The organism is Pseudomonas sp. DCB_AW, assembly GCF_026240895.1.
Lineage (GTDB): Bacteria > Pseudomonadota > Gammaproteobacteria > Pseudomonadales > Pseudomonadaceae > Aquipseudomonas > Aquipseudomonas kermanshahensis.
Window position 1 is genome coordinate 1 of sequence record NZ_JAPFCE010000035.1, and the last position, 52,080, is coordinate 52,080.

A 52,080-nucleotide genomic window follows, 5' to 3' on the forward strand; every position below is an offset into this window, starting at 1 on the left:
GGTGGTGGTCGGGCTTTGGGGGGAGAGGGGGGGGTTTGGGCCGTTTTTTTGTTTGTGGGGGGGGGTGGGGGGGGCGGGGGCCCCCCCGTGGCGCCCCCACGGGCGGCCCCCCGGGGGCCGGGCCCATTTTGGTAGGAGCGGCCTTGTGTCGCGAAAGGGGCGCAACGCGCCCCCAGCGTTCTTACTGCTGGCGCAGGCTCTCGAGCAGCTTATGGGTTGGATACCCATCCGCCGGCCATCCCAACCCCTGCTGGGCATTGCGAATGGCCTTGCGGGTGTTGGCGCCAATGATGCCATCGGCATTGCCCGCGTCATGCCCGCTAGCGTTGAGCAGGTGTTGCAGCTCCATGCGCTCGCTGCGGCTCAAAGGCAGGTCCTCTTTCGGCCAGCTGCCGGCAATGAAGCCCCAGCCCGAGAACCGGTCACCCAACAGGCTTACGGCCAGTGCGTAGGACGACGAGTTGTTGTACTTGAGGATGGCGCGGAAGTTGTCCAGCACCAGGAACGCCGGGCCGCGCGCACCTGCAGGCAGCAGCAGGGCGGCAGACAGCTGATTGCTGTTGGCGGGCAACTGAGTACCGGCTGGCAGCTTCACGCCCAGTTGCAACCACTCGCTCACCGGCTTGCGCAGTGACCCGTCGGCCAGCCAGAAGTCGAAACCGGCCGGTACTTGCACTTCAAAGCCCCAAGGCTGGCCGCGTTTCCAGCCAGAGCTCTGCAGGTAGTGCGCTGTGGAGGCCAGGGCATCGGGGGTGCTGTTCCAGATATCCCGGCGGCCATCACCGTCGAAATCCACTGCATGGGTGTTATAAGTGGTCGGGATGAACTGGGTCTGGCCCATGGCGCCAGCCCACGAGCCACGCATGGCCTCTGGCTGGATATCACCGTTCTGCAGGATTTGCAGGGCGGCAATCAGCTGGTCTTGGGCGAATTGGGGGCGGCGGCCTTCGTAGGCCAGGGTCGCCAGTGAGCGAATGACCGACTTGCTGCCCTGGAACTGGCCGAAGTTGCTCTCCATGCCCCAGACCGAAACCAGCACTTGGCGGTCCACGCCATAGCGCTGTTCGATGCGGTTCAACAGTTCTGCATTCTGCTCCATCAGCTTCTTGCCGTTGCGCACGCGCAGTGGCGACAGTGCACCTTCCAGGTATTCCCACACCGGGCGGGTGAATTCTGGCTGGCTGCGGTCGGCCTTGATCACGTCCATGTCGGGGGTGACACCGAGGAACGCACGGTCGAAGGTGTTTGGCGAAATGCCAGCCTGCAAGGCTTGTTGGCGGAAGCCAGCCTGCCATTGCGCGAAGGTTTGCAGGGGCTGGATCTCAGTAGCGCTGGCGTCGGGCGTTGCACCAGGCACATTCACCACCGGGGCGGGCTGGGCGGGTGCCAGCGGCAAGGCATCGGCGGCGGTGGGTTTTTCCGCGCAGGCGACGAGCAGGATGAAGCTGGAGGCCGCGATCAGCTGGCGGGATTTCCAACGGGGGAGAAGGCTGAGGAGCATGCACAGATCCAGAATTTCAGGTCAGGTGACGACCATACCATGCCTGCGCTTTCGATGCTTTCATGCCGCCAAAAAGTAAGAAGCCTCCCAATCTCTCGATTGGAAGGCTTCGCGGCGGTAGCTGCCTTTGCCCTTGTCCGGTTGTTCCTGGCGGCAGCGGAACAGTGGCTGGGCGACGATCGACTTGGCCTTGTTGGGGCCGTGCTTCTTCGGTTTTTTGCTCATGGTGCGGATTCCCGATGGGTGGCTTTCGGGGCGCACTGTAGGCCGCTGGGTGGGGGAGGGCCAATTGATTGTGTATATGGTTGGGGACTTAGGGCTGCTATGCAGCCCATCGCGACACAAGGCCGCTCCTACAGGGGTACGCGATTGCTGTAGGAGCGGCCTTGTGTCGCGATGGGGCGCGAAGCGGCCCCGGCTATTCGGAAGGGAGCGCTAGCCGCTGCCCGGCCATCAGCAGCGACAGCCGTGCCAGCCCGGTCCAGGGCGAACCCTCGGCCTGGCCCTTGATCTGCGCATCGATCCGCTGGGCATCTTGCAACAGCTGCGCCCAGCGTTGCGCCGAGAGGCGCTGCAGGGCTTTGCTGACCAGCGGGCGGCGTTTATCCCACACCGGTGGTCGCGCCTGGCTGAAGGCCTTGTCCAGCGGCACGCCCTGGCTGAACTGTTGGGCCAGCCCGGCCAGTTGGCGCAGTTCGCGCGCCAGTGCCCACAGAATCACCGGCGGCTCCACGCCTTCGCCGCGCAGGCCTTCAAGCATGCGCAGGGCGTGCGCGGCTTCGCCATTGAGAATGGCATCGACCAGGCCGAAGACATCGAAGCGGGCGCTGTCGGCGACCGCCGCCTGTACGGTCTCGACGGTGATCTGGTTACCGTCGGCCAGCAGCTTGAGTTTTTCGATTTCCTGGGCGGCAGCCAGCAGGTTGCCTTCGACCCGGGCGGCGATCAGGTCCACGGCATCGCGTTGAGCCGAAAGGCCTGCCTGCGACAGCCGCTGGTTGATCCACTGCGGCAGCTGGTGCGCATCCACCGGCCAGATCTGGATGAACTGGCAATGGGCGCCTTCGATCAGGGCCTTGCCCCACTTGGTCTTCTGCGCGCTGCCGTCGAGCTTGGGCAGGCTGATCAGCAGCAGCGTGTCTTCGGCCGGCCTGGCGCAGTATTCCATCAAGGCGGCAGCACCCTTGTCACCTGGCTTGCCGGAGGGCAAGCGCAGTTCCAGCAGGCGGCGCTGGGCGAACAGCGACAGGCTGGCGCCCGCCTGGAGCAAGGTACCCCAGTCGAAATTGGCGTCGGCGCTGAACACCTGGCGTTCGTCGAAACCTTGCTGGCGTGCGGCGCCGCGGATGGCGTCAGCGGCTTCCTGGCACAGCAATGGGTCGTCACCGCTGACCACGTAAACCGGTGCCAGGGCGCCTTGCAGGTGCTTGTTGAGTTGGGCGGGGGCGAGTTTCATCGGAAACAGGCGGGGCACCTAAGGTGCCCCGCACGGGCTCAGTTGCCCGGAACTTCCAGTGGCGACTGCTGAGGCGTTTCCGCCTGCTGACGGCGTGCCGCTTCCAGCGCGGCGGCTTCAGCCTGGGCGCGTTCGTCGGCTTTACGCTGCAGCTCGTCGAGTTGCGTCGGGGTCAGCATCTGCAGGCGTACGACCATGGCGTTGACCAGGTCGCGGCGCATTTCGTCACGTGCCCGTTTGGCTTCCTGCTCGGAACCGGTGATATTGGAACCGTCACGCACGTAGACCTTGCGCATTTCCAGTTTGTCGCTGAGCAGTTCCAGGTTGTTCAGGCCCTGGATGCTGTAGTTCAGTACCGTGGTCAGCTCGTACTCGGCCGAGCGGCTGCCACCGGTGTAGGTCGCGGCGCGTTCGTTTTCCTGCTCGTTGGTCAGCACCAGGCGGTAAGGCGCGCCCGCGTGCAGGTTGACGCCGTTACGCTCTAGAACCTGACGCAGCTGGGTCACGGTTTCGCCATAGGCATTGCGCGCGCTGACGTCCATCTCTTTGACGCTCAGCTCGGTGGTGCCGGTGCCACGCAGCTGGAAACCGCAGGCGCTGAGCACGACGGCCAGGCCGATTACCAGCAGATTGCGTTTGATCATGTTGTTGCTCCCTCTTGGGCCTGTACCGCCCGCCCGCAGAACCTGCGGGCGGGCGTGCCATCAATTGGCGACGATGTTGACCAGCTTGCCCGGTACCACGATGACCTTGCGGATGGTCAGGCCATCGATGAAGCGCAGGACATTCTCGTTGCTGCGGGCGGCGGCTTCGATTTCCTCGCGGCTGGCGGCGGCCGGCATTTCGACCTGACCACGCAGCTTGCCATTGACCTGCACCACCAGGACGATGCTGTCCTGTACCAGTGCGCTCTCGTCGACGGCTGGCCAGCCAGCATCGATGACCGCCTGGTCGTGGCCCAGCGCCTTCCACAGTTCGTGGGAGATGTGCGGGGTGATCGGCGCCAGCAGCAGGGTGACGGCTTCAAGGCCTTCCTGCAGCAGGGCACGGTCCTGTTCGGTGGCTTGCGGGGCCTTTTCCAGGACGTTCATCACGGTCATCACCTGGGCGATGGCGGTGTTGAACTTGTGGTACTGGCCCACGTCGGTGCTGGCCTGCTTGATCGCGGCGTGGATGGCGCGGCGGATGACCTTTTGCGCGTCGTCCAGCGTGGCGACATCCAGCTTGCCCGGCAGGCCCTGGCTGACGTGGCCTTGGGCCAGACGCCAGACACGGCGCAGGAAGCGGCTTGCGCCTTCGACGCCGGAATCGGACCACTCCAGGCTCATGTCGGGCGGCGAAGCGAACATCATGAACAGGCGGCAGGTATCGGCGCCGTAGGCTTCGATCATCGATTGCGGGTCGACGCCGTTGTTCTTCGACTTCGACATCTTCTCGGTGCCGCCGATTTCCACCGGCAGGCCGTCGGTCTTCAGGCGGGCGCCAATGATCTTGGCCTTGGCGTCACGTTCGATCTCGACATCGGCCGGGTTGAACCAGTCCTTGCCGCCGTTGCTGGCAACGCGGTAGTAGGTCTCGGCGACCACCATGCCCTGGGTCAGCAGGTTCTTGAACGGCTCGTTCGAGGTGACCAGGCCTTCGTCACGCATCAGCTTGTGGAAGAAGCGCGCGTACAGCAGGTGCAGGATCGCGTGCTCGATACCGCCGATGTACTGGTCGACCGGCAGCCAGTGGTTGGCGGCTTTAGGGTCGACCAGGCCTTGGTCGTAGTTTGGCGAGGCGTAGCGGGCGAAGTACCAGGACGACTCGACGAAGGTGTCCATGGTGTCGGTTTCGCGCTTGGCCGCCGTGCCGCATTTCGGGCAGGTGCATTCGTAGAACTCGGGCATGCGCGCCAGCGGCGAGCCGGCACCGTCCGGTACCACGTTTTCTGGCAGGGTGACCGGCAGCTGGTCTTCCGGCACCGGCACGTCGCCGCAGGACGGGCAGTGGATGATCGGGATCGGGCAGCCCCAGTAACGCTGACGGCTGATGCCCCAGTCGCGCAGGCGGAACTGGGTGCGCGACTTGCCGAGTTCCTTGCGGATCAGGGCGGCTTCGATGGCGTCGAAGGCGCCGGCGAAGTCCAGGCCGTCGAACTCGCCGGAATTGATCAGTTGGCCATGCTCGCCGTAGGCAGCCTGCCACTCGTTGCCGACTTCATCGCCAGCGCTGGTGCGCACCACGGCCTTGACCGGCAGGTTGTACTTGTGGGCGAACTCGAAGTCGCGCTCGTCGTGGGCCGGCACGGCCATCACGGCGCCATCGCCGTAGTGCATCAGCACGTAGTTGGCGACCCAAACCGGCAGCTTCTCGCCGGTCAGCGGGTGTTCCACCAGCAGGGAAGTGGGCATGCCCTTCTTCTCCTGGGTGGCCATGTCGGCCTCGGCGACGCTGCCGCTCTTGCACTCGTCGATGAACGCCTGCAGCGCCGGGTTGCCTTGGGCAGCCTGGGTGGCCAGCGGGTGTTCGGCGGCGACGGCGACGTAGGTGGCGCCCATCAGCGTGTCAGGACGGGTGGTGAAGACCTTGAGGGCGCCTTCGTGGCCGATGCTGGCCTGGTCGAACGGGAACTGGACTTCCATGCCGCGCGACTTGCCGATCCAGTTGCGCTGCATGGTCTTGACCTGTTCAGGCCAGCCCGGCAGCTCGTCGAGGCTCTCGAGCAACTCGTCGGCGTAGTCGGTGATGCGGAAGTAGTACATCGGGATTTCGCGCTTCTCAATCAGCGCGCCCGAACGCCAGCCGCGGCCGTCGATGACCTGCTCGTTGGCGAGCACGGTCTGGTCGGCCGGGTCCCAGTTCACGGTACCGTTCTTGCGGTAGATGACGCCCTTTTCGAACAGGCGGGTGAACAGCCACTGTTCCCAGCGGTAGTAGTCCGGCTTGCAGGTGGTGACTTCACGTGCCCAATCGATGGCCAGGCCCAGGCTCTTGAGCTGGGTCTTCATGTAGTCGATGTTTTCGTACGTCCACTTGGCCGGGGCGACGTTGTTTTTCATCGCCGCGTTTTCCGCGGGCATGCCGAAAGCGTCCCAGCCCATCGGCTGCAGGACGTTTTTGCCCAGCATGCGCTGGTAGCGGGCAATCACGTCACCGATGGTGTAGTTGCGCACGTGGCCCATGTGTAGCTTGCCGCTCGGGTACGGGAACATCGATAGGCAATAGTAGGTGTCTTTGCCTGGCTGTTCGGTAACAGCGAACGATTGTTGCTCGTCCCAGAAGTTCTGGGCGGCGGCTTCGATATCACGGGGCGTGTATTGTTCGTGCATGGCTACTTTTGGCTGAGAGAGAAGAGACCTTGTTCCAGGCAGCGGAACCTCGCTGCAACCGGTACTCCGGTGTCGTTTAGAGTGAACGCCGTAGCATACAGCAGCGCTGCGCATCGTGGGAAACCTTGATTGCGAATGCCCGCTGGTCGCGGCAAACGGCTGCTTTTTAGAGTGACGCTAAGCTCAGGTGTGGGGGGAGATATTTTTATCTTCAATGAGGTGAACGGATGGGAGAGACGCAGCTACCCGCAATCAAACCGGAGCTTTACGAACGCCTGATCGACCGCCTTGGCCTGGCATTGGAAGTTGCCCGGACGTCGGTACGATTGCGCGACGAGAGTCCAGCCGAGCTGGAGTTGCGCGGCCTTAGCCACGCAGAGTTCGAAGTGATCAAGGCCTACCTGGAATCCCTTCCGGAGCGCCAAAATGCCTGTGCCGGCAGTTACCCGCAAGCGGAGCCGACATCGGCCAAGATCATCTGGCTCAAGGACAAGAAACGCCCCGCCAGCACGGCGAGATCCAGGACGCTGCCGCATCGTTAGCCGTTCAGGACGCCAGGCGCAGGCCATCGCGCGCCGGTTCTTCAATACACTTCTCACGATCGTCGCCGGCCGCACACTTGTTGCCCGGCGTCGATCCTCTTAGGCTGCACGCCTTCCATGGAGGTGTAGCCGATGCCCATTCGATTCTTCATCAAGCAATGGCTGATGCCGCCGGGCGTCCTGTTCCTGCTGCTGCTGGCCGCCTGGTGGCTGCGTACCCGCCGCCCGTGGCTGGCGGCGCTGTGCTTTGCAGTGGGGCTGGGTGGCCTGTGGCTGATGAGTTTGCCCCTGGTGGTGCAGGAGTCGGCACGGTTGCTGGAAACCGAACCGCCTTTGCAGGTCAGCGAGTGGGCGGGCCTTGCCGGCAGGGCGGATGCCATCGTCGTGCTAGGTGCCGGGCGTGAGCGCGGTGACCCGGCCTGGGGTGGGGATGACCAGCCTACGGCAACGGCCCTTGAGCGCATGCGCTTTGCTGCGCGGCTGGCCAGGGCGTCGGGGTTGCCGGTGCTGACCAGCGGTGGCTTGCACTACGGCACGCCGCCGAGCGAGGCGCGGTTGATGGCGGATCGCCTGCATGAGGATTTCGCGGTGCAGGTGAAGTGGAAGGAAGAGGACAGCCGCACGACCTGGGAAAATGCTCAGATGAGCGCCAAGGTGTTGCAGCCGTTGGGTATCCGCCGGGTGGTGGTGGTGACCCAGGCGTGGCACATGCAGCGCTCGCGCTGGAGCTTCGAGCAGGCCGGGTTCGAGGTGGTGCCGGCGCCGGTGGGATTCCTCGGGCGTGATCATGCACGGCCGTTCGGTGGGTTGCTGCCGGAGAGCCGGGCCATGTGGCAAAGCGGGCAGTTGCTCAATGAAGCCGTTGGGTTGCTGGGGTATCGGTTGTTCTATTGAGCCTTGTATTGCTTGTGCTGGCCTCTTCGCGGGTTTACCCGCGAAGAGGCCGGTGCAGGAGAACTCAAACGGTCTTAGCGATGCGCCCGGCCAGTAACGCCCAGCCCAGCAACAGCACACAGAGGATCGCCAGCGGCCACGAGCGCCACTGCAGGTAAGGCGTCAATTGCTGCATCGGCACTACCTCGCCATACAGCACCGCCTGCTGGAACTGCGGAATTTGCGTGGTAATGCGCCCGAACGGATCGATCAGCGCGGTTATGCCGTTGTTGGTGGCGCGGATCATCCAGCGGCCGGCTTCCAGTGCCCGCATCTGCGCCATCTGCAGGTGTTGCAGGGGGCCGATGGAGGTGCCGAACCAGGTGTCGTTGCTGATGGTCAGCAGCAGGTCGCTGCGCGCCGCCAGGCTCGCCGCGAACTCGGGGTACACCACTTCGTAGCAGATGTACGGCGCGATCTGGTAACCCTTGGCCTGCAACAGCGGCTGGTCTTCGGGGCCCCGGGCAAAGTCCGACATGGGCAGGTTGAAGAACTCGATCGCGCCACGCAGCATGTCTTGCAGCGGCACATACTCGCCAAACGGCACCAGTTTCTGCTTGAGGTAGGTGCCGTCGCCTTCGCCGGTCACGGTGATGCCGTTGTAATAGCGGCGTTGGTGGTGCACCACCTCACGTACGGGGACGCCGGTGATCAGCGCCGAATGCCGCTCGGCGGCAAAGCGGCCCATCACGTCGATGTAGCCCTGGGCCTGGTCCTTGAGCACCGGCACCGCGGTTTCGGGCCAGATCAGCAGGTCTACGGGCTTCGAGGTGAAGGTCATGTCGCGGTACAGCGCCAGCTGCGCGTCGATGTGCGCGGGGTCCCATTTCACCTCCTGCTCGACGTTGCCTTGGATGGCGGCCACCTTGAGCGGATCACCCGCAGGCTTGGTCCAGGCGTGCCCCTTGAGGGCCATGCCCAGTACCCAGGGGGCGAGCAGCAGCACGCCGGCGACGGCCAGGAACGAGGGCCGGGCGCGTAGCCGATGCAGGTTGCACAGCAAGGCAGCGCTAAGCGCCAGGGTGAAGGAAATCAGCCACACGCCGCCTAGCGGCGCCAAGCCCGCCAAGGGGCCATCGAGCTGGCTGTAGCCCGCATAAAGCCAGGGGAAGCCGGTCAGGAACCAGCCTCGGAAGGCCTCTTGCAACAGCCACAGGGCAGCGAAGCACAAGGCATCGGCCAGCGGCGCCTCGTTGCGCCGCAGCCAGCGCGCCCACAGCCACGTGGGCAGGGCGAAGAACCAGGCAAGGGCGGCGAAGAACGCCAGCAGCAGCAGGATCGCCAGCAGCGGCGAAGCGCCGCCGTAGGTGTTCATGCTGACGTAGATCCACCAGGTGCCGGCGCCGTACAGGCCAAAGCCGAAACACCAGCCGCGGCCCATGGCCTGGCGCGGGCTGAGCTCGCGCAGGCCAAGGTAAAGCAGCGCGATGGACAACAGGGCCAGCGGCCAGATGTCGAACGGCGCCAAGGCCAGGAGGGTGGAAGCGCCGGCCGCCATGGCCAGCAGGTTACCGGGCCAGCCGGGGCGGGTGATCCAACGCATGATTGTCCTTAGCGGGTGATCGGTGTCAGGCGCAGCAGGTGAATCCGCCGGCTGTCGGCATTGAGAATGCGGAACTTGTAAGCACCGATCTCGGTGGTTTCGTTGCGCTTGGGCAGGTGCCCGAACGCGCTCATCACCAGGCCGCCCACGGTGTCGAATTCGTCATCGGAGAAGGTGCTGTCGAAGAACTCGTTGAAGTTCTCGATCGGGGTCAGTGCCTTGACCAGGAAGTCGCCGCTGGGCAGCGGCTTGATGTAGCTGTCTTCCTCGACGTCGTGTTCGTCCTCGATGTCACCGACGATCTGTTCGAGTACGTCCTCGATGGTCACCAGGCCTGCCACACCGCCGTACTCGTCGATGACGACGGCCATGTGGTTATGGTTGGCGCGGAACTCGCGCAGCAGCACGTTCAGGCGCTTGGACTCCGGCACGAAGGTGGCCGGGCGCAGCAGGTCCTTGATGTTGAAGCTGTCGCCGTTCTCTTTGAGGATCAGCGGCAGCAGGTCCTTGGCGAGCAGGATGCCCAGCACATCATCGTGGCTTTCGCCGATCACCGGGTAGCGCGAGTGCGCGGCGTCGATCACCGCCGGCAGGAACTCGCGAGGCGATTGGCTGGCCTTGATGCTGATCATTTGCGAGCGCGGCACCATGATGTCGCGCACCTGCAGGTCAGCAACCTGGATGGCGCCTTCGACAATGGTCAGCGCTTCGCTGTCGAGCAGCTTGTTCTGATGGGCTTCGCGCAGCAGCTCAAGGAGCTCCTGGCGGTTTTTCGGCTCATGGGCAAAAGCCTGGGTCAGTTTACCCAGCCAGGACTTTTGCCCGTTGCTCGATCGATCTTCGCTCATGGCGGTTCTCGTGATCCTTGCAGTATCAGTGTGTGATGGTTTCGTCTTCATCGTCGGCATACGGGTCAGGGTGACCCAGTTCTGCCAGCAATTCTCGTTCCAGGGCTTCCATTTCCTCGGCTTCTTCATCGTCGATGTGGTCGTAGCCGAGCAAGTGCAGGCAGCCGTGGATGACCAGGTGCGCCCAGTGGGCTTCCAGGGTTTTGCCCTGTTCGGCGGCCTCGCGCTCGACCACCGCCACGCAGATCACCAGGTCGCCCAGCAGGGGGATATCGAGCAGGTCATCAGGCACGTCGGCCGGGAACGACAGCACATTGGTCGCGTAGTCCTTGTGCCGGTAGGTGTGGTTCAGCTCGCGGCCTTCGGCTTCGTCGACCAGGCGGATGGTCATCTCCGAGTCGGCGCTGCGCTGGCGCAGGGCCAGCTCGCACCAGCGGCGGAAGGCAGCATCGTCAGGGGCGGCGGCGTCCGTGGCCCGTTGCAAGTCAAGTTCAAGCATCTTTGCCGGGTGCCTCTGGCTTGGCCTGACGGCCTTCGAAGCGGTCGTAGGCCTCGACGATGCGTTGCACCAGTGGGTGACGAACCACATCTTTGGGTTGGAAATGGGTAAAGCTGATACCCGGAACGTCCCGGAGCACCTCGATCACGTGCGCCAGGCCCGACTTCGTGCCACGGGGCAGGTCGACCTGGGTGATGTCACCGGTGATCACCGCCGTCGAGCCGAAGCCGATGCGGGTGAGGAACATCTTCATCTGCTCGAGCGTGGTGTTCTGGCTTTCGTCGAGGATGATGAAGCTGTTGTTCAGGGTACGGCCACGCATGTAGGCCAGCGGGGCGATCTCGATCACCTGGCGCTCGATCAGCTTGGCCACGTGTTCGAAACCCAGCATTTCGTACAGGGCGTCGTACAGCGGGCGCAGGTACGGGTCGATCTTCTGTGCCAGGTCACCGGGCAGGAAGCCGAGCTTTTCGCCCGCTTCGACTGCCGGGCGTACCAGCAGGATGCGGCGCACTTGCTCGCGCTCCAGGGCATCTACGGCACAGGCCACGGCCAGGTACGTCTTGCCGGTACCGGCCGGGCCGATGCCGAAGTTGATGTCGTTGGCCAGGATTTCCTTGACGTACCGCTGCTGGTTGACACCGCGCGGGCGAATGTTGCCCTTGCGCGTGCGCAACGAGACGCTGACCTCGTTGACCGCCGGGTTGTCGATGTTCTCGACGGTCGATTCCTGCAGGTACAGGTGGACCGTTTCTGGCGACAAGTCGGTGGCCTTGGCCTCGCGGTAGAGGCGGCGCAGCAGTTGCTCGGCAGCGGAGGTGGTCTTGGGTTCGCCGATCAGTTCGAACTGATTGCCGCGGTTGCGGATCTCGATGGCCAGGCGTTGCTCGATGAGGCGCAGGTGCTCGTCGAACTGGCCGCACAAGTTGGCGAAACGGTGGGCCTCGAAAGGTTCGAGGATGAAACGATGAGGTTCTATGGGTGCGTTCAAGGTCGTTTTTAGCCGCCCGACGGCAATGGGTGTGAGCTCAAGAATAACCCTTGAATGGCAGTGGCGAAAGCACTGAAACGTTCAACGGTATGTAGGGCCTGTTCTGGCCTATTCGCGGGTGAACCCGCTCCCACAGGTACTGCGCAGGTTTCAAGGCCGGTGGAGAGCCTGTGGGAGCGGGTTTACCCGCGAAGAGGCCGGCACTGCTATGATGCGCACCTTTTCTTACGCATGTGTTATCCCGCCAACCATGAGCAAACGCGAACCCGCCATCTATAAAGTGATCTTCCTCAACCAGGGGCAGGTCTTCGAGATGTATGCCAAGCAGATCTACCAGAGCGACCTGTGGGGCTTCCTGGAAATCGAGGAGTTCGTCTTCGGCGAGCGCACTCAGGTGGTGGTCGACCCCAGCGAAGAGAAGCTCAAGAGCCAGTTCGAGGGCGTGATCCGCAGCTTCGTGCCGATGCATTCGATCGTGCGCATCGACGAGGTCGAGCGCTTGGGTACGGCGAAGATCAGCGAGGCCAAGGGCGGCGGCAATGTGATGCCGTTCCCCATGCCGATGCCAGAGAAGTAGGGCGTTTCAGGGAAGTGGCGAGAACGGCGAGCGCCCTTCGGCGTTCTGCAGTTCAAGCAGGTACTTGCGGAAGATCTGGCCGAGCACCTGGGTCGCGTGTTCCAGCTCGTCGCGGGGCATCTGCTCGGTCACTTCGTCGGCCATGTCCAGCGCATCTTCAGCGCCGTTGACCGCCGCCATCTTCAGCAGAATGTAGGCCTGCACGTTATTGGCCTTGACCCCTTCGCCGCGGAAGAACATGGCGCCAAGCCGGTATTGGGCCTGGGCGTGGCCTTGCAACGAGGCCTGCTGAAACCAGTTCAGGGCCTTGTTCAGGTCTTTGGGCGTCTGGGTGTAGTAGTACTCGCCCAGTTCGAACTGCGCCTGGGCATCCCCCGTCGTCGCCGTCTGCTCGCAGGCCTTGAGGGCATTGGCGAGGTCTTCTGGCTGAACATTCAGGGTGCAGCGGCTCGTCGCTGGAATCAGCAATGAGTTACCACCCTCCGCCAGGGCCAGCAGGGGCTGTAGAAGCAACAGGCAGCCCAGGGTCAGGGCGCGGCCGGTGCGGTTCATGGGGATCGACTTACCTCTGCAAAGCTGCGGCCAATGTCTCTGGTGGCACATTATGGGATAAGCAGCGCCAACCTTACAAAGTTTTACGCGAAATTCTGTCGGGTTGTGGAAGTCAGCTGATTGTGTAGGAGCGGCCTTACGTCGCGAAAGGGCTGTAAGGGCGCTCCTACAGGGGCAAATGTGGCGGTTTACTTCAGTGCAGCAAAGGCCTTTTCAGCGGCATCCAGGGTGATCTGCAGCTCCTTGTCGCCATGGGCGATAGAGGTGAAGCCCGCCTCGAACGCGCTTGGCGCCAGGTACACGCCACCGTCGAGCATCAGGTGGAAGAAGCGCTTGAAGCGATCCGCATCGCTGGCCATCACGTCGTCGAAGGTGACGATGTCATCGGCGCCGCTGAAGTACAGGCCGAACATGGCACCCGCCTGCGTGGTGACGAACGGTACGCCAGCGGCATCGGCACGCTGTTGCAGGCCGTCGAGCATGCGGCTGGTGAAATCGGTCAGTTCGGCGTGGAAGCCTGGGCGGCTGATCAGTTTCAGCGTGGTCAGTCCGGCGGCCATGGCCAGCGGGTTGCCCGACAGGGTACCGGCCTGGTAGACCGGGCCCAGCGGGGCGATGCAGCCCATGATTTCGCGCTTGCCGCCGAAGCAGCCGACCGGCATGCCGCCGCCGACGATCTTGCCGAAGGTCGACAGGTCAGGGGTGATGCCATAGTAGCCTTGGGCGCCGCCCAGCGAGACGCGGAAACCGGTCATCACTTCGTCGAAGATCAACACCACGCCGTGCTTGTCGCACTGCTCGCGCAGGCCTTCGAGGAAGCCCGGGGCTGGCGGTACGCAGTTCATGTTGCCGGCCACCGGCTCGACAATGATGCACGCCACGGTCTGGCCGACGTCAGCCAGGGTTTTTTCGACCGCGGCAATGTCGTTGAACGGCAGGGTCAGGGTGTGTTTGGCGAAGTCCGCCGGCACGCCCGCCGAGCTTGGCACGCCTTGGGTCAGAAGGCCCGAGCCGGCTTTCACCAGCAGGCTGTCGGAGTGGCCGTGGTAGCAGCCTTCGAACTTGATGATGGCGTCGCGGCCGGTGTAGCCACGGGCCAGGCGGATGGCGCTCATGGTGGCTTCGGTGCCGGAGCTGACCATGCGGACCATTTCCATCGACGGCACGAGCGAGCAGACCAGGTCGGCCATCTCGGTTTCCATGGCGGTCGGGGCGCCGTAGGACAGGCCGTGTTGCAGTTGGTTGCGCACCGCATCGAGCACTTCAGGGTGGCCGTGGCCGAGGATCATCGGGCCCCAGGAACCCACGTAGTCGACGTAGCGCTTGTCGTCTTCGTCAACGACATAGGCGCCTTCGGCGTGCTTGAAGAACAACGGAGTGCCGCCAACGCTCTTGAACGCGCGGACGGGCGAGTTGACGCCGCCCGGGATGTGCTTCTGGGCTTGGGCGAACAGGGTTTCGGAACGGGACATGGGATCTTCTCTCGAAATCAGGAAGCGAACAGGGCGTTGAAGGCACGGGCGCGGCGGGTGACTTCCTGCGCGCTATCGGTACCAAACAGGCCGTGGATCACCGCCAGCAGGTCGGCGCCATGGGCGACCAACGGGGCAGCGTTGTCGAGGGTGACGCCGCCGATCACGGCGATCGGCAGCTTGACCTGGGCGCGGGCCTGTTCCAGCAGGTCGAGGCTGGCGGCCGGTGCGCCCGGCTTGGTCACGGAGTTGAAAAAGCGACCGAAGGCCACATAGCTGGCGCCTTCGCTGGCGGCCTGGCGGGCCAGGTCGAGCTGCGCGTGGCAGGTCGAGCCGATGATGGCCTCGCGGCCCAGCAACGCCCGGGCCGGGGTCAGCGGGCCGTCGGTCTGGCCCAGGTGCACGCCGACACCCAGGCGTGCGGCCAGTTCGGCGTCGTCGTTGATGATCAGCTGGGTGTCGTAGCGCTCGCACAGTTGCTTCAAGGCTTCGGCTTCGCGCAGGCGACGCGCGGCGTCGTCACTCTTGTCGCGGTACTGCAACAGTCGCACCCCGCCGTCCAGGGCCGCTTCGACATGGGACAGAAAACGGCCGGCGAGCAGCTGGCTGTCGGTGATTGCGTACAGACCGCGTAGCTTCATCTGAAAGCCTCGTATCAGGAGCAGAAATCCAGGGGCAGGCGGCGCGGCACGTACTGGCCCTTGCCCAGTTGCTCGGCGTCACGCAGGGTGCGCCAGGTGTAGTCCAGGGCGCTGCGCACAGCGCTTTGCAGTGCTTCGCCCAGGGCCAGTCGGCCGGCCAGGGCGCTGGCCAGGGTGCAACCGGAACCGTGGTAGCTGCCTGGCAGGCGTTGGCAGGTCCAGGTCAGGCGTTGGCCATCGCGGCTGTACAGGCGGTTGTGGATTTCGTCTTCGTCGCCGTGACCCCCGGTAATCAACAGGTGTCTACAGAACGGCAACAGTTTCTCGGCACACTCGTCGGCAGTGCCTTCAGGCAGCTCGGCGAGAATGCGCGCTTCCGGCAGGTTCGGCGTGGCGATGGTCGCCAGCGGCAGCAGGCGTTCGCGCACGGCGTAACCCACTTCGTCCTTGCCCAGGCGGCCACCGCCACCAGCACGCAGGACCGGGTCGCAGACCAGCGGCAGGTGCGGGTGGGCGGCAAGCAGTTCGGCGACGGTGTCGACCATGTCGATCGAACCGAGCATGCCCAGCTTGACGGCCGCTACCGTGGAGTCAGCCAGCACGGCGTTGGCCTGGGCCAGCACCCACTCGCGGTCGAGCACGCGGAAGTCGGAAACATTGACGGTATCCTGGACGGTCAGGGCGGTCACCGCGGGTGCGGCGTGACAGCCTTGGGCGATCAGGGCTTCGATATCTGCCTGCAAGCCGGCGCCGCCACTGGGGTCGTGGCCGGAGAGACAGAGGACAACGGGGCGGGAGCTGTAGGTATTCATGGGCGGCGAGCTTACCACCAAACCCATTTGTGGGGATCGTCCTACAAACGAGTTTTGCTGATCGACTGGTCAGATTCAGGTGTGTTGTTCTGCTGAAAGTATTGATTTAGAGCCTTTTGGCCGCAATTCGAGATGGCCGATTGCCAGGTAGGAAAGCTATGCTAGAGTGCTCGGATAACTCGACAAACGGGTTCTGCCGGATTACGTCGTCTCAAACGGATGGGAGGCAACCGCGACGCGACCGGACAGGCCATGCTGGGGCTGTATGCGCTATTTGCTGATTGTGCTTCTGGGCTTGTTGCCCGTGCTGGCCGTTGCGGTCGACTTCGACGACGCTACCCGCCATCTTCCGCTGGGCGAAACCCTTCAGGTCTTCGAAGACCCTGATGGCAGTACCAGCATTGCCCAAGTCAGTGAGCCCACGTTCGCCAAGCACTTTCGGGCCCATCACGAGCCTGTGTTGAACGCGGGTTATTCCACGTCGGTGTTCTGGTTGAAGATCGACCTGCGTTACCTGCCGTCGGCCACTGCCACCCCCCGCCAATGGCTGCTGGAACTGGCCTACCCACCTCTGGATCACCTCGAGTTGTACCTGCCCGACAGCACCGGTACTTACCGCTTGGCCCAGCGCACGGGCGACGCCTTGCCTTACGCCAGCCGGCAGATCCGGCAGAACAACTACCTGTTCGAGTTGCCGCTGCCCCCAGGCCAGGCGACCACCGTCTACCTGCGCTTGCACAGCCAGGGTTCGGTGCAGGCGCCGCTGGCGCTATGGTCGGCCGAGGCCTACATGGAGGACCAGCCCACGCGCCTGTACGTACTGGGCATGATCTACGGCGTGTTGCTGGTGATGCTGGTGTACAACCTGTTCATCTACCTCAGCGTGCGGGATGTCAGCTACCTCTACTACATCCTCTACATCGCCTCGTTCGGTCTTTATCAGGTTTCGGTGAACGGTGCGGGGGTCGCCTACTTCTGGCCGGACAGCCCCTGGTGGGCGAATGCCTCGACGCCCTTGTTCATTGGCGCTGCCGGTTTGTTCGGCTGCCAGTTCGCCCGGCATTTTCTGCAACTGGGCAAGATCAGCCGTGGCTTCGACCGGTTGTTGCAACTGCTGATGCTGGGCGGTGGGTTGGTGATGGTCTTGGCCGTGAGCATGCCGTATGGCATCGCCCTGCGCATGGCCACGGTGCTGGCGTTGCTGTTCACCGTCAGCATCTTTGCCGCTGGCGTGTATGCCTGGTCGCGCGGTTTGCGGGTGGCGCGCTGGTTCATCATTGCCTGGTCGGCGTTTTTGCTGGGCGGGCTGGTCAACACCTTGATGGTGCTGGGTTACTTGCCGAACGTGTTTATCACGATGTATGCCAGCCAGTTGGGCTCGGCGCTGGAGGTGGCGCTGCTGTCGCTGGCGCTGGCCGACCGTATCAACAGCCTGCGCGAGCAACAGGCGCAGACCCTGCGTGAAACCGGTCGAACCCTGGAGCAGTTGAACCTGCAACTGGCCAGGAGCAACCGCTTGAAGGACGAGTTCCTGGCCACGGTCACCCATGAACTGCGCACCCCGATGAATGGTGTGATCGGCTCGCTTGAGCTGATGCACACCCTGCCGATGGAGGCCGAAATGGCCCAGTACCATCGCACAGCGGTCACGTCGGCGCAGAGCATGATGGACATGGTCGACGACATCCTCACCCTCTCCGAGCTACAGGGCGGCCGCTTGCGTGTGCAGGCCGCGCCCTTCAGCCTGCGTAACATGCTGCAAGGCTTGCGAGCCGCACACGCTGGCCAGGCGCTGGGTAAAGGGTTGTACCTGAGCCTGGACATACCTGCCGATCTGCCAGACGCGCTGCTGTCCGATGCGCAAAAACTGGCCCGTTGCCTGGGTTGCCTGCTGGACAACGGCCTGAAGTTCACCGATCAGGGCGGGGTCATGCTGCAGGTGCGTGGCCAGCGCCTGGGGCCGGACAACCTGGCGCTTACCTTCACGGTCAGTGACAGTGGTATCGGCTTCGATGATCTCGACCAGGCCACGCTTTATCAGCGTTTTTTCCAGGTTGATGGTTCCATGACCCGGCGTTATGGCGGGCTGGGCATCGGATTGTCGATTTGCAGGCAGATGGGCGAGTTGCTGGGGGCCACGCTGTCGCATGAGTCAACGCGCGGGTTGGGGAGCCGGTTCGAGTTGACGATGAAAGTCGCGATATCGCAGGTGCAGTTGCCTCCGCACATGCAGCAGACGCGTCGCTCCTTCTAGTAGTAGGTGTATCGATAGCGGGCAGGACGCGTTTGGGGCTGACAGGCGCCCGCCACGGGAGGTTTAGCGCCTGGGAAGTCGAGCGCCGCCCGCGCGGCGCTTCGCAGCACAAGGCTGCTCCTACATTTCTTCCGGGCCAGTTATTCCGCGCGATCCCTTGGTGCATGGCGCGATATCGAGTCGGACCAATAAGGCGGTCGCGCGCCGCCCTCACAGGCGTGACTGGCCCGAAACAGATGTAGGAGCAGCCTTGTGCTGCGAAGCGCCGCGCGGGCGGCGCTCGATCTCATAGGCGCTAAATGTGTTGTGGCGAGCACCTATCAGCCCTGATGCATTCTCAAAGCTTGCCCCCGCGACCTACAACAACTCCAGCCTCTTGCTACGCATCTGCGCAGGAGCCATGGCCAAGGCGTTGCTGGATGATACGCCTCAGCCAAGGCTAGGCAGCGCGGGTTACTGCATTCATGGTGCGTAAGCCGACAAATAGCCAAAAAGAGCGGTAATGGGCATCCAGCAGACAATCAGCCATAGAACATTTGCCCAAGTTATTTTTGAATTTTCAAACCCACACGCATCACCCTCACAAACATTGACTGATTGCTGTATTTGTACCATTGCCACCGAGAAAAAGGTGCTGTAGAGGAGTGTGAGCATAATCGGGATTAGGGTGAAAGCTGAGAGTGGCAGGCTATCGAATAACTTTTCGGATATATAGAATTCCCAGCCCACTATCATCAGGATGGGTGCGTAAAACATCAGAGTGACACCGACCGCACTACCTTCTACAGGCCGGTTCGCTTGAGTGCAGCGCGCGACGATTTTTTTCATTAGAAAGTAGATTGTTACAGCGCCGAAAATTGTACAAAGCAGCGGGATGAGTCTGAGGCCATGCTGACCTCTAATGAGTAACCAGTGTCGATAGTGCCAGTAGTAAAGGTACAGGCCCATTGATAAAGATCCCATGATCATGAGCTTTGATATGGAGATGACATAGAGCTGTGTTTTTTGGGGCGACTCGTGAGGGTGCTTCTGGTCGGAGCTCATTTGGTGTTCTCTCATTTTATCAGCTTCATTAGGTAATATGCCGCTACCCAGACAACTCCAATAGTGTTTAACGAAGATGCAATAAGTATTTTTCTTCTCAAATACCTAGGGAATTGTAAGTGATCTTGCTCATTCAATAGCCCGCTGCGAATGCTCGAAGCGGGGGATCCAATGGCGCCAGCGATTACAGAAATAACTAGAATTCTGGAACCTATTTTTTTCTCTCCCCACATGCCGGTCGCAAATGGAAGACACGCGCTCCGTTGGAGTGCTGAGGTCATTTCTTTATATTGGCGAGAGCAAGCGATGTGAAGGTCAGATGCAAGCCCGATCAAGGCGAGGCAGATTGGAGTGCCTAACAAAAATAGCCTTAGTTTTACGTCAAGGTGATCAATCATCTCCAAAGACCTCGAAGACTAATTCGCCGAACTCCTCACCCCCTTCCATACCACCGATGCTGCCGGCCAAAGCGCCTCCACCAGTGATCACTATTCCGCATGCTGCGGCATAAGGTCCGAATCTCCAGCAAACCTTCGCAGAGATTCTGGCCGCAAGTTTTCCTGCCAGCCAGCCACCAGCTAAACCACCGGAGAAATTACTTGCCTCAGTAACGTTGACTTTTTTACAGGCATTTGTGTTGCCCTCTTTGCACACCTCAGAAATTTTTAAAGCAGATCCGCCACTGCCAATAGCAATGCCAATATATCCTCCGGCTTTAAGATATTTGGCCATCTTGGCCAGCTTATCCAAATGTGTCGCGTAGCCAGGGATCTGTGTAGGTCCTCCCGCCTTGCTCCAGTGGTGCACCAAGCTTCTCGATGAGATTCCCAAGTCCCGCCGCAGACTTTGATAGTTTCCGAGGTTGAGGCGTTTGTTCAGAACGGTCGCTTTCAAGTTCGCACTCAATTGCGTAAACAGCTTTTGACGTTCTGCAAAGAACTCAGGGTGCCGAAGATGCCCGTGCTTGATGAATTGGTCTTTATGAAGATGTTCGATTTTTTGCAAAATGGTGCTGAGTTCATCCATCGACTTGGCAACCATCGCCTCGCTCACACCCATCGCCAGGCTCACATCACTGAGCAGCCCGGCAATCTCGGCCTGATGACGCATCATGAATTCGGCTTCTTCAGGTGTCAGGCTCGCCAACGCTTCCCGTGCCTGCTTCGCCGCACTCATCGCCTGTAGCTCTTCACGGGTGCACACCGGGCGCCTCTGGCCGTCGCCGATGACAAAGATTTCGCCTGCCTTGAACCCACTCTGATACGTCGGGTTCAGCCGTTCCAGGATTGAACGCGGCAAGTTGGCCTGCGGCGCGCCGAGTTCTGCCAGGACTTCCTGGTAGGTCATGCAGCGCGGGAGGATATAAAAGCCAGGTTCCATGGCTTGCGTAGCGGGCGAGGGCTGAAACCCCTCAGGTCGGTAGCTACTGCATGTCGGGTTACTCGTTTGGGCCTGTGGCGGAGCCTCATAGACGGTCGCAGGTGCGGGCGCTCTGCGCGGGGTGGGCCCATTGGGTGCCCGCGCAATCAAGCGATTGCTGCCTATGGGGCAGCCGCACTGGACCAGTGCGCCATCCACGGCGGTCGGTATCCCGTCCTGCTTCCATCGACTTTCGCCTTCAACGATGGTCCCTTCGTTACCGCAGAGTGGGCAGGGTGTTGTTTTGTCGCCCACCAGCAGCCAGCCGCTCCCGTGTACACGCCCACGTGCCTGGCCGGCGATGCAGATGGCACCTGTGGTGGTCTGGTCGCCGTCGAGTCCCTGGCCTTTGCCAAGGATGTTCATACGCTGGCTCATGGTTCGACGCTTCCTGAAAGGGTGGAAGCCCGAACCTAGCACTCTGGAAACGGCACATTTCACTGGAAGAATGGTTTAGGAAACCTCCTACACGAAATGCAGATTTGGATGTCGTCCGATAATCACCGCCGCAGCCAAATGCCATCCCGATTAGTCATTTTTGTCACTTTGACTGACCCCCAGGGAGTGCTTCACTGGGACTTTCAGGCCTGCACGGATCCAGGAGCTGCCAATGAACCTGCACCAGTACGCTGAAACCCACGAAGTCACCAACCAGCCGCCGTCCCTCGACGGCGCCAACCTGTACCGCCTTGACCAACCCTTGCAGGAGTGGTCGCGGCGTTTTGGCGCTGGCTGGGCCGAGTCGCGGATCGATGCTTACGGTGCCTTGGCCGGTGGGCCGCTGATGGCTGCGGGCTTCTTGGCCAACGCGCACAAGCCCGAATTCAGCAGCCACGACCGTTATGGCCATCGTATTGACTTGGTCGAGTTCCACCCGGCCTACCACGAGCTGATGCGCACTGCCGTCGAGCACGGTCTGCCTTCTCTGCCATGGGCAGAACCCCGTGCCGGTGCGCATGTGGCGCGCGCGTCGATGACCTACCTGCACAGCCAGGCCGAAGCTGGCACTGGCTGCCCGCTGACCATGACTTTCGCCGCCGTGCCGGCGCTGCGCCTTCAGCCCGAACTGGCCGAATACTGGCTGCCGAAAATCCTGGCCTGCGAATATGACCCGCGCAACGTCGGGGACCGGCACAAGGCCGGGGTTACCCTGGGCATGGCCATGACCGAGAAGCAGGGCGGCACCGACGTGCGTGCCAATACCACGCGGGCCTACCCGGTCGGTGCGCCGGGCCCTGGCCAGGCGTATGAACTGGTCGGGCACAAGTGGTTTTGCTCGGCGCCGATGTGCGATGCCTTTCTTACCCTGGCCCAGACCGAAAAAGGCCTGAGCTGCTTCCTGTTGCCCCGCCATCGCCCGGATGACAACCGCAACCAGTTCTATATCCAGCGCTTGAAAAACAAGCTGGGCAACAGCTCCAATGCGTCCAGTGAAGTCGAGTTTCGGGGCGCCCTGGCGTGGATGGTGGGTGAAGAAGGGCGCGGTGTGCCGACCATTATCGAGATGGTCGCCATGACCCGTTTCGACTGCATGGTTGGCTCCAGTGCCCTGATGCGCCAGGCCCTCACCCAGGCCGCCCATCATTGCGCGTTCCGCAAGGTCGGCGGCCGGGTATTGAACGAGCAGCCGCTGATGCAGAACGTGCTGGCCGACCTGGCGCTGGAGAGCGAGGCGGCGCTGGCCCTGAGCCTGCGCATGGGGCAGGCCCTGGAGCAGCTCGATGACCCGCAGCAGGCGCATTTTGCCCGGCTGGTCACAGCGGTGGGCAAGTACTGGATCTGCAAGCGTGCCCCGGCAATGATCAACGAGGCCGCCGAATGCCTGGGCGGGGCCGGGTACGTCGAAGACAGCATCCTGCCGCGGTTGTACCGCGAAGCACCGGTCAACTCGACTTGGGAAGGCTCGGGCAATGTGCAGTGCCTGGACGTGTTGCGGGCGTTGTCCAAGGAGCCGGGGGTGCTGGACGCGTTGTTCACCGAGCTGGGTGATGGCCATGGCGACCCACGGCTGGCTGCGCACATTGGCAACCTCAAGGGGGCGTTCGCCGACACCACCGACATCCAGTACCGCGCCCGTCAGCTGACCGAGGACATTGCACTGGCGCTGCAGGCCAAGCTGCTGCTGGAGGCGGGTAATGCGGTGGTCAGCGATGCGTTCATCGGCAGCCGCCTGGCCGGTGGTGGTCGGGCCTATGGCGCGCTGCCGCGGGGTGTGGATGTTCAGGCGCTGGTGGCAAGGGCCACGCCGGTCTGGCAAGACTGATCAATGGGGGTGTATTTAGCCACGAAGGCAGGCAAGATGGTCCACATGCATGTCCAGACAGGAAGCACAGTGTGAGCCACGCTTTTGTAGTCGTTGATACCCCAGAACAGGCCGTCGACCGTCTGGCGGCCCTGCATGAACAGGCCACCGGTGCCCTCAGCCAAGCCCTCAAGCGCTACCTCAAGGACCGAACCGAGCCCGATGCCGACGAGCGCGGGCTGTTCCGTTATCCCGCGCTGCGCCTGACCTATTACAGCCAGGGTGAGGTCGCGGCCACCACGCGTGCCTACGCCAAGGTCCAGGTCGCCGGCACCTACAGCGTCACCGTCACCCAGCCAGCCGCGTTCCGTGGCTATCTGCTCGAGCAACTGCGCCCGCTCATGCACGACTACACCGTGACGGTGGAAGTGGGAGTGAGCGAGCAGAACATCCCGTACCCGTACGTGGTCGACCAGGGCGACGAGCTGGCCGGCAGCGGCATCACCGCCGCCCAGCTGGCGCGGGTGTTCCCCAGCACCGACCTGTCGGCAGCCACCGACAATATCGCCGATGGCCTGTACGACTGGGACAGCACCGAAACCCTGCCGCTGGCGCTGTTCGATGCCGCGCGTGTCGACTTCTCGCTGCGTCGCCTGGTGCACTACACCGGCAGCGACTGGCGGCATGTACAGCCGTGGATTTTGCTGACCAACTACCACCGCTATGTCGACCAGTTCATCAGCCATGGCCTTGAGCAACTGCGTGACGACCCGCGTTTCGTACGCATGGTGCTGCCGGGCAACGTGGTGATCGAAAAAGGCATGGACCATGGCGAAACCCAGGCCCTGGTGGCCAGCGTGGTCTGGCACCGTTACCAGATGCCGGCCTACCACCTGATCGCCGCCGACGGCGACGGCGTGACCTTGGTCAACATCGGCGTCGGCCCTTCCAATGCCAAGAACATCACCGACCACCTGGCCGTGCTGCGCCCGCACTGCTGGCTGATGATCGGCCACTGCGGCGGGCTGCGTCAGTCGCAGACCATCGGTGACTATGTGCTGGCGCACGCCTACATGCGGCGCGACGGCATTCTTGACCGTGTGGTGCCGCCAAACATTCCGATCCCGGCCCTGGCCGAGGTGCAGATGGCCTTGCAAGAGGCAGCAGCACAAGTGACCGGTGAGCGCGGCGAACAGCTGAAAAAGCGCCTGCGCACTGGCACTGTGTTGACCTACGATGACCGTAACTGGGAACTGCGCTGGGCCCAGGAGCGGCCATTGATCAACCTGTCACGTGCAGTGGCGGTGGACATGGAGAGTGGCACCATTGCCGCCCAGGGCTACCGCTTGCGGGTGCCGTACGGCACGTTGCTGTGTGTCTCCGACAAGCCGCTGCACAGCGAGATCAAGCTGCCAGGCTCGGCCAACGCGTTCTACAACCGGGCGGTCAGCCAGCATTTGAAGATCGGCATTGCCGCCCTCGACCTGCTACGTACCGAGCTCAATTCGTTGCACTCGCGTAAACTGCGCAGCTTCGATGAGCCGCCGTTCCGCTGAGGATCCATGCCCCTGCCACCCCGTTCCAAGCCGCGCCGCCCTCAGGCGCGGCCTGCCGACCCGCGTCGCCAGACCAAGGCGCCGCCGGCCGAGCCACGCCTGATCCTGTTCAACAAGCCGTTCGACGTGCTGACCCAGTTCAGCGATGGTGAAGGGCGCGCGACCCTCAAGGACTTCATCGACATCCCGGGCGTCTACCCGGCCGGGCGCCTGGACCGCGACAGTGAAGGCCTGCTGCTGCTGACCAACCATGGCGGCCTGCAGGCGCGCATCGCCGACCCCAAGCACAAGCTGGCCAAGACTTACTGGGTACAAGTGGAAGGTGAGCCGAGCGACGAGCAGCTGCAACGCCTGCGCGATGGAGTGATGCTCAATGACGGCCCGACCTTGCCGGCCGAGGCCCGCCGCCTGGATGAACCTGAACTGTGGCCGCGCAACCCGCCGGTACGTTTTCGCAAGAGCGTGCCGACCCATTGGCTGGAGCTGGTGATTCGCGAAGGGCGCAACCGCCAGGTGCGGCGGATGACGGCGGCGGTGGGGTTACCGACCTTACGCCTGGTGCGGGTGCGGATTGGCGACTGGTCGCTGGACGGGCTGGACCAAGGCTGTTGGCGCGAAGTGCCAGCCAAACTAACTCGGTAGGAGCAGCCTTGTGCTGCGAAAGGGCCGGTATGTTCGACCTAGATCTTGGCGAGCGGCCAGGGGCCTCTTCGCAGCACAAGGCTGCGCCTACACCCCTTCCAGAAACGCCACCACCACGCTCTTGATGATAAAGGCCAGTACCCCAAGCCCCAGCACGAAGAACAGGATCAGGGTGCCGAACCGCCCGGCCTTGGACTTTTTCGCCAGGTCCCAGACGATAAAGCCCATGAAACCGATCAACACGGTGACGAGGATGATCATCATCCATTCTTCGAATACGGCGGGATCCATCAGTGTTCTCCAGGCAGGCTGAGCGCTCGATCATACGCCGGGCGATGAAGTATTCAACGCAGGTGGGTCAATGGAAGCTCGGTACTGGCCAGTACCTGGTTCAGCACGAAGCTCGAACGCACGCTGGTGACGCCTTCGATGCGGGTCAGGCTGCCGAGTAGCAATTTCTGATAGTGGTCCATGTCCGGTACCACCACCTTGAGCTGGTAGTCGGCGTCCATACCGGTGACCAGGCTGCATTCAAGCACCTGGGGCAAGTTGCGGATGGCGGCCTCGAAGGTCTCGAAGCGCTCTGGGGTGTGGCGGTCCATGCCGATCAGTACATAGGCGGTCAGGCTCAACCCCAGCTTCTTGCGATCGAGCAGGGCAACCTGGCGCGAGATGTAGCCGTCGTCCTCAAGTTGTTTGACCCGACGCGAGCACGGCGAAGGCGACAAGCCGATGCGTTCGGCCAGCTCCTGGTTGGAAATGCGCGCATCGCGCTGCAGTTCGGCGAGGATGCTCAGGTCGTAGCGGTCAAGTTTGCTCATGGAATATGCCTTTTCTGTTCAGATTGCGGTGAATTATCAATCTAAGGTGAAAAATTGCGCAAGTGCTATTTATCTGAGCAATCTTCGCAATCCTCTGTCGCCCTCTGCCCGGTATCTTTATCCACAGAATCACTGCCCGGACATCAGTCCACGGCGACACGCTCTAGGCGAGCGGTCGCGGCCCAGCCATCCAACAGGATCCGCCAGGCCCCCGGGCTACACACCGTCCAGAAGACGGCGTGAGGTGAGCCGGCGCCACAAGTGCCGAGCACGGACGACAATTCCCAAAGGGAGGCCCAACGGCCTCCCTTTTTTCATGTCCGCGATTTTAAGTTGCCGGTGTGGCCGGCGCGGTAGACTGGCGGCGGCTGCAGTCATTTTGATCGAGAGGGGCACCATGAAGTCGCGCATCTGGCAGTGGGCAGGTGTTGGTTTGGTTACGTTGAGCATCAGCCTTGGCGCTGTGGCGCAGGGGCCTGATGAGGGGCATGGCGGGGGCCATGGCGGCAACGGGCCACAGGACCCGAACGGCGGCGCAGCAGGCCGCTCCCCGCTCAACTCGCGCGACGAAGTACGCCAGACCCAGCCCCCGCGCCAGGGTTATTACCAGGACATCCCCCGGCACAATGGCGATAACCGCTATTGGCAAGCCGGTGGGCCGGGGCAGCGGCCGGGCGGTGACTGGCAGGGGCGCCCGGACGGCCATGGCAATGGCTGGGGGCCAGGGCCGCAGTATCGCCCAGGGCAGACCATCGACCGCTTCCCGGATCGCCACTGGAAGGTGCCTTACCGCGGGCACGACTACTTCTATTCGGGCGGCTATTGGTATCGACCGCACGGCGGCAGTTACATCGTCGTCGCACCGCCTTATGGTGCGCGGGTGGAGTACCTGCCGGCGTATGCCCGTGAGGTGTGGCTGGGTGGGGCGCTGTTCTTCCTGGTGGCCGATACCTATTACCAGTACCTGGCGGACAGCCGCGAGTATGTGGTGGTCAATCCGCCGATGGCTGCACCCGCGCCTGCGCCAATGGCTCCGGCAGGGGGTGGCTATGATGTGGTGGCTTATCCGATGTATGGCCAGGGGCAGGAACAGCAGGAACAGGACCGCTACCAGTGCCACCGTTGGGCGGTGAGCCAGTCAGGCTTTGACCCGGCGACGGCGGCCTATGCACCCCCTTTGAATGTGACCGATACCTACCGGCGTGCGCTGGGCGCCTGTTTCAGCGGGCGGGGTTACAGCATCAACTGAGCCTGAAGCGGCCTTTGTAGGAGCGGCCTTGCGTCGCGAAAGGGCCGCACCGCGGCCCCAGCGATTTCTGCTACGCCGCAAACCTGGGGCCGCTACGCGCCCCTTTCGCGACGCAAGGCCGCTCCTACACGGGGTCGGCGTGCACCATCACATCCGCCTGTGGATAACGCTGGCGAATCACCTCCGATGCCGCCACGCACAGACTGTGCGCTTCATGCAGCGCCAGCTCGCCCGGCAACTCCAGGTGCAACTGCACGAACCACTGGTTGCCCGAAACCCGTGTACGCACATCATGCACCCCCTTCACGTCAGGGATAGCCAGCACCAAGGCGGACATCGCCTCGCCCACATCGCCCGGCAGTTCCTTGTCCATCAGGATGGCGGTGCTCTCCCGCGCGATCTGCAGCGCGCTCCAGAGAATGTAGAAGGCAATGCCCAAGCCGAACAGGGCATCCAGTTGCGACCAGCCAAATTGAGTCAGCAGCAACGCCAGCAAGATGCTGCCGTTCAGCAGCAGGTCTGAGCGGTAGTGCAGGGAGTCAGCCCGAACCGCAGTGGAGCCGGTCAGGCGTATGACCTTGTGCTGCAACGCCAGCAAGGCAACGGTCAAGGCCAGTGAAAGCAGCATGACCGCGATGCCGACGCCCGTGTCACCCAAGGGTTGCGGGGTTTGCAGGCGTTCGACCGCCTGTACCCCGATCAGCACCGCGCTGACTGCGATGAACAGCGCCTGGGCCATACCCGCCAAGGCCTCGGCCTTGCCGTGGCCAAACCGATGGTCGTCATCGGCCGGGCGCAGGGCGTAATGCACTGCGAGCAAGTTGAGAAACGAGGCGACGGCGTCCAGTGCCGAATCGGTCAACCCGGCCAACAGGCTGACCGAGCCGCTCAGCCACCAGGCCAGCGCCTTGCTCACGACCAGGATGCTGGCCACCGCCAGTGACGCGCGGGTGGCCAGGCGCAGCAGGCGCTGGTGTTCAGCCGGGGTGATCATGCCGGGGCGATGTCCTTGTCTGGGTCAGGCAGCCGGTACCAGCTGGTAGGCGGCCAGTTGCTCGACGCTGCCACGGTGCTGGATCAGCCGTGGGTCGTTCAGCGGCAGGCGCTGGCCCAGTTCGCTTTCAAGAATGGCCTGCAGCTTGAGGTTGTCGACCTTACCGTCCGGGCTTACCGCTTCGCGCAGTTTCTCTGGGGCGACCTGGGCTGTGCGGCCACCTGGGTAGTAGATGGCGCCGGTGGCAAAATCGATGCCGAAGGCGATCAGCCCGGGGATCACGTAGAAGAGAATGCCAATGGCATCCATGGCGGCGACCACGGGGTCGATCTTGCCGTCGATCTGGCCGCGGCGGTCTGGGTAGAACAGCGTGCCGCAGGCCGTCAGCTGGGTCAGCAAGGTGACGATGAGGGCGCCGCCGATGACACGGGATGGGATACGCATGTAAATCTCCGAAAAGGTATTCAGCAGGGCAAGCGAAGCGCCAGCACCTGATGCTAAGACCATGATAGAGCAGGCTGGGTTCGCCGTTATACTCGCCCGACTGTTCGAGGACCACCATGATTTCATTACCGATCGATACTGTTTTGCCCGCCTTGCGCCAGGCCCTGGAAAACCGCGACGAAGCCGTGCTCGAAGCACCGCCCGGCGCCGGCAAGACCACCCGTGTGCCCTTGGCATTGCTGGACGCGCCGTGGCTGGCCGGGCAAACCATCGTGATGCTCGAACCACGCCGCTTGGCCGCCCGCGCGGCGGCCGAAAGGCTGGCCAGCGAGCTGGGTGAAAAGGTCGGGGAGACCGTGGGCTACCGCATTCGCCTGGACAGTAAGGTCGGGCCGAAGACCCGTATCGAGGTGGTCACCGAGGGTATCCTCACACGCCGCTTGCAGGCAGACCCTGCGCTGGATGGCGTGGGGCTGTTGATCTTCGACGAGTTCCACGAACGCAGCCTGGACGCCGACCTGGCCCTGGCCTTGAGCCTCAATGGGCGTGAACTGCTACGTGACGAACCGCCCCTGAAAATCTTGCTGATGTCGGCGACGCTGGAGGGCGAGCGGCTGTCGCGGCTGCTCGACGATGCGCCGGTGGTCAGCAGCGAAGGCCGCATGTACCCGGTGGATATCCGCTGGGGTCGGCCGTTCCAGCCGGGCGAGTTCATCGAGCCGCGGGTCGTCGATTGCGTGCTCCATGCGCTGGCGGACCAGACCGGCAGCGTGCTGGTGTTCCTGCCCGGCCAGGCCGAAATCCGCCGCGTTCATCAGAGCTTTCAGGACATGCTGGGCGAACGTTCCGACATCCTGCTTTGCCCATTGCACGGCGAGCTCGACCTCAATGCCCAGCGTGCGGCGATCGACCCAGCCCCTGCCGGCAAGCGCAAAGTGGTGCTTGCCACCAACATCGCCGAAACCAGCCTGACCATCGACGGCGTGCGCGTGGTGGTTGATGCCGGCTTGGCACGGGTGCCGCGCTTCGACCCCGGCAGCGGCATGACGCGGCTCGACACCCAGCGTATCTCCCGCGCCAGCGCCACCCAGCGCGCCGGCCGGGCTGGCCGCCTGGAGCCGGGGGTGTGCTACCGGCTGTGGTCCGAGGCCCAGCATGACCAGTTGGCGGCGCATGGCAGCGCAGAAATCCTCCAGGCCGACCTCGCCGGCCTAGCCTTGCAACTGGCCCGATGGGGCGTCACGCCTGATCAACTGCGCTGGCTGGACCAGCCGCCCGCGGCGGCGTTCTCCCAGGCCCAGGACCTGTTGGCACGGCTCAGTGCCTTCAAGGCGGGCAGCCGCGACAACCTCAGCGAGCACGGCCAGGCCATGGCCGAACTGCCGGCCCACCCACGTATCGCCCATTTGCTGCTGCGCGGGCAGGGTCTGGGCTTGGCGGCCATGGCCTGTGATGTCGCGGCCTTGTTGGGTGAGCGTGATATCCAGCGCGGGGGTGGCGCCGACCTGCACAGCCGGCTGGCGCTGATCAGCGGTGAAAGCAAAACAGCGCGAGGCGGGCAGGGCGGCGTGCAGCGTGCGCGGCAGCTAGCCCGCCAGTACCGTGGGCTGCTGCGTGGCAAGGCGGGCGCTGGGGTTGCCGACCCTGATCATCCACGCTGGTTGGGTGCACTGTTGGCGCTGGCCTACCCAGACCGGGTTGCCCAGCAGCGCCGCGAGGGCGGTGCCGAGTATCGCCTGGCCAATGGCCGCGCGGCCCTGTTCGCCGAGGTCGATGCCTTGATGAAATGCCCCTGGCTGGTGATTGCCGACCTGGGCAGCCGCCAAGGCCAGCGGGAAGAACGCATTTACCTGGCGGCCGAGTTCGACCCCGCACTGCTGGACGACGTGCTCGCCGAGCAGGTCGAGCGTATTGATATCCTCGACTGGGACGACCGCGAGCAGGTGCTGCGCGCCGAGCGCCAGACCAAGGTCGGCGAACTGGTGCTCAGCCGCGAGCCGTTGCCTGGCCTGGACGACGACGCCCGCGCCAGAGCCCTGCTCGGCCTGGTACGGCGTAAAGGCTTGAACCTGCTGACCTGGACACCCGAGTTGCGCCAGTGGCAGGCGCGGGTGGCGTTGTTACGTCAGCTGGACCTGGACAAGACCGGGCAAAGTGAATGGCCAGATTTAAGCGACGAAGCCCTGCTGGCGAACCTGGAAGGCTGGCTGCAACCCTACCTGGGCAAAGTGTCCCGTTTGAGCCATTTTGCCGCGTTGGACCTGTCGTCGATGCTGCGCAACCTGTTGCCATGGCCCTTGCCGCAGCGCCTCGACGAATGGGCGCCGGCGCACTTGGCCGTGCCGTCCGGCTCGCACATACGGCTGGACTACAGTGAAAACCCGCCCATCCTCGCCGTGCGCCTGCAGGAGCTGTTTGGCCTGGCAGACACGCCACGCATCGCCCAAGGGCGACAGCAGGTCAAGTTGCACCTGCTATCGCCAGCACGCCGGCCCGTTCAAGTGACCCAAGATCTGGCCAACTTCTGGCGCACGACCTATGCCGAGGTGAAGAAGGACCTCAAGGGCCGGTATCCCAAGCACTATTGGCCGGATGACCCGCTGGTGGCCGAGGCCACGGCGCGGGCCAAACCGCGGGGTACCTGAGCTACTGCCTCAACCGATCTGCTTGAGCAGGAAAGGGGCGACCACGCCCTGATCTACGTTGAGAAATGCAATCCCGTCCCCGTTGTAATGCTGATCATTGTGCATGGCGCCAACCCGATGGCCCCTGTGGTCACGTAGATAGCAAACGAGGCCTTCCTCGGTCATGTGCAAGGGTTCGATTTTCCAGAAGTCGGTCACCTCGGCGTTCCAGTAGAAGCCGAGGTAGCCGTTGCGGCTAACGCCCAGTTTCTTGGTGCGCGGATACCATGGAATGCAGAGGTGATAATGCAGTCGATCCTCGGTCTGGGAGTCGAAATGGAAGTCCACAGTTGGCGAATCTTCTCGTCCTCCAACTTGCAGCCAGTCCTCTTCGGGTGTGCCCCAGGTGGGATTGTCGCTGTTGCGGCTCAACCGCAGCGGAATGTTACGGCCGCCCGACCGCATGTACAATTTGCCGCGGAACGACTTGGCGTGGCTCGACTGGATGTCTTCGTCCTTGGTGCTTTCTCGTGTTCAATTGAGGAAGCACGCACGTTAGGCAGGCATGGCAGGCAGGGGCAGCGTGAACCTTTTCACGGCACTGCTCTCAGCTGCTGGCTGGAGACTCTAGCAGCATGAACAGGCGGTACAGCATTACGGTGCTGAACAGCTGCAAAAAGCCGCTGAGGCTGTCCATGGCCAGTTCCATGCCGGGGGACGGTACCGGGAAGGCCATCAGCAGAAACCCGGCGATCAGCCAGATCGGCGCCAGCACCGCCAGCACGCAGATCATGATGCGCAGGAAGTTGCTGGTGGTCACCCGCGCACTTTCGCGCATCGCCTGCACTACCGGCAGGCCCCGCAGTACCAGCAGGTATTCGGCGAACACCAGGTTGATCGTGACCTACGCGCCCGGGAAGATGAACAACGCCAGGCCCGCTATGATCGGCAGGACCAGTTGCGGCCACAGTTGCATCCACGCCGTGCGCCTGCAGGAGCTGTTTGGCCTGGCAGGCACGCCACGCATCGCCCAAGGGCGACAGCAGGTCAAGCTGCACCTGCCCGCTAGTGGCCGAGGCGACAGCTCCAGTGAAGCCCAAAAATCCTGATGTGGGGATGAGGATGTCGCGGGGGGGCGTAGCGGATCTGTCTTCGCAGTGATTGAGCCGTCATCCACGAATCAATGTTCGTACGAATATCTTGTTTCGGATGTGACAATTAAGATCTAACAGGGAAGCACATGTGTTGGTGAGTTATTAAACTTGATTAATAATTTTTTGAATTCCACCTTTCCGTTTTTTTAATCACGTGGTTGGCCATTTCGACACAGCCCCCCCGGACCATGAACTCATAGTGGACATCGCTGTCGTTATCCATACTTCAGTCCTTCATCTATGTTCTAAATTTATCCGGCGCTTCCCCATGGCTCTTGTGGCTTATTTGTGCTCGGTATTCAGGAGGTAGGCTTTTGGTCTGTTACGCTATTTTATTTTAGTTGGGGTCGAAAATGCCAAATGATACTTTATGTTTCATGGGTTGCGGCAGTGGCCATTAGATATCACTCTAGGTGACCAGCTACTAATTTTGGTAGTTGTGAAGCATGCTGATTGGTGGTAGTCGTATCGCAGGGCTTGGAGGAATCAGATTAAGAGCACTTTCGGACTTTTGCACCTATACTGCGAGTCTGCTGGTTCTGAAGCGTAAGACATATATTTTTACAATAAGATTAAAAGAGCAGCGCGAATTTCCGAGGTGCGTATGACATGTGAGTGTGTGAAATGGTGTGCTCAGATCGATGCTGCGTTTCATAAAGTTCAAGGGCTAAATGATATTGGGCGTATCCTTGTGTTAGAAGCGGCTGGAAGTCTCTTCCAGCAGGCCATTCTATTCATAAAGTCACCGGTACCGTTTACGCGTCCCAGTTTCTACATAATGACAGGGGAAGGTCAGCCAGCGCTCCATCAAGGTGGCGCCGGACGATTTTCTGTGCTTGAGCGGGTGGCGAGTAGAAGCGTTGCTTCAGCTAATGTAATGATATGGTCTCAAGCCTTAGACCCTGACGATAGCTTGCGTTGGGGGTGCCCGGAAAGCGAGCTAGAAGCGCACGGTATCACTTACGCGGCCATGGGTGCTGATAGTACATTGTACTCCATCTCTTACACGCGGAATGGATCGGCGGTGACAGAGGGCGAGAAGGGGGCAGCCGCATGGAAGCTTAGATATTTAAATGACTTGGTCCGGCGATATTGCGTGGCTCTAAATCTCTTTGAGTGTGGTACGTCTGGGTTGACGGAACGAGAGATTGAAATACTCCGGTGGACGGCAGATGGGAAGTGCACAAATGATGTAGCTGTAATCTTGGGGATATCTGGCAATACCGTCAATTATCACTTGAAACAGATATCAAAAAAGATGAATTGTAATACAAAGCTACAGGCGGCTACTTATGCGGCAGCTATCAATGTCATATAGGGCTAAGTGCGATTACTAAGTTCGGTTCCTCTATTGGGCGACTTATGCTGGAGGTAGTCGTCCTACTACCAGTATCAGTAGTTGCAGAATCTTGTGTCGTGGCCTAGCCCCAAGTCTGTCATCCGGGGGAATTAGCCTTGCTTGCAAAGTTCAGCAACAGCGAAGCTGTCTGGAACAGGTGTAGGATAATTCCCTGCTCACGATGCCTTGAAGTTCCGGGTTACAAATTCGGGAATTGTAATTAAGCCTTCACCGCCCGTTATCATCCCACGGCTCGTAGCGCCAACCCGTTGGTTGCCAGATCAACTGGTGCGTCAATTCCAAGGCGTGCAGAAAATCAGGGTCGTGAGCACTCACGATAAGCGCGCCCTTGAATTGTCCGAGTAACTGCTCGACTGCTTCCAAGGCCGCGATGTCGAGATGATTGTTCACTTCGTCGAGCAGCAATAGTTGCGTCTGTTCGGGGCCGCCTGCCAGCCAGGCAAGCGCTGCGCGCAGGCGTTCGCCACCACTGAGCCGGTCGAATGGTGTAGCCATCTGCCGAGCGTCGAGCCCGGCGTTGGCGAAGACCTGGCGAAAGCGGCCCTCCTCGATAGTGCCCAGTTTATTACGCAGAACCTGCTCGATACTATGCTCGGGGTCGAAGGTTTGAGCGTGCTGGTCGATCAGGTGAGTGCGTAATACACGCCGGGCGATGCCGCTGGCGGGTACCTGCTGTCCGGCGATTACCTTCAACAGGGTTGATTTTCCGCAGCCGTTCGGCCCGATCACTGCGACTCGCATCGGGCCGTGCAAGGTGAGGTCGATGAAGCGGCTCTCGGGGGGACCGTAGGGGAGCTCGCAGTGTTCGAGGGTGACCACCTGGGTTGCATTGGCAACCAAGCCGGTCGGTGCAGGCAGTTGGCTTGGGCGTACCGGCTCGACGTTCGCATTGGCTTGGTCGACTCGCTCGCGTGCAATCTGGCTTAGGCGCGCCTGTTGGATGCGCTGATGGCCACTGTGCTGTTCGGCGCGCTCTGCCTGCGCATTGGCGACGATGGCTGGGGTACCGGTGGCACGCGCCACCTTGCGGCCATGACTGGCACTTTGCACCTCGCGCTGGCGGGCCATGGCGATCTGCTGTTCGACGCTGTCGCGTGCCGCGCGTGCCCTGACCAGGGCAGCCTGGGCGTTGTCCTGCTCGGCTTGGCGCTGCTCGCGATAGCTGATGTAGCCGCCGCTGTATTGAACCAGAGCGTCGCTGCGAAGCTCGAGGATACGATCGGCATGTTCCAGCAGCGCCCGGTCGTGGGAGATGACAATGCGGGTTTCCTTGCCCTGGCGCAGTTCTTTGCTCAACTGCTCGCGTGCCTGGCGATCCAGATGGTTGGTGGGTTCGTCGAGTATCAATACCCGTGCGCCGCCAAGGCGCAGACCGGCGAGCATCAGGCGTACAGTCTCGCCTCCGCTCAAGGCCTCGCTTGCGCGATCGAGTGGAAGGTGGGCCAGGCCCAGGCGCGTCAGGCATGCGTGGATATCGCCCGGCAGGTTCCAGCGGTCGTCGATCAGGTCGAACAGCGCCGGGTCGTAGGCGCCCGCCTCGACCTCGGCCAGGGCCTGCAAAGCGCTATGTACCCCCAGCAGATCGGCAACGGTGCCGCTGATTGGCCCGAGCCATTGCGGCAAATAACCGACACTGCCAGCACATTGGACGCTGCCTTCGCTCGCGGCCAAGCGACCCGCCATGATCTGCGCCAATATCGATTTGCCGCTGCCGTTGGGCCCGACGATACCGGTGAACTGCCTGGAGAACGTTGCGTTAAGTCCCGAGAACAGCGGCCTGCCGTCTGGTAGGCGCAAGGTCAGGTCCTTGATGATCAAGGTGGCGTCGTCGCTACTCATCTCGATCTCTTCCCGAACCCAGGATTACCCAGCTCAGGAGGAGCGCACCCACGCTCAACGAGTCCAGCAGCAGGTTGCCCCAGCTGCCATCGGCTACAGGCACCAGCACAGTGTCGCCCGCTGCAAGGGCGCTGCCTGCGATCTGGTCCGCATCGATCGGGATGCAGCCGTCGGGGGCATCGCAGTGTTGGCCATTGGCTATTGCAAGCCACGTTCTACCGGTCGAGCCACGACCGCAAGATTCGGCGGACCATACGATTTTCGCGGTGTGGCAAGTCGAGCGCTCGGCGGATTGCATGGCATTGCCTTCTGGCAGCGGGCGGGAACAGGAATGCTAGGGCAGTGGCCAGATGCAAGAAACTACAAAAATTGGTAGGTGATCCATCGCGGCGTTACTTCGTAAACGCGACGCCTACCCGCTTGAGTAGCAGGGCCAACCGTGATACGCACGGCATCTCTGTTGCACGAGGCCGTGGCCGGGTCAGGCAGATCGAGTCGCTGAAGCTGGGGGGACGCTGTGTTGCCTGAGCGATGCCAGTGCCCAGGCATTGGTGCGGTGTAACCTGTCGGCAGTCGAACGCTGTGCCCTTTCCGACAGGGAAGTGGAAATCCTCCGAAGGACTGCAGACGGCAAATGGAGACGGAAAAGGTTCTGCCTGTCGCTTAGGTGCGAACCCGCGTGAGGCGGAAAATGGATTCTTTACCCTCAAGCACTCTCAGGTAAGAAAAGTTAGGTGCGGTCACGTTGGGATTGTGGTGGAGCCTAACCGAATGGCCTTGATGGTCGCGCCAACGGCATATCAAGCTGTCGTCGCTCCAATGCAGCGGTTCAAGCTTGAAGGGGTCGGACACGCTGGCGTATTGGTACAGCCCCAGATAACCATTGCGGCTGATCCCCATCGTTTTGTCGTGGTCCGCTCCACTGCCGGTGATCATGAAGTGCAGGCGATTCGACGTTTTCGAGTGAAGCAGAAAACGAAAGACGCTGGCAGGCTGCTGATGGCCAGCAATCACCCAATCACTTTGGCCGCTTATCACATTCTGATCGGCGTCTTTGAACAGGCTGAGGTAGACGGATTTGAAGGTCTGTTGCGCAACGTTTTCGAGCGGGGTTGCCGAGTCGAGTACCTGGAACGTGCCGAGGAAAATCTCGGCCTGTTCTGCCCAGTGGGTGTTAGCCGTGGTAGTGGACATGGAGGCTCCGTATTGGAAGGTCGGGAGCCACCACGGTCACTGATGTTCGACAATGCTGGCAGCCTGCAGGTTTTCCACGGTGCCCGCTTTGTGCGAGGTGCCTGGCATCAGGCGCCGGCATCAGCCTCCAGCAGCGTGAACAGGCGGTACAGCACCACGGTGCTGAACAGCTGCAAGAAGCCGCTGAGGCTGTCCATGGCCAGTTCCATGCCGGGGGACGGCTCTGGGAAGGCCATCAGCAGCAGCCCGTCGATCAGCCAGATTGGCGCCAGCACCGCCAGCACGCAAATCATGATGCGCAGGAAGTTGCCGGTGGTCATCCGCGCACTTTCGCGCATCGACTGCACCACCGGCAGGCCCCGCAGTACCAGCAGGTACTCGGCGAACACCAGGTTGATCATGATCCACACGCCCGGGAAGATGAACAACGCCAGGCCGGCCATGATCAGCAGGGAGCTGATGAGAATCAGCAGGGCCAGCTGCGGCCACAGTTGCACGGCCCGGGCAAACAGGTCGCGTTTGGCGATCTCCTGGCCATTGCTGCGGGTGTCGAGGTAAAGGATCAGCGCCGCGCTGTACAGCGGGTACAACAGCAAGCTGACCAGCATACCGTAGGCCGGCGACGCCTGGTCGCCCATTTGCCGGTACAGCAGCTGGGTGAGCAAGGCTTCGAGCACCACCAGCGGCAGGCACAGCGGGAGGATGTTCGGCAGGTGGCGGCGGAAGAAGTACAGGGAGTCGCGCAGAACGCTCAGCGGATTCATCGGTCAACATCGCATGGCAGTAAAAGCAGGGGTGTACTTTAGCCCAAAGCAGGCGTGTAGCTGTCACTTGCTGAAAAAAGTTTCACCGCCGAGGTGATTGAATCCAGTGCCTGAACGCCCCATCTTTGACGCTGTCCGTTGTCCCGCTTACCCATGAGGTAGCTTCATGAACACTGAAGAACAAACCCTGATCGATAGCCTGTTCGGCCGCATCAAGCAAGCGGAAGACCCGAGCCAGCCGCGTGACGCGCAGGCCCAGGCGTGCATCGAGGCACATGTGCGCCAGCAGCCGGCAGCGCCTTACTACATGGCCCAGGCGATCCTCGTGCAAGAAGCCGCGATCAAGCGCCTTGACGAGCAGAACAAGCAACTGGAGGCGGAGCTCCAGCAAGCTCGCGCACAGGTAGAAGCCAGCCGCGCCGGTAGCAGCACCCCGAGCAACGGTGGCGGTGGTTTTCTGTCGAGCATCTTTGGTTCGGGTGGGCGTAACACGCCACCGGCCGTGCAACCGCAGCGCCCCTCGGCGCCCGTTGCTGGCGGGGGTGGCTGGCGTGAACCGTCGGCGCCGGGCTTCAGCCCGCAGCAACCGCAGCAACAGCAGCAAGCTGGCTTTGGCGCAGCGCCAGCGCGAGGTGGCGCCAGCAGCTTCCTCGGCGGTGCGATGCAGACCGCTGCCGGCGTGGCCGGCGGGGTGTTGCTGGCCCAAGGGATCAGCAGCCTGTTCAACCACAACTCGCAGCCAGAGGAAGTGGTGGAAGTGATCAAGGAAGAGCCGACACCGGCCAGCGACAGCGGCGGCTGGAACGACCAGGGCGGGCAGCAGCAGGTGGCCGACAACGGCGGTTGGGGCAATGACCAGGGCGGTTACGCTGATACCGATTACGGCGGTGGTGACGGCGGGTTCTTCTCCGACGACGATTCCTACGTCTGACGGGTCTGGCATACTGCTGGCATTTGGGGCTGCACGGCAGCCCCGGATTCCATCAGACCATGAGGTTCCCGTGAAAAAGATCGCGTTGTTCGCCGACGTGCAGAACCTCTACTACACCGTGCGCCAGGCGCATGGCTGCCATTTCAATTACGCCGCGTTGTGGGCCGAGGTCAGCCGTGAAGGGCAGATCGTCGAAGCCGTGGCCTATGCCATCGACCGCGGTGACAGCAAGCAACAGCAGTTCCAGCAGATCTTGCGTAACCTCGGGTTCGAGGTACGCCTTAAACCGTACATCCAGCGCAGCGACGGCTCGGCCAAAGGTGACTGGGATGTGGGCATCACCCTGGATGTGATCGACGCCGCCAGCCGCGTGGACCAGGTGGTGTTGGCCTCCGGTGATGGCGACTTCGATTTGTTGCTGGAGCGGGTTATCCAGCGCCATGGTGCCGAAGCGGTGGTGTATGGCGTGCCTGGGCTTACGGCGATGTCACTGATCCGTGCGGCTAGCCGTTATGTGCCTATTGAGGGGCGGTTGTTGTTGCGGCATTGAGCAGATTGGGGCGCGCGAGATGTTTGTTGATGGCGTCAGGGCGAAGAGGGGCATGGCGTTAGGTTTTTAGCGCCTGGGAGATCGAGCGCCGCCCGCGCGGCGCTTCGCAGCACAAGGCTGCTCCCACATCTGTTTCGGGCCAGTCAGGCCTGTGGTATCTGCGCGCGACCGCCTTGTTTGCCCGACTCGATATCGCGCCATGCCCAGAGGGCCCGAGCGCCAATGCCCCAGGAATAACTCGCCCGAAACAGATGTGGGAGCAGCCTTGTGCTGCGAAGCGCCGCGCGGGCGGCGCTCGATCTCAAACACCCCAAAAACCTCAAGCCAACCACCCAGGCCTACCCACAACCTCAACGCCCCCCCACCAAGTGTGTCGCTCATTTATTCCGGTTTTGTAACTTAAGTTTACCCAGTGACCTTTCTAAACTAAGTCACCCGTAAACGGATTTCGAGTACTTAGCCATGCCTGCCTCCCGCCGCTTCCCACTCCTGCTCATCGGTGCCTTCATGGCCCTGTACCTGGTCTGGGGGTCCACCTACCTGTTCATTCGCATCGGCGTCGAATCGTGGCCACCGATGCTCATGGCAGGCGTGCGCTTTCTGATCGCCGGGGGCCTGTTGTATGGCTTTCTGCGCTGGCGCGGTGTGCCGGCGCCGACGTGGCCGCAATGGCGGGCCGCAGGGGCAATCGGCTTTCTGTTGCTCAGCTGTGGTAACGGCGGCGTGACCGTGGCCGAACACGCCGGTGTGGCGTCCGGCGTGGCGGCCTTGGCGGTAGCGACGGTGCCGCTGTTCACCCTGGTCTTCGGCCTGCTGTTCGGCCACCGCAACTCGCGGCTCGAATGGGCGGGGATCGGCCTCGGGCTGGCCGGTATCGCACTGCTCAACCTCGGCTCCAACCTGCAGGCAAGCCCGATTGGCGCGGCACTGATTCTGTTCGCGGCGGCCTCGTGGGCATTTGGTTCGGTATGGAGCAAAAGCTTGCCGCTGCCGCAGGGGCCGATGGCCAGTGCCGCCGAAATGCTGGTGGGCGGTGCCGTGTTGCTGCTGGGCAGTGTGCTGTCGGGCGAGCGCATGACCCAGATGCCCACCGCTGCCGGTTGGGGCGCGCTGGCCTACCTGGTGTTCTTCGGCTCGATCCTGGCGTTCAGTGCCTACATGTACCTGCTCAAGCATGTGCGCCCGGCGGCTGCTACCAGCTATGCCTACGTCAACCCGGCGGTGGCGGTGCTGTTGGGGATCGTCTTCGCCGGCGAACAGATCGGCGCCGAAGAATGCGTGGCCATGGCGGTGATCATTGGCGCAGTGGTGCTGATCGGCCTGCCTCAGTGGCGCAAGGCACCAGCGCCTGCGCAACCGTTGAAGGGCGAAATCTGCAAGTAGGCGGGGGTGTTGCGGTAAACTTGCCGCCTTCGCTGAACCCCCTGACGGTATTGCCATGAATTTCGCCAAACTCGGCCTGATCGAACCCTTGCTGCGTACCCTGCAGCAGCTGGACTACACCACCCCGACCCCGGTCCAGGCCCAGGCCATCCCCGCCGTGCTGGCCGGCCGCGACCTGATGGCTGCGGCCCAGACCGGCACCGGCAAGACCGCAGGCTTTGCCCTGCCGGTGCTGCAGCGCCTGGCGCTGGAAGGTGAGAAGGTTGCCAGCAACTCGATCCGCGCGCTGGTGCTGGTACCGACCCGCGAGCTGGCCGAGCAGGTGCACAACAATGTGCGCGAGTATGCCGAGAACCTGCCGCTGAGCACCTATGCGGTGTACGGTGGGGTGAGCATCAACCCGCAGATGATGCGCCTGCGCCGTGGCGTCGACCTGCTGGTGGCCACCCCGGGCCGCTTGCTCGACCTGTTCCGGCAGAACGCGGTGAAGTTCAACCAGGTGCAGACCCTGGTGCTCGACGAAGCCGACCGCATGCTCGACCTGGGCTTTGCCGAAGAGCTGCAGTCGGTGTACGCCGCGCTGCCGCGCAAGCGCCAGACCTTGCTGTTTTCCGCGACCTTCTCGGACCAGATCCGGGTCCTCGCCGGCCTGGCCCTGAACGACCCGCTTAGCATTGAAGTGAGCCCACGCAATGCCGCCGCCAACACGGTCAAACAGTGGCTGGTGCCTGTGGACAAAAAGCGCAAGGCCGACCTGTTCTGCCATTTGCTGCGCAAGCAGCGCTGGAGCCAGGTGCTGGTGTTTGCCAAGACCCGCAACGGTGTCGACCAGTTGGTGGAGCGCTTGTTGAGCGAGGGTATCAACGCCGACGGCATCCATGGCGATCGCCCACAGGCCACGCGCCAACGTGCGCTGGATACCTTCAAGGCCCGTGAGATCCAGGTGTTGGTGGCGACCGATGTTGCTGCGCGCGGGCTGGATATCGACGACCTGCCGCTGGTGGTCAACCTCGACCTGCCGATCGTCGCCGAAGACTATGTGCACCGCATTGGCCGCACTGGCCGCGCCGGCAACAAAGGGGAGGCGATTTCGCTGGTGTGTGCCGACGAAGTGCAGATGCTGGCGTCGATCGAGACATTGATCCGCCAGACCTTGCCGCGGCATGAAGAGCCGGACTTTATCCCAGAGCACCGCGTGCCGATGACCGATGCCAGTGGCCAGGTGATCAAGAAACCGAAAAAGCCTAAAAAGCCGAAAGAGAACAGCGCGAAGCGTGGTTTGGGGCGCTGGATGGACAGTGCCGAGGCGGCGAGCCCGGCGCCGTCTGTGAAAGCGGTGCGTAAGGTGCCGAGCTTCAATGGTGGGCCGCGTAAGCGTAAGCCTTGAGATTTTGGGGCCGCGTTGCGGCCCTTTCGCGACACAAGGCCGCTCCTACAGGAGATCGCGTTGCCTTTGTAGGAGCGGCCTTGCGTCGCGAAAGGACCGCAAAGCGGTCCCGGCGATCTATCAGGCCGCCCCCGCCGCCACCCATTGCGCCGCCGCCCGCCCGGCGCGCAGCCCGCTGGCAAAACACGCCGTCAGCAAATACCCCCCGGTCGGCGCCTCCCAGTCCAGCATCTCGCCGGCACAGAACACCCCCGGCAATGCCTTGACCATCAACCCCTCGCTCAGCCCCTCGAAACGCACACCGCCAGCACTGCTGATGGCCTCATCCAGCGGCCGGGTACGCACCACGGTGATCGGCAACGCCTTGATGGCCCGCGCCAGCGCCTGTGGATCGGCGAACGTGGCCTGATCGGTCAGCTCCCGTAACAATGCCGCCTTGACCCCATCGATGCCCAACTGGCTGTGCAGGTGCTTGGCCATGGAGCGCGAGCCGCGTGGCTTGGCCAATGCCTGGGCGATGTTATCCACAGCCTTGCCCGGCAGCAGGTCGAGCAGCAGCACACCCCGGCCGTCACGCTTGATGGCCTCACGCACCGGCGCCGACCAGGCATACACCAGGCTGCCTTCGACACCTTGCGCAGTGAGGATGAACTCACCTTTGCGCGGCAGGCTGCCGGGCACGCTCAGGGCAATATTCTTCAGCGGTGCGCCGGCAAACTTGTCTTTGAGCAAGGTGCTCCAGCCCTCAACCTCAAACCCACAGTTGCTCGGCTGCAAGGGTGAGATATCCACAGCCCGCTCAGCCAGCAGCGGCTGCCACGCACCGTCCGAACCCAGGCGCGCCCAGCTACCCCCACCCAGCGCCAGCACCACAGCGGCCGCGTGCACCTGGCGTTCACCCTGTGGATAAGCGATCCGCAGGCTGCCATCGTCATGCCAACCCAGCCAGCGATGGCGGGTGTGGATAACTACACCGCTGTCGCGCAGGCGCTTGAGCCAGGCGCGCAGCAAGGGCGCGGCCTTCATGTCGCGCGGGAAGACCCGGCCCGAGGTACCGACGAAGGTTTCGATGCCCAGGCCATGAATCCACTGGCGCAGCGCGTCGGCATCGAAGCCGCGCAGCAGGCCGTCAATCTCGCCTTGGCGTTCGGCATAGCGCGCGACAAAGGCTGGGTAAGGCTCGGAATGGGTGATGTTCATGCCGCCGACACCTGCCAGCAGGAACTTGCGGCCGACCGAGGGCATGGCATCGAACACCTCGACCGCCAAGCCCGCCTGGGCCAGCGCTTCGGCAGCCATCAGGCCGGCGGGGCCGCCACCGATGACGGCGACAAGGGGAGGGGTGCAGTGGTGTAGATCGGGCATGGGGGCGGCAGGCTGTGGAAAAGAGCGCGCATTCTAGCGCAGGCCGGTAGGTGGAAGCACTGATCAAAAAATGATCAATACTCTGCAGGTGGCGTAGCTAAAGGGCTGCAGCCGCTTTCCAGCAGCTTATCCACAGGCGGTTCCACAGTCATTGTGAACAACCTATGACCCGCGCCGCACTGTGGTGCAGGATGCCGTGGCGCCGTGCCAGAGCTACGCGGTCCTTGCTGTAGCCGCCACCGATCACGCCCACCACCGGGATGTCGCGGCCCAGGCACTGGCGCATCACCAACTCGTCGCGTGCCGCCAGGCCCTCATCGGTCAACTGCAGGTAGCCCAGGGCATCGTCCTTGTGCACATCGACGCCGGCGTCGTACAGCACCAGGTCTGGCTGGTAGAGCGGCAACAGGTAGTTGAGGGCGTCATCCACCACCTTGAGGTAGGCCGCGTCGCCCATGCCGCGGGGCAGGGGGATGTCCCAGTCGCTCTGGGCCTTGCGGGCCGGGAAGTTCTGTTCACAGTGCAGGGACACGGTAATTGCATCGGGGGTGTCATGCAGAATTCGCGCGGTGCCGTCGCCCTGGTGCACGTCGCAGTCGAAGATCAGCACCCGGTGCACCCGCCCAGCTTCCAGCAGATAGCGGCTGATCACGGCCAGGTCGTTGAAGATGCAAAAGCCTGCAGGGTGGTCGTAATGGGCGTGGTGGGTGCCGCCGGCCAAGTGGCAGGCGAGGCCATGCTGCAGGGCCAGCTCGGCGCTCAGCAGCGAACCGCCCACGGCGCGCACGGTGCGCCGGGCCAGCGCCTCGCTCCAGGGCAGGCCGAGGCGACGCTGGTCCTCGCGGGACAGGTCGCCGCTCATGTAGCGTTCGATGTAGCTTCGGTCGTGGGCCAGGGCAAGGATGTCGTTGGGGCAGATTTGCGGGCGCAACAGGTCCTGGTCACGGGTCAGGCCGCTGTCGACCAGGTGGTCGCGCAGCAAGCGAAACTTGTCCATCGGGAAGCGGTGCTCGGCGGGGAACTCCGGGCTGTAGTCATCGTGGTAGATCAGCGGCAACGGCATGGTCGGTTCGCAATCGGGGCCAGTGCTGATCTTGCCAGTTGTGGGGCGCCGCGCAACCGACTTGTGGCATTAGCGTGTCATTTGCCGGTGCTGGCCAGTACCCGCTGCCAATCCGGCTCGTTCAAGCGCCCGAGAATCCGCGCCTTGCCGTTGCCGTCGACCGACACGAACAGCGCACTGGCATAGCCGCTTTCCCGTTCCCCACCGACTACACGCTGCTGGCGCTGGAAGTGGTCGATGCAACCATTGTGGGTCACCAACACCAGATTGTGACCAGGGCGTTTGCGCGCCAGGGCTTCATCGGCGAACTGGTTGTCGCAGCTCTCCAGCCAGGCAGCGCTCGGCACGGCCTGGCCCAGAATGAAGTGCGCGGTCTGGCGAGTCCGCACTTTAGGGCTGCTCAGCACATCGGCATTGCTTAAACCCAGCGTGTGCAAACCCTGGCCGACGCGGGTGGCCGCCTGGGTGCCGGCCACGGTGATGCCGGTGGGGTCGTCCAGGCAGGGCCCGGGTGCGCTGTCGCAGCGTTCGGCATGGCGGATCATCACGATCACTGCGCCTTCGGCCCAATCCTGCAGCAGGCCGCTGTCACTCAACTGTTGCTCGTTGCCAAGGTCCACGATGTGCGTCCTCGTTGCCAGCCAGGTGGTCAACGCCGCCACGACCATGCACAGGCCCAAAGCGGCACCGAGGGCCTTGCGTGACAAACGTCGCTTGCGCCGGGCGTGGATGGCAGGGTGGCCCAGGGTATTGCTCGATAGCATGCGTGACTCCGATGGCATGGCCGCGCCGGGTGTGGTCGTGGCTGGCGACATTCTGGTGAGCGGCCTGTCGGGTAGCGGTGAAGGCGTTGTGAAAATTGCATTCAGGTGCTGCCGCTTGAGTGAAACCGTCGCCCGCGCCTACGCTGTAAACTGCAAGACAGCAAAACCGGAGCACGCCCGATGACCCCGATTCTTCACCTGGAAAGCGCACGGCTGGTGCTGCGGCAATGGCACGACGACGACCTGCGCGAGTTCGCCGCGCTGTGCGCCGACCCGCACGTGATGCAGTATTTTCCGGCACCCCTGACGCGCCTGGAGGCGGCTGCGCTGATTGGTCGAATCCGTGGCCATTTCAATGAGCATGGGTTTGGCCTGTGGGCGCTGGAGCGCAAAGACAGCGGCGCCTTCATCGGCATGACCGGGCTGCTGAACGTCAGCTTCGATGCCGATTTTGCGCCCGCGGTAGAAATCGGCTGGCGCCTGGCGCGTCGCCACTGGGGCTTGGGGTTTGCCAGTGAAGCGGCCTGGACCTGCCTGCGTTGTGCCTTCGCCCAATTGCGCCTGGACGAGGTGGTGTCGTTCACTAGTGAGAGCAACTTGCCCTCGCAGAAAGTGATGCAGGCCATCGGCATGCAGCAGGACCCGAGCGGCAGTTTCGAACACCCGCGCCTGCCTGCCGGCCACAAGTTGCGCCCGCATGTGCTGTACCGCATCGACCGCGCACGCTGGGAGCAGACCCAGCGCGGCTGAATGGATGGGCATGCGCGGTGCGAATGACAAACCCTGTATCATTCGCCTTCATGAAAGCGCTGTAGAGCCGTGTTGCCTTGCTAGGAGAACCCCCGATGAGTCATGTGTTGGACGACCTGGTCGACCTGTTGAGCCTCGAGTCCATCGAGGAGAACCTGTTCCGTGGACGCAGCCAGGACCTGGGCTTCCGCCAGTTGTACGGCGGGCAAGTGCTGGGCCAGTCATTGTCGGCGGCGAGCCAGACGGTTGAAGATGCGCGCCATGTGCATTCGCTGCACGGTTACTTTCTGCGCCCTGGCGACGCCAGTTTGCCGGTGGTCTATTCGGTGGACCGCGTGCGTGACGGCGGCAGCTTCAGCACCCGGCGGGTGACGGCAATCCAGAAGGGCCACACCATCTTCACCTGCAGCGCGTCGTTCCAGTACGACGAAGAGGGCTTCGAGCACCAGGCGCAGATGCCCGATGTGGTCGGCCCGGAAAACCTGCCCAGCGAAGTCGAACTGGCCAGTGCCATGGCCGAGCACCTGCCAGAGCGCATCCGCGACAAAGTGCTGTGCGCCAAGCCGATCGAGATCCGCCCGGTGACCGAGCGTGATCCGTTCAACCCCAAGCCCGGCGACCCGATTAAGTACGCCTGGTTCCGTGCCGACGGCAACCTGCCGGACGTGCCTGCGCTGCACAAGTACCTGCTGGCTTACGCTTCGGACTTCGGCCTGCTGACCACCGCCTTGCTGCCCCATGGCAAATCGGTGTGGCAGCGCGACATGCAGATCGCCAGCCTCGATCATTCGCTGTGGTTCCATGGCAACCTGCGCGCCGACGAGTGGTTGCTGTACGCCACCGACAGCCCGTGGGCCGGCAATGCCCGCGGCTTCTGCCGTGGCAGCATCTTCAACCAGGCCGGGCAACTGGTGGCGTCGTCGAGCCAGGAAGGCCTGATTCGCCATCGCAAGGACTGGGCATGAGCCTGGGCGAGGTACGCAACTGGGTGTTCGACATGGACGGCACCCTGACCGTGGCGGTGCATGACTTTGCGGCGATTCGCGAAGCGCTGGAGATACCGCCTGAAGACGACATCCTGACCCACCTGGCCGCCTTGCCGGCGGCGCAAGCGGCGGCCAAGCACGCCTGGCTGCTGGAGCATGAGCGCGACCTGGCGCTGGCGTCGACGGCCGCGACGGGGGCGGTGGAGCTGGTGCGCGAACTGGCCGTGCGTGGCTGCCGGCTGGCGATCCTGACCCGCAATGCCCGGGAGTTGGCGCATGTCACCCTGGAGGCCATCGGCCTGGCCGACTGCTTCCCGGTGGAGCATGTGCTTGGCCGTGATGAGGCCGAACCCAAGCCTAGCCCGGATGGCCTGCTGAAGATTGCAGAGGCGTGGGGTGTGGCGCCGAGCGAACTGGTGATGGTGGGTGACTATCGCTTTGACCTGGATTGTGGGCGTGCGGCCGGGGCGCGTACCGTATTGGTCAACTTGCCGGATAACCCATGGCCGCATCTGGTGGATTGGCATGCGGCGGATTGCCGAGCGTTGCGCGCGATGCTTGGCTGATTTTTTGTTGGCCGTGCGGGCCTCTTCGCGGGTAAACCCGCTCCCACACGGGAGGAGGCAGCCTGCAGTGGCTATGCTGAACCGCAGTTTTTCCCTGAATGGAGACCCAGCCATGAGCAGCAAGGCCATCTACGTCCAACCTGGCGGCGGCTACGACAAAGTCCAGGTCGGCACCTGCGAGGCGCCTGCGCCACAGGCCGGCGAAATCACTGTGCGTCTGCACGCCAGTTCCCTCAACTACCACGACTTCGCCGTGGTCAGCGGCATGTGGGGGCCGAGCGAGCGGCGTATCCCCATGGCCGACGGTGCCGGCGAAGTCACGGCAGTGGGGCCGGGTGTCAGCGAGTTCCAGGTGGGCGACAACGTCGTCAGCACTTTCTTCCCGGACTGGCTCGACGGCCAGGCCAATGTCGAAGGGTTTGCCCGGGTGCCGGGCGATGGCCTCGACGGCTACGCCCGTGAACAGGTCACTGCCCGCGCCACGGCCTTCACCCTGGCGCCCAAGGGCTACAGCCACGCCGAGGCAGCCACGCTGACCACCGCAGGGCTGACGGCCTGGCGTGCCTTGATGAGCGATGACCACCTCAAGCCCGGCGATACCGTGCTGGTGCAGGGCACGGGCGGGGTGTCGATCTTCGCCTTGCAGTTTGCCAAGCTGGCGGGTGCCACGGTGATCGCGACCTCGTCCAGCGATGCCAAACTCGAGCGCCTCAAGGCCCTCGGCGCCGACCACCTGATCAACTACAAAAGCACCCCGGCCTGGGGTGAGAAGGTGCGTGAGCTGACCCACAACCGCGGGGTCGACCATGTGATCGAAGTGGGCGGGCCGGCGACCCTGGAGCAGTCGATGATTGCCACGCGCATCGGCGGGCATGTGTCGTTGATCGGCATTCTCACCGGGGTAGCGGGGCAGTTGCCGTTGGTTCAGGCACTGGTGCGGCAAATCCGCCTGCAGGGCGTGCTGGTCGGCAGCCGTGCACAGCAGCAGGCGATGGTGCGGGCGATCGATGCCAATGGCCTGCGGCCGGTGGTGGACAAGCACTTCGAACTGGAGCAGATCGTCGATGCGTTCCGCTACCAGGAGAGCAACCGGCATTTCGGCAAGATCTGCCTGACCTGGTAATCGCACCTGTGAGTCCGATTGCCTTGTCCGGCCTCATCGCTGGCAAGCCAGCTCCCACAGGTGCGGCGCTAGCCTTGGAGGCTACACGGGGCGGGTGGGAGCGGGCTTGCCCGCGAATGGGCCGCATCGCGGCCCCTAGTCAGGCAACAATCGATCGCGGCTGTTGGACAGGTGCAGGCACATCGCCGCCCGTGCCGCATCCGGGTCCTGGCGGCGGATGGCATTGAGTATCGCCTCATGTTCCAGGTTGGCCAGGTACGCATGCCTGGCCAGCTTGGCGCCGGCGCGTGCGGCCAGGGCCATGCGGTTGCGGGGGATCAAGCCGCTGCCGAGCTGGGCCATCATTTCGCTGAAATACAGGTTGCCGGTGGCCTCGGCGATCAGCAGGTGAAAGCGCCGGTCGGCCTCTATGCAGCTGTCGCCAGCGGCCGCCAAGTCTTGATAGTCGTCCAGCGCCTGGCGCATGCGTGCCACGTGCCCGTCGTCGCGGCGCACTGCGGCGAGGGCGGCGGCCTGGCCTTCCAGGCCGATGCGCAGTTCCAGCAGGTCGCGCACGCTGGCGGCGTTTTCGGCGCCAACGCGCAGCCCCGCCTGGGGCTGGCGCTCTATCACGAAGGTACCGATCCCGTGGCGGGGCTCTACCAGCCCTGAGGCCTGCAGCTTCGACAAGGCTTCGCGCACCACGGTGCGGCTGACCCCATGCTCACGCACCAGGGTGTTTTCCGAGGGCAACTTGTCGCCTGGCTTGAAGGTGCCCAGCAAAATCTGCTGCGTCAGGCTGGAGACCAGGTCGTGGGCGCGGCTGTGGCCGCGCACGCGGGGGTGTGCTGAGTCCATGGTGTGCTCCGTGGTATCGATAGCTTGTACGACAAGTTAAAACACAAAAATATTTTCCGCCTATTTTTCTGATCGAGAAGCCTGCCTCGTGCGCGGTTGTTTTTGAGCGTTCGCAGCAAATCCTCATTTTTAAAGCTTGTATTTTGTACTTTTGTCGACGTTATCGATCTTGTCGTACAACTGCGCGAGGCATATGCTCCACCCCACTGTCATGTCAGACAACCCGCATAAAAACAACTAGTGGGAGATCCGCAAGTGAACGACACCCTCGCTCCGTCTGCCGGGAATGATGGCGACGCTCTGGCCAGTGCCGTGGCCAAGGTCAAGCGCCACGTCCTGCCGCTGTTCGTCATCATGTTCATCGTCAACTACCTCGACCGCGTCAACATCGGCTTCGTCCGCCCGCACCTGGAAAGCGACCTGGGCATCAGCGCCGCTGCCTATGGGTTTGGCGCCGGGCTGTTCTTCATCGGCTACGCATTGTTCGAAGTGCCCTCGAACATGCTCCTACAGCGTGTCGGCGCTCGGCTGTGGCTGACCCGCATCATGTTCACCTGGGGGCTGGTAGCCACGGCCATGGCCTTTGTCCAGACTGAAACCCAGTTCTATGTGCTGCGGTTTTTGTTGGGCGTCGCCGAGGCCGGGTTCTTCCCTGGGGTGATCTACTACTTCACCCGTTGGCTACCCGGCGCCGAGCGCGGCAAGGCGATTGCGATTTTTCTCAGCGGTTCGGCACTGGCGTCGCTGATCTCCGGCCCGCTGGCCGGGGCCTTGATGCAAATCCAAGGCCTTGGCCTGCATGGCTGGCAGTGGATGCTGTTCATCGAAGGCATGGCCTCGGTAACGCTGTGCTTCTTCGTGTTCTTCTGGCTCGACTCCAAGCCGCAGGATGCCAAGTGGCTGAGCCAGGCCGAGCAGGATGCACTTGTGCACACCATCGACCGCGAGCAGCGTGAGCGGGAGGCTGTCGGTAGCGTCAAGACCTCGGCCTGGAGCCTGCTCAAAGACCGCCAGATCGTGCTGTTCTGCCTGATCTACTTCTGCATCCAGCTGACCATTTATGCCGCGACCTTCTGGCTGCCGAGCATCATCAAGCGCATGGGCGACCTCAGCGACCTGCAGGTTGGCTTCTTCAACTCGATCCCCTGGCTGATCTCGATCCTGGCGATGTACGCCTTCGCGTCCGGCTCGGCACGCTGGAAGTTCCAGCAGGCCTGGGTAGCCGCCGCGCTGGTGATCGCCGCCATCGGCATGTTCATGTCCACCACCGGTGGGCCGGTGTTCGCCTTTGTCGCCATCTGTTTTGCCGCCATCGGTTTCAAGTCGGCCTCGTCGCTGTTCTGGCCGATCCCCCAGGGCTACCTGGACGCCCGCATCGCGGCGGCAGTGATTGCCCTGATCAACTCGGTCGGCAACCTCGGCGGTTTCGTGGCCCCCACCACCTTCGGCCTGCTCGAGCAGCAGACCGGCTCGATCCAAGGCGGCTTGTATGGCCTGGCGGTGACGTCGGTGCTGGCAGCCATCGCCGTGTTCTTCGTACGCACTCGCCCCAAGGGCGCTCCTTCCGATGAGCTCAAGGCGCCTTCGGCCCTGGGCCAGACCCACTGATGACTGCGAGATAAAACCATGAACATGCAGACGACTCCCGCCGTTCACACCGCCACCCCCGTGGTCACCGATTTGCGCGTGATCCCGGTGGCTGGCCACGACAGCATGCTGCTCAATCTCAGTGGCGCGCATGGCCCTTACTTCACCCGCAACGTGGTAGTGCTGCGCGACAGCGCGGGCAACACAGGCCTGGGCGAGGTGCCGGGTGGCGAGAACATTCGCCAGACCTTGGAAGATGCCCGCAGCCTGGTCGTAGGCCAGCCCATTGGCCACTACCAGCGCGTGCTCAACGCCATGCGCCAAGCCTTCGCCAACCGCGATGCCGGCGGCCGCGGTCTGCAGACTTTCGACCTGCGCATCACCGTGCACGCAGTGACAGCCATCGAATCTGCATTGCTCGACCTGCTTGGCCAGCACCTGAACGTGCCCATGGCCGCACTGCTCGGCGAAGGGCAGCAGCGCGAGGCGGTGAAGATGCTCGGTTACCTGTTCTACATCGGCGACCGCCAGCAGACCGACTTGGCCTACCGCAGCGAAGCGGAGGCGGACGATGACTGGTTCCGCGTGCGCCACGAGAAGGCCCTGACCCCGGACGCGGTCGTGCGCCTGGCCGAAGCTGCCAGGCAGCGCTATGGCTTCAGTGACTTCAAGCTCAAGGGAGGCGTACTGCGCGGTGAGGAAGAGATGGAGGCAGTGACCGCCCTGGCCGAACGCTTCCCCGATGCGCGCATCACCCTCGACCCGAACGGCGCCTGGTCGCTTAAAGAGGCCATCGCCCTGTGCCGTGACAAGCACGACGTGCTGGCCTATGCCGAAGACCCCTGCGGTGCCGAAAACGGCTACTCGGGCCGCGAGGTGATGGCCGAGTTCCGTCGTGCCACGGGTCTGCCCACCGCCACCAACATGATCGCCACCGACTGGCGGCAGATGGGCCACGCCATCCAGTCGCAGTCGGTGGACATCCCCTTGGCCGACCCGCACTTCTGGACCTTGCAGGGCTCGGTGCGGGTGGCGCAGATGTGCAATGACTGGGGGCTGACCTGGGGCTCGCATTCCAACAACCACTTCGACATCTCCCTGGCCATGTTCACCCAAGTGGCTGCCGCCGCACCGGGTGAAATCACCGCCATCGACACCCACTGGATCTGGCAGGACGGCCAGCGCCTGACGCGTGAGCCGCTGCGTATCGTCGACGGCCATGTGCGCGTGCCAGCGCGCCCAGGGTTGGGTGTGGAGATCGATGAAGACCAGCTGGCCAAGGCGCACGAGTGCTACCGCAACATGGGCCTCGGGGCGCGGGATGACAGCGTGGCGATGCAGTTTCTGATACCGGGCTGGCAGTTCGACAACAAGCGCCCTTGCCTGGTGCGCTGAGCCCTTTCTAGCGCGCTGCCCAAGCGCCCCACACACCCTCTCTGTAGGAGCAGCCTTGTGCTGCGAAGAGGCCGGTGAAAACACAGTAAATCTTTGCTGTGTTCACCGGCCTCTT

The 52,080-nt window shown here is 62.9% G+C and carries 48 protein-coding genes and 1 pseudogene; 21 read left to right on the forward strand and 28 right to left on the reverse strand.

What is annotated here, in order from left to right; genetic code table 11:
• Positions 1-181: 181 nt before the first annotated feature.
• From OO306_RS18215 to leuS, 5 genes are all read right to left on the reverse strand, one after another.
• On the reverse strand, positions 182-1,501 hold the full coding sequence (locus OO306_RS18215; RefSeq protein WP_265969533.1) for a lytic murein transglycosylase: 1,320 nt from the start codon (positions 1,499-1,501) through the stop codon (positions 182-184).
• A gap of 60 nt (positions 1,502-1,561) precedes the next feature.
• Positions 1,562-1,726 (reverse strand): alternative ribosome rescue factor ArfA, encoded by a 165-nt coding sequence (arfA, locus tag OO306_RS18220; protein ID WP_016501800.1) that lies wholly within the window; start codon positions 1,724-1,726, stop codon positions 1,562-1,564.
• 193 nt (positions 1,727-1,919) lie between these two features.
• Positions 1,920-2,957 carry a DNA polymerase III subunit delta gene (gene holA / locus OO306_RS18225; RefSeq protein ID WP_027592618.1) on the reverse strand — a complete coding sequence of 346 codons (1,038 nt, stop codon included), beginning with the start codon at positions 2,955-2,957 and terminating at the stop codon, positions 1,920-1,922.
• A 38-nt stretch (positions 2,958-2,995) separates the two neighbouring features.
• Positions 2,996-3,601: an LPS assembly lipoprotein LptE gene (lptE, locus tag OO306_RS18230; RefSeq protein WP_186677453.1), complete on the reverse strand. Its 606-nt coding sequence runs from the start codon at positions 3,599-3,601 to the stop codon at positions 2,996-2,998.
• Positions 3,602-3,661: 60 nt separating this feature from the next.
• Positions 3,662-6,268, reverse strand: coding sequence for a leucine--tRNA ligase (gene leuS, locus OO306_RS18235; protein WP_027592620.1), 2,607 nt, complete (start codon positions 6,266-6,268; stop codon positions 3,662-3,664).
• A gap of 227 nt (positions 6,269-6,495) precedes the next feature.
• On the opposite strand from leuS, the gene OO306_RS18240 reads away from it, so the two are divergent.
• Complete coding sequence (locus OO306_RS18240; RefSeq protein WP_027592621.1) at positions 6,496-6,810, forward strand: hypothetical protein; 315 nt, start codon at positions 6,496-6,498, stop codon at positions 6,808-6,810.
• A gap of 132 nt (positions 6,811-6,942) precedes the next feature.
• The gene (locus OO306_RS18245; RefSeq protein WP_265969534.1) at positions 6,943-7,704 is read left to right on the forward strand and encodes a YdcF family protein; all 762 of its coding nucleotides are present in this window, start codon (positions 6,943-6,945) and stop codon (positions 7,702-7,704) included.
• Between the two features lie 64 nt (positions 7,705-7,768).
• On the opposite strand, the gene lnt is transcribed toward OO306_RS18245, so the two are convergent.
• The 4 genes from lnt to OO306_RS18265 are packed head-to-tail and all read right to left on the reverse strand — an operon-like array spanning position 7,769 to position 11,624.
• Complete coding sequence (lnt, locus tag OO306_RS18250; RefSeq protein WP_099430532.1) at positions 7,769-9,286, reverse strand: apolipoprotein N-acyltransferase; 1,518 nt, start codon at positions 9,284-9,286, stop codon at positions 7,769-7,771.
• 8 nt (positions 9,287-9,294) lie between these two features.
• Positions 9,295-10,134, reverse strand: a complete 840-nt coding sequence (locus OO306_RS18255) for an HlyC/CorC family transporter (RefSeq protein WP_027592624.1) — start codon at positions 10,132-10,134, stop codon at positions 9,295-9,297.
• A gap of 25 nt (positions 10,135-10,159) precedes the next feature.
• Positions 10,160-10,633 carry an rRNA maturation RNase YbeY gene (gene ybeY, locus OO306_RS18260; RefSeq protein WP_099455387.1) on the reverse strand — a complete coding sequence of 158 codons (474 nt, stop codon included), beginning with the start codon at positions 10,631-10,633 and terminating at the stop codon, positions 10,160-10,162.
• Complete coding sequence (locus OO306_RS18265) at positions 10,626-11,624, reverse strand: PhoH family protein (RefSeq protein WP_027592626.1); 999 nt, start codon at positions 11,622-11,624, stop codon at positions 10,626-10,628. The genes ybeY and OO306_RS18265 overlap by 8 nt, the downstream gene beginning before the upstream one ends.
• Before the next feature lie 250 nt (positions 11,625-11,874).
• Here OO306_RS18265 and OO306_RS18270 point away from each other — a divergent pair, with 250 nt between their 5' ends.
• A complete protein-coding gene (locus OO306_RS18270; RefSeq protein WP_027592627.1) occupies positions 11,875-12,201 on the forward strand; it encodes a DUF1820 family protein in 327 nt (108 codons plus the stop codon).
• A 6-nt stretch (positions 12,202-12,207) separates the two neighbouring features.
• On the opposite strand, the gene OO306_RS18275 is transcribed toward OO306_RS18270, so the two are convergent.
• From OO306_RS18275 to OO306_RS18290, 4 genes are all read right to left on the reverse strand, one after another.
• Positions 12,208-12,753, reverse strand: a complete 546-nt coding sequence (locus OO306_RS18275) for a tetratricopeptide repeat protein (protein WP_027592628.1) — start codon at positions 12,751-12,753, stop codon at positions 12,208-12,210.
• Positions 12,754-12,941: 188 nt separating this feature from the next.
• Positions 12,942-14,225 (reverse strand): glutamate-1-semialdehyde 2,1-aminomutase, encoded by a 1,284-nt coding sequence (hemL, locus tag OO306_RS18280; RefSeq protein WP_085272346.1) that lies wholly within the window; start codon positions 14,223-14,225, stop codon positions 12,942-12,944.
• A 17-nt stretch (positions 14,226-14,242) separates the two neighbouring features.
• A complete protein-coding gene (gene thiE / locus OO306_RS18285; RefSeq protein WP_027592630.1) occupies positions 14,243-14,866 on the reverse strand; it encodes a thiamine phosphate synthase in 624 nt (207 codons plus the stop codon).
• Between the two features lie 14 nt (positions 14,867-14,880).
• A complete protein-coding gene (locus OO306_RS18290) occupies positions 14,881-15,678 on the reverse strand; it encodes a hydroxymethylpyrimidine/phosphomethylpyrimidine kinase (protein WP_085272375.1) in 798 nt (265 codons plus the stop codon).
• A gap of 265 nt (positions 15,679-15,943) precedes the next feature.
• Here OO306_RS18290 and OO306_RS18295 point away from each other — a divergent pair, with 265 nt between their 5' ends.
• Positions 15,944-17,932, forward strand: coding sequence for a hybrid sensor histidine kinase/response regulator (locus OO306_RS18295; protein WP_265969535.1), 1,989 nt, complete (start codon positions 15,944-15,946; stop codon positions 17,930-17,932).
• A gap of 462 nt (positions 17,933-18,394) precedes the next feature.
• Here OO306_RS18295 and OO306_RS18300 read toward each other — a convergent pair whose 3' ends face one another.
• Both OO306_RS18300 and OO306_RS18305 read right to left on the reverse strand, forming a co-directional pair.
• Positions 18,395-18,976: a hypothetical protein gene (locus OO306_RS18300; protein WP_265969536.1), complete on the reverse strand. Its 582-nt coding sequence runs from the start codon at positions 18,974-18,976 to the stop codon at positions 18,395-18,397.
• A 390-nt stretch (positions 18,977-19,366) separates the two neighbouring features.
• Positions 19,367-20,773: a PAAR domain-containing protein gene (locus OO306_RS18305; protein WP_265969537.1), complete on the reverse strand. Its 1,407-nt coding sequence runs from the start codon at positions 20,771-20,773 to the stop codon at positions 19,367-19,369.
• 232 nt (positions 20,774-21,005) lie between these two features.
• On the opposite strand from OO306_RS18305, the gene OO306_RS18310 reads away from it, so the two are divergent.
• The 3 genes from OO306_RS18310 (at position 21,006) to OO306_RS18320 (ending at position 24,835) form a co-directional block, all read left to right on the forward strand.
• Entirely contained in the window at positions 21,006-22,658 is a 1,653-nt protein-coding gene (locus OO306_RS18310) for an acyl-CoA dehydrogenase family protein (RefSeq protein WP_265969538.1), read from the forward strand.
• 71 nt (positions 22,659-22,729) lie between these two features.
• Positions 22,730-24,193: an AMP nucleosidase gene (gene amn / locus OO306_RS18315; protein ID WP_027592636.1), complete on the forward strand. Its 1,464-nt coding sequence runs from the start codon at positions 22,730-22,732 to the stop codon at positions 24,191-24,193.
• A 6-nt stretch (positions 24,194-24,199) separates the two neighbouring features.
• Positions 24,200-24,835: a pseudouridine synthase gene (locus tag OO306_RS18320; RefSeq protein WP_265969539.1), complete on the forward strand. Its 636-nt coding sequence runs from the start codon at positions 24,200-24,202 to the stop codon at positions 24,833-24,835.
• Between the two features lie 87 nt (positions 24,836-24,922).
• Here OO306_RS18320 and OO306_RS18325 read toward each other — a convergent pair whose 3' ends face one another.
• A complete protein-coding gene (locus tag OO306_RS18325) occupies positions 24,923-25,126 on the reverse strand; it encodes a DUF2788 domain-containing protein (RefSeq protein ID WP_027592638.1) in 204 nt (67 codons plus the stop codon).
• A gap of 53 nt (positions 25,127-25,179) precedes the next feature.
• On the reverse strand, positions 25,180-25,656 hold the full coding sequence (locus OO306_RS18330; protein WP_003249795.1) for an Lrp/AsnC family transcriptional regulator: 477 nt from the start codon (positions 25,654-25,656) through the stop codon (positions 25,180-25,182).
• A gap of 397 nt (positions 25,657-26,053) precedes the next feature.
• Between OO306_RS18330 and OO306_RS18335 the strand changes: the two genes are divergently transcribed.
• Positions 26,054-26,905 (forward strand): DUF6515 family protein, encoded by an 852-nt coding sequence (locus tag OO306_RS18335; protein WP_265969540.1) that lies wholly within the window; start codon positions 26,054-26,056, stop codon positions 26,903-26,905.
• Positions 26,906-27,029: 124 nt separating this feature from the next.
• On the opposite strand, the gene OO306_RS18340 is transcribed toward OO306_RS18335, so the two are convergent.
• Both OO306_RS18340 and OO306_RS18345 read right to left on the reverse strand, forming a co-directional pair.
• Complete coding sequence (locus OO306_RS18340; RefSeq protein ID WP_265969541.1) at positions 27,030-27,899, reverse strand: cation diffusion facilitator family transporter; 870 nt, start codon at positions 27,897-27,899, stop codon at positions 27,030-27,032.
• 24 nt (positions 27,900-27,923) lie between these two features.
• Positions 27,924-28,343, reverse strand: a complete 420-nt coding sequence (locus OO306_RS18345) for a hypothetical protein (protein ID WP_027592641.1) — start codon at positions 28,341-28,343, stop codon at positions 27,924-27,926.
• 116 nt (positions 28,344-28,459) lie between these two features.
• On the opposite strand from OO306_RS18345, the gene hrpB reads away from it, so the two are divergent.
• Positions 28,460-30,988, forward strand: a complete 2,529-nt coding sequence (gene hrpB, locus OO306_RS18350) for an ATP-dependent helicase HrpB (RefSeq protein WP_265969542.1) — start codon at positions 28,460-28,462, stop codon at positions 30,986-30,988.
• Between the two features lie 9 nt (positions 30,989-30,997).
• On the opposite strand, the gene OO306_RS18355 is transcribed toward hrpB, so the two are convergent.
• Both OO306_RS18355 and OO306_RS18360 read right to left on the reverse strand, forming a co-directional pair.
• On the reverse strand, positions 30,998-31,432 hold the full coding sequence (locus tag OO306_RS18355; protein WP_265969543.1) for a hypothetical protein: 435 nt from the start codon (positions 31,430-31,432) through the stop codon (positions 30,998-31,000).
• A 142-nt stretch (positions 31,433-31,574) separates the two neighbouring features.
• Positions 31,575-31,943, reverse strand: a pseudogene (locus OO306_RS18360) (hypothetical protein); the annotation flags it as partial.
• Between OO306_RS18360 and OO306_RS18365 the strand changes: the two are divergent.
• A complete protein-coding gene (locus OO306_RS18365) occupies positions 31,867-32,076 on the forward strand; it encodes an ATP-dependent helicase C-terminal domain-containing protein (protein WP_265969554.1) in 210 nt (69 codons plus the stop codon). The pseudogene OO306_RS18360 and the gene OO306_RS18365 sit on opposite strands and share 77 nt — an antisense overlap.
• Before the next feature lie 1,015 nt (positions 32,077-33,091).
• Positions 33,092-33,439: a LuxR C-terminal-related transcriptional regulator gene (locus OO306_RS28425; RefSeq protein WP_369124838.1), complete on the forward strand. Its 348-nt coding sequence runs from the start codon at positions 33,092-33,094 to the stop codon at positions 33,437-33,439.
• 249 nt (positions 33,440-33,688) lie between these two features.
• Here the strand turns inward: OO306_RS28425 and OO306_RS18370 are convergent, their stop codons facing one another.
• From OO306_RS18370 to OO306_RS18380, 3 genes are all read right to left on the reverse strand, one after another.
• On the reverse strand, positions 33,689-35,320 hold the full coding sequence (locus tag OO306_RS18370; protein WP_265969544.1) for an ATP-binding cassette domain-containing protein: 1,632 nt from the start codon (positions 35,318-35,320) through the stop codon (positions 33,689-33,691).
• Positions 35,321-35,983: 663 nt separating this feature from the next.
• The gene (locus tag OO306_RS18375) at positions 35,984-36,514 is read right to left on the reverse strand and encodes a hypothetical protein (protein ID WP_265969545.1); all 531 of its coding nucleotides are present in this window, start codon (positions 36,512-36,514) and stop codon (positions 35,984-35,986) included.
• 107 nt (positions 36,515-36,621) lie between these two features.
• Positions 36,622-37,278, reverse strand: a complete 657-nt coding sequence (locus tag OO306_RS18380) for a YciC family protein (protein WP_027595084.1) — start codon at positions 37,276-37,278, stop codon at positions 36,622-36,624.
• A gap of 166 nt (positions 37,279-37,444) precedes the next feature.
• Here OO306_RS18380 and OO306_RS18385 point away from each other — a divergent pair, with 166 nt between their 5' ends.
• From OO306_RS18385 to OO306_RS18400, 4 genes are all read left to right on the forward strand, one after another.
• Positions 37,445-38,209 (forward strand): DUF2076 domain-containing protein, encoded by a 765-nt coding sequence (locus OO306_RS18385; protein WP_265969546.1) that lies wholly within the window; start codon positions 37,445-37,447, stop codon positions 38,207-38,209.
• 70 nt (positions 38,210-38,279) lie between these two features.
• Positions 38,280-38,759: an NYN domain-containing protein gene (locus tag OO306_RS18390; protein WP_027595082.1), complete on the forward strand. Its 480-nt coding sequence runs from the start codon at positions 38,280-38,282 to the stop codon at positions 38,757-38,759.
• Positions 38,760-39,221: 462 nt separating this feature from the next.
• The gene (gene yedA / locus OO306_RS18395; protein WP_085272357.1) at positions 39,222-40,142 is read left to right on the forward strand and encodes a drug/metabolite exporter YedA; all 921 of its coding nucleotides are present in this window, start codon (positions 39,222-39,224) and stop codon (positions 40,140-40,142) included.
• A 55-nt stretch (positions 40,143-40,197) separates the two neighbouring features.
• Positions 40,198-41,529, forward strand: coding sequence for a DEAD/DEAH box helicase (locus tag OO306_RS18400; RefSeq protein WP_085272358.1), 1,332 nt, complete (start codon positions 40,198-40,200; stop codon positions 41,527-41,529).
• A 120-nt stretch (positions 41,530-41,649) separates the two neighbouring features.
• Here OO306_RS18400 and OO306_RS18405 read toward each other — a convergent pair whose 3' ends face one another.
• The 3 genes from OO306_RS18405 to OO306_RS18415 form a co-directional block, all read right to left on the reverse strand.
• Positions 41,650-42,894: a TIGR03862 family flavoprotein gene (locus OO306_RS18405; protein WP_265969547.1), complete on the reverse strand. Its 1,245-nt coding sequence runs from the start codon at positions 42,892-42,894 to the stop codon at positions 41,650-41,652.
• A 148-nt stretch (positions 42,895-43,042) separates the two neighbouring features.
• Positions 43,043-43,957 carry a histone deacetylase gene (locus tag OO306_RS18410; protein WP_265969548.1) on the reverse strand — a complete coding sequence of 305 codons (915 nt, stop codon included), beginning with the start codon at positions 43,955-43,957 and terminating at the stop codon, positions 43,043-43,045.
• Positions 43,958-44,034: 77 nt separating this feature from the next.
• Positions 44,035-44,721, reverse strand: coding sequence for a histidine phosphatase family protein (locus tag OO306_RS18415; RefSeq protein WP_027595077.1), 687 nt, complete (start codon positions 44,719-44,721; stop codon positions 44,035-44,037).
• Positions 44,722-44,901: 180 nt separating this feature from the next.
• Between OO306_RS18415 and OO306_RS18420 the strand changes: the two genes are divergently transcribed.
• From OO306_RS18420 to OO306_RS18435, 4 genes are all read left to right on the forward strand, one after another.
• Complete coding sequence (locus OO306_RS18420; RefSeq protein ID WP_027595075.1) at positions 44,902-45,471, forward strand: GNAT family N-acetyltransferase; 570 nt, start codon at positions 44,902-44,904, stop codon at positions 45,469-45,471.
• Positions 45,472-45,566: 95 nt separating this feature from the next.
• A complete protein-coding gene (gene tesB, locus OO306_RS18425) occupies positions 45,567-46,436 on the forward strand; it encodes an acyl-CoA thioesterase II (RefSeq protein ID WP_265969549.1) in 870 nt (289 codons plus the stop codon).
• Positions 46,433-47,023: an HAD family hydrolase gene (locus tag OO306_RS18430; RefSeq protein ID WP_265969550.1), complete on the forward strand. Its 591-nt coding sequence runs from the start codon at positions 46,433-46,435 to the stop codon at positions 47,021-47,023. Before tesB ends, OO306_RS18430 begins: the two co-directional genes overlap by 4 nt.
• Positions 47,024-47,135: 112 nt before the next feature.
• Entirely contained in the window at positions 47,136-48,146 is a 1,011-nt protein-coding gene (locus OO306_RS18435) for an NAD(P)-dependent alcohol dehydrogenase (RefSeq protein WP_238216621.1), read from the forward strand.
• A gap of 135 nt (positions 48,147-48,281) precedes the next feature.
• On the opposite strand, the gene OO306_RS18440 is transcribed toward OO306_RS18435, so the two are convergent.
• Complete coding sequence (locus OO306_RS18440) at positions 48,282-48,983, reverse strand: FadR/GntR family transcriptional regulator (protein WP_265969551.1); 702 nt, start codon at positions 48,981-48,983, stop codon at positions 48,282-48,284.
• 255 nt (positions 48,984-49,238) lie between these two features.
• On the opposite strand from OO306_RS18440, the gene OO306_RS18445 reads away from it, so the two are divergent.
• Together OO306_RS18445 and gudD are read left to right on the forward strand one after the other, a co-directional pair.
• Positions 49,239-50,591 carry an MFS transporter gene (locus OO306_RS18445; protein ID WP_265969552.1) on the forward strand — a complete coding sequence of 451 codons (1,353 nt, stop codon included), beginning with the start codon at positions 49,239-49,241 and terminating at the stop codon, positions 50,589-50,591.
• An 18-nt stretch (positions 50,592-50,609) separates the two neighbouring features.
• Entirely contained in the window at positions 50,610-51,965 is a 1,356-nt protein-coding gene (gudD, locus tag OO306_RS18450; RefSeq protein WP_265969553.1) for a glucarate dehydratase, read from the forward strand.
• Positions 51,966-52,080: the final 115 nt, after the last annotated feature.

What these genes read in the sequence shown, in the direction of transcription:
- OO306_RS18215 (WP_265969533.1), bottom strand. Translation starts at nt 1,501, where the DNA reads ATGCTCCTCAGCCTTCTCCCCCGTTGGAAATCCCGCCAGCTGATCGCG.
- arfA (WP_016501800.1), bottom strand. Translation starts at nt 1,726, where the DNA reads ATGAGCAAAAAACCGAAGAAGCACGGCCCCAACAAGGCCAAGTCGATC.
- holA (WP_027592618.1), bottom strand. Translation starts at nt 2,957, where the DNA reads ATGAAACTCGCCCCCGCCCAACTCAACAAGCACCTGCAAGGCGCCCTG.
- lptE (WP_186677453.1), bottom strand. Translation starts at nt 3,601, where the DNA reads ATGATCAAACGCAATCTGCTGGTAATCGGCCTGGCCGTCGTGCTCAGC.
- leuS (WP_027592620.1), bottom strand. Translation starts at nt 6,268, where the DNA reads ATGCACGAACAATACACGCCCCGTGATATCGAAGCCGCCGCCCAGAAC.
- OO306_RS18240 (WP_027592621.1), top strand. Translation starts at nt 6,496, where the DNA reads ATGGGAGAGACGCAGCTACCCGCAATCAAACCGGAGCTTTACGAACGC.
- OO306_RS18245 (WP_265969534.1), top strand. Translation starts at nt 6,943, where the DNA reads ATGCCCATTCGATTCTTCATCAAGCAATGGCTGATGCCGCCGGGCGTC.
- lnt (WP_099430532.1), bottom strand. Translation starts at nt 9,286, where the DNA reads ATGCGTTGGATCACCCGCCCCGGCTGGCCCGGTAACCTGCTGGCCATG.
- OO306_RS18255 (WP_027592624.1), bottom strand. Translation starts at nt 10,134, where the DNA reads ATGAGCGAAGATCGATCGAGCAACGGGCAAAAGTCCTGGCTGGGTAAA.
- ybeY (WP_099455387.1), bottom strand. Translation starts at nt 10,633, where the DNA reads ATGCTTGAACTTGACTTGCAACGGGCCACGGACGCCGCCGCCCCTGAC.
- OO306_RS18270 (WP_027592627.1), top strand. Translation starts at nt 11,875, where the DNA reads ATGAGCAAACGCGAACCCGCCATCTATAAAGTGATCTTCCTCAACCAG.
- OO306_RS18275 (WP_027592628.1), bottom strand. Translation starts at nt 12,753, where the DNA reads ATGAACCGCACCGGCCGCGCCCTGACCCTGGGCTGCCTGTTGCTTCTA.
- hemL (WP_085272346.1), bottom strand. Translation starts at nt 14,225, where the DNA reads ATGTCCCGTTCCGAAACCCTGTTCGCCCAAGCCCAGAAGCACATCCCG.
- thiE (WP_027592630.1), bottom strand. Translation starts at nt 14,866, where the DNA reads ATGAAGCTACGCGGTCTGTACGCAATCACCGACAGCCAGCTGCTCGCC.
- OO306_RS18290 (WP_085272375.1), bottom strand. Translation starts at nt 15,678, where the DNA reads ATGAATACCTACAGCTCCCGCCCCGTTGTCCTCTGTCTCTCCGGCCAC.
- OO306_RS18295 (WP_265969535.1), top strand. Translation starts at nt 15,944, where the DNA reads ATGCGCTATTTGCTGATTGTGCTTCTGGGCTTGTTGCCCGTGCTGGCC.
- OO306_RS18300 (WP_265969536.1), bottom strand. Translation starts at nt 18,976, where the DNA reads ATGAGCTCCGACCAGAAGCACCCTCACGAGTCGCCCCAAAAAACACAG.
- OO306_RS18305 (WP_265969537.1), bottom strand. Translation starts at nt 20,773, where the DNA reads ATGAGCCAGCGTATGAACATCCTTGGCAAAGGCCAGGGACTCGACGGC.
- OO306_RS18310 (WP_265969538.1), top strand. Translation starts at nt 21,006, where the DNA reads ATGAACCTGCACCAGTACGCTGAAACCCACGAAGTCACCAACCAGCCG.
- OO306_RS18320 (WP_265969539.1), top strand. Translation starts at nt 24,200, where the DNA reads ATGCCCCTGCCACCCCGTTCCAAGCCGCGCCGCCCTCAGGCGCGGCCT.
- OO306_RS18325 (WP_027592638.1), bottom strand. Translation starts at nt 25,126, where the DNA reads ATGGATCCCGCCGTATTCGAAGAATGGATGATGATCATCCTCGTCACC.
- OO306_RS18330 (WP_003249795.1), bottom strand. Translation starts at nt 25,656, where the DNA reads ATGAGCAAACTTGACCGCTACGACCTGAGCATCCTCGCCGAACTGCAG.
- OO306_RS18335 (WP_265969540.1), top strand. Translation starts at nt 26,054, where the DNA reads ATGAAGTCGCGCATCTGGCAGTGGGCAGGTGTTGGTTTGGTTACGTTG.
- OO306_RS18340 (WP_265969541.1), bottom strand. Translation starts at nt 27,899, where the DNA reads ATGATCACCCCGGCTGAACACCAGCGCCTGCTGCGCCTGGCCACCCGC.
- OO306_RS18345 (WP_027592641.1), bottom strand. Translation starts at nt 28,343, where the DNA reads ATGCGTATCCCATCCCGTGTCATCGGCGGCGCCCTCATCGTCACCTTG.
- hrpB (WP_265969542.1), top strand. Translation starts at nt 28,460, where the DNA reads ATGATTTCATTACCGATCGATACTGTTTTGCCCGCCTTGCGCCAGGCC.
- OO306_RS18355 (WP_265969543.1), bottom strand. Translation starts at nt 31,432, where the DNA reads ATGCGGTCGGGCGGCCGTAACATTCCGCTGCGGTTGAGCCGCAACAGC.
- OO306_RS28425 (WP_369124838.1), top strand. Translation starts at nt 33,092, where the DNA reads ATGGGTGCTGATAGTACATTGTACTCCATCTCTTACACGCGGAATGGA.
- OO306_RS18370 (WP_265969544.1), bottom strand. Translation starts at nt 35,320, where the DNA reads ATGAGTAGCGACGACGCCACCTTGATCATCAAGGACCTGACCTTGCGC.
- OO306_RS18375 (WP_265969545.1), bottom strand. Translation starts at nt 36,514, where the DNA reads ATGTCCACTACCACGGCTAACACCCACTGGGCAGAACAGGCCGAGATT.
- OO306_RS18380 (WP_027595084.1), bottom strand. Translation starts at nt 37,278, where the DNA reads ATGAATCCGCTGAGCGTTCTGCGCGACTCCCTGTACTTCTTCCGCCGC.
- OO306_RS18385 (WP_265969546.1), top strand. Translation starts at nt 37,445, where the DNA reads ATGAACACTGAAGAACAAACCCTGATCGATAGCCTGTTCGGCCGCATC.
- yedA (WP_085272357.1), top strand. Translation starts at nt 39,222, where the DNA reads ATGCCTGCCTCCCGCCGCTTCCCACTCCTGCTCATCGGTGCCTTCATG.
- OO306_RS18400 (WP_085272358.1), top strand. Translation starts at nt 40,198, where the DNA reads ATGAATTTCGCCAAACTCGGCCTGATCGAACCCTTGCTGCGTACCCTG.
- OO306_RS18405 (WP_265969547.1), bottom strand. Translation starts at nt 42,894, where the DNA reads ATGCCCGATCTACACCACTGCACCCCTCCCCTTGTCGCCGTCATCGGT.
- OO306_RS18410 (WP_265969548.1), bottom strand. Translation starts at nt 43,957, where the DNA reads ATGCCGTTGCCGCTGATCTACCACGATGACTACAGCCCGGAGTTCCCC.
- OO306_RS18415 (WP_027595077.1), bottom strand. Translation starts at nt 44,721, where the DNA reads ATGCTATCGAGCAATACCCTGGGCCACCCTGCCATCCACGCCCGGCGC.
- OO306_RS18420 (WP_027595075.1), top strand. Translation starts at nt 44,902, where the DNA reads ATGACCCCGATTCTTCACCTGGAAAGCGCACGGCTGGTGCTGCGGCAA.
- tesB (WP_265969549.1), top strand. Translation starts at nt 45,567, where the DNA reads ATGAGTCATGTGTTGGACGACCTGGTCGACCTGTTGAGCCTCGAGTCC.
- OO306_RS18430 (WP_265969550.1), top strand. Translation starts at nt 46,433, where the DNA reads ATGAGCCTGGGCGAGGTACGCAACTGGGTGTTCGACATGGACGGCACC.
- OO306_RS18435 (WP_238216621.1), top strand. Translation starts at nt 47,136, where the DNA reads ATGAGCAGCAAGGCCATCTACGTCCAACCTGGCGGCGGCTACGACAAA.
- OO306_RS18440 (WP_265969551.1), bottom strand. Translation starts at nt 48,983, where the DNA reads ATGGACTCAGCACACCCCCGCGTGCGCGGCCACAGCCGCGCCCACGAC.
- gudD (WP_265969553.1), top strand. Translation starts at nt 50,610, where the DNA reads ATGAACATGCAGACGACTCCCGCCGTTCACACCGCCACCCCCGTGGTC.